This window comes from Shinella sp. 838 (genome assembly GCF_029623935.1).
Classification (GTDB): domain Bacteria; phylum Pseudomonadota; class Alphaproteobacteria; order Rhizobiales; family Rhizobiaceae; genus Shinella.
In genome coordinates, this window is the sequence record NZ_JARSBQ010000008.1 from 1 (window position 1) to 55,290 (window position 55,290).

A 55,290-nucleotide genomic window follows, 5' to 3' on the forward strand; every position below is an offset into this window, starting at 1 on the left:
CCTTCCTTCAGCTTGCCCGTCAGCTTGAAGCCGATGACCTCGGGCAGCAGCATGGAGACCGGCTGGCCGAGCATGGCCGCCTCCGCCTCGATGCCGCCGACGCCCCAGCCGAGAACGCCAAGCCCGTTGATCATCGTCGTGTGGCTGTCCGTGCCCACACAGGTATCCGGATAGGCGATGGTCTCGCCGTCTTCCTCTTTGGTCCAGACCGTCTGGCCCAGATATTCCAGATTGACCTGATGACAGATACCCGTGCCCGGCGGCACCACGCGAAAGTTCTTGAAGGCCTGCTGGCCCCATTTCAGGAAGCGGTAGCGCTCGCCGTTGCGTTCGTATTCGAGCTCCACATTGCGGGCAAAGGCGGTCGGCGTGCCGAACTCGTCGACGATGACCGAATGGTCGATGACAAGATCGACGGGAACGAGCGGGTTGATCTTCTCCGGGTCGCCCCCGAGCGAGACCATCGCATCGCGCATCGCCGCAAGGTCGACGACCGCGGGAACGCCGGTAAAGTCCTGCATCAGCACGCGCGCCGGGCGATAGGCGATCTCGTTCTCCACCGTGCCCTTGTTGCTCAGCCATGCGGCAACCGACAGGATGTGCTCCTTGGTGACCGAACGGCCGTCCTCGAAGCGCAGGAGGTTCTCAAGCAGAACCTTCATCGAATAGGGCAGCCTCGAAACCCCGGAAAGCCCGTTCGCCTCGGCCTTCGGCAGGCTGTAATACACATAGTCGATGCCGTTCACCGTCAAGGTCGTACGACATTGGAAACTGTCTAGGGATCTGGACACGTTATACCCCGTTCCGTCTGGTCGCCAGAAACTGACGTACGAACGCCCGCGCGCAAAAAGCCCTTCGGGATGCGGGTGCGGCCATTTCCGCTGTCCGTACCCGGAAATCACTCCCGCGTTCGGCGCTGATCATCAAATTCACGCCGACCGCTGGCGTGATAAGCGCCTTATAGATAATTTCCTGGAAACGTTCCAGACTGCCGCCGGCAAATCGGGCTATTTTTGCGTTGCGACCAAGGTTGCAAAAAGAAAGTGAACACCATGCGGCTCGTCGCCGAAGGATTGAGTGCCAAGCGCGGCGAGGACTTGATTTTCCACGATATTTCCTTTGAAATTGCCGGGGGGGAAGCCCTCGTCGTCAAGGGGCCGAACGGTTCCGGAAAGTCCACCTTGCTGCGGGTCCTCGCCGGACTTCTGCCGGCGGAATCAGGGATGGCAAAATTTCTTGCTGCGGTGCACCCGGTGGAGCGTGTCGGCGAGGCCGCGCACTATCTCGGCCATCGCAACGCGATGAAACGCGAGCTGACGGTGGAGGAGAATCTTACCTTCTGGAAAGCCTTCTTCGGCGATTTTGGTGGGGGGCAGGGCGTGGCGGTCGATGTGGCGGTGGAGGCTGTCGGCCTTGGCGGCATCGCACACCTGCCGTTCGGCTACCTCTCGGCCGGCCAGCAGCGCCGCATGGCGATGGCCAAGCTGCTCGTTGCCTGGCGCCCTCTCTGGATCCTCGACGAGCCGACGGCGGCGCTCGACGTTGCGGCAGAAGAAATGTTCTCCGGCCTCGTCACGGCGCATCTGGCCCGCGGCGGCCTCGCCATTGCCGCGACGCACCAGCCGCTCGGGCTTGAGGGGGCGCGGGAGTTGCGGATGACGGGATTTGCGCCGGCCGACGCGGGAGCCTGGGCATGATTTCCCTGTTCCTGCGCGATGTAAAACTTTCCGTGCGCGCCGGCGGCGGGGCACTGATCGGCGTCCTGTTCTTCATGACGGTCGTCGCGGTCATTCCCTTCGGTGTCGGACCCGACCTCAACCTGCTCTCTCGCATCGGCCCGGCGATCCTGTGGATCGGTGCGCTGCTTGCCGCGCTGCTCGGGCTCGACAGGCTGTTCCAGGCCGAGCGCGAGGACGGGTCGCTCGATCTTCTCCTGATGCAGGAGACGCCGCTGGTGCTGACGGTGTTCGTCAAGTGCCTGGCGCACTGGATCGCGACCGGCCTGCCGCTCGTCGTTGCCTCGCCGCTGCTCGGGCTCTTCATGAACATGGACGAGACGGCGATCGGTGCGACGACGCTGACGCTGCTTGCCGGCACGCCGGCGCTTACCTTCATCGGGGCGGCGGGCGCGGGCATCGCCGTGGCGCTGCCGCGCGGCGGCCTTCTCGTGTCGATCCTCGTTCTGCCGCTTGCCATTCCCGTGCTGATCTTCGGCGTCAGCGCGGTCTATGCGGCAATCGAGGACCCGGCGCCCTTCCTGCCTCCTTTCCTCATCCTCGTCGCGCTCAACCTGTTTTTTGCCGTCATTGGCCCCGTGGCGGCGGCGGCGGCGCTCCGGCTCTCCAGCGACTGACGCGGCGAATTGACAGGAATGTGATTGCGGCAGATCAATTGAAGCCGGGGGGCTTCCACGTTAAAGAACCATCATGAGCGAACCGAGCCTTGCCATCCGCAAATTCAGCGACCTCGCCAACCCGACCCGGTTCCTGGCGCTGGTTGCGATCATCTGGCCCTATCTTGCCGGGCTGACGCTCTGTCTTTTCGCCGTGGGGCTCTACCTGTCCTTCACGACAACGGGCGACTACCAGCAGGGCGAGACGGTGCGCATCATGTATGTGCATGTGCCGGCGGCCTGGCTTTCCATGATGTGTTACACGGTGATGGCGCTTTCGGCGCTCGGTACCCTCGTCTGGCGCCACCCGCTTGCCGATGTGTCCGCCAAGGCCGCCGCGCCCATCGGCGCCTGTTTCACGCTGGTCGCCCTCATCACCGGCTCGCTCTGGGGCAAACCCATGTGGGGTACCTGGTGGGTGTGGGATGCGCGTCTCACCTCCGTCTTCGTATTGTTCCTGATGTATCTCGGCCTGATCGCGCTCAACCGGGCCATGGACGATCCGTCACGGGCGGCCAAAGTCAGCGCCGTGCTGATCCTCATCGGCTTCGTCAACATCCCGATCATCAAGTTCTCCGTCGAGTGGTGGAACACGCTGCACCAGCCGGCCAGTGTGGTGCGGCTCGACGGACCGACCATCGACCCGGAATTCCTCTGGCCGCTCCTCGTTATGGCGGTCGCCTTCACCTTTGCATTCTTCACGCTGCACATCCTTGCCATGCGCAACGAGGTTCTGCGCCGGCGCATCGCCGTGCTGCGCCGGCATGCCGCCCGCTCGGCTGGCCGTTCGGGAGATGCGGTATGAGCCATGCCTTCTATGTCACGACGTCCTATGCCGCCGCCTTTGCCGTTACAGCAGGTCTTGCCCTGTGGGTCTGGCTGGATCACCGCGCACGCCATCGCGAACTGGCGCAGCTCGAAGCGGCGGGTATCCGCCGACGTTCCGCCCGCAGCGGGGAAAAACAATGAGCAGCACCGACAACACGGAGAGCAGCGGTAAGCGTACGCGTTTCATCCTCGCGGCGCTTCCCCTGGCGATCTTCGCAGGCATCGCGGCGATCTTCTTCGCCATGCTGACGGATCCGGATCGCAACACGTCTGAAATTCCCTCCGCATTGATCGGCACCAAGGCGCCCTACCGCGATCTCGAACCGCTTGTGGGGGCGCTGAAGGACGGCGTGCAGGTGCCGGCGCTGACGGCCGAGAGCGGCAAGGGCAAGCTGACGCTCGTCAATTTCTGGGCGTCCTGGTGCGTGCCCTGCCGGCAGGAGCATCCGGTCATCCTGGCGCTGTCCAGGGATCCGCGCCTCAACGTCGTCGGCGTCAACTACAAGGACGGCAGCGAGAATGCGCTGCGTTTCCTCGGTGAACTCGGCAATCCCTTCTCGGCCATCGGCCTCGATCCTGTCGGCAAGATGGCGATCGACTGGGGTGTCTATGGCATCCCGGAGTCCTACCTCGTCGGTCCTGACGGCACGATCCTCTACAAAAAGGTCGGTCCCTTCGACGAGCGGAGCCTCAAGGACGGGCTCTATCCCGCCATCGAAAAGGCGCTCGGCGTGCCGGCACAGGCTGGCTGAGCCCGATACCCGACCGGGCCATGGAGCCCGGCCGGAAATGGCTCCTCAGGCGGCCAGGCCCTTCTTTTCCAGCATGGCCTCGGGGCTCGGCAGCTTGCCGCGGAAGGCCTTGTAGGCGTCTTCCGGATCGACGGAGCCGCCAACGGCGTAGATATAGGTCTTCAGTCGGGCAGCCATGGCGGGGTCGAAGGCATCCCCCGTCTCGGTGAAGGCGGCGAAGGCGTCGGCATCGAGCACTTCCGACCACATGTAGGAATAGTAGCCGGCCGAATAGCCGTCACCCGAGAAGACGTGCTGGAAATGCGGCGTGGCGTGGCGCATGACGATGGAGTTCGGCAGGCCGATCGTTTCCAGCACGTCTCGCTGCACCGCCATCGGGTCCTCGACGGCCCCCCGCGTGTGAAAGGCCATATCGACCAGTGCCGAGGAGGTGAATTCCACTGTCGCGAAACCGGAATTGAAGGTGCGGGCGGCGAGCACCTTGTCGAGCAGTGCCGCCGGCATCGCCTCGCCGGTCTGATAGTGAACCGCATAACGCGTCAGGATGTCCGGAACGGTCAGCCAGTGCTCGTAGAGCTGCGAAGGCAGTTCGACGAAATCGCGCGAGACGCCCGTGCCCGAGACCGAGGGATAGGTGACGTCGGAGAGCATGCCGTGCAGGGCATGGCCGAATTCGTGGAAGAGCGTGCGCGCATCGTCGAGCGAGAGCAGCGCCGGCTTGCCCTCGGCGGGCTTGGCGAAGTTGCAGACATTGTAGATGATCGGCAATTCACCGACCGCGCCGTTCTTGAGCGGCAGGCGGTGCTGGCTCTGGTAGGAACTCATCCAGGCGCCGGAGCGCTTGGACGAGCGCGCGAAATAGTCGCCGAGGAACATGGCGACCAGCCGATCCTCGCGGTCGCGGATCTCGAAGACGCGGACATCGGGGTGATAGACCGGCACCCCGGTCTTCTCGACGGCGCGGATGCCGAACAGCCGCTCGGCGACGTCGAAGCAGGCGTCGATGATCTTTTCGAGCTGGAAATAGGGTTTCAGCTCCGCCTCGGAGAAGCTGAACTTTTTCGCGCGCAGCTTTTCGGCGTGGTAGCGCCAGTCCCAGGGCATGACCGCGTGGTTGTGGCCTTCTTCCGCAATGAGGGCAGCGAGCTCGGCCTCCTCCTCGCGGGCTCGCGCAACGGCCCTTTCCCAGACCTGCATCAAGAGGCCGTTCACCGCGTCGGGCGTCTTGGCCATGGTGTTGTCGAGCTTCAGCGTGGCGAAATTCGCATAGCCGAGCAGGTCGGCCTTTTCGGCGCGCAGTGCCAGCGTTTCCTTGACGATGCCGCGGTTGTCCGTTTCACCATCGTTCTCGCCCCGAGCCATCCAGGCGCGGAAAGCCTGTTCGCGCAGGTCCCGGCGGGCGGAGAAGGTGAGGAAGGGTTCGATGATCGAGCGTGACAGCGTGACAGCGAAGCGGCCGTCCTCGCCGCGTTCGCGGGCCGCGGCGGCCATGGCGTCCTTCAGGAAGTCGGGCAGCCCGTCGAGCGCCTCGCCCTCCTCGAGGAACAGCGCCCAGTTCTTCTCGTCGGCCAGCACGTTCTGGCCGAATTTCGCGCCGAGCCCGGCGAGCGTTTCGTTGATCGCGGCGAGCCGATCCTGCTCGGGCTTTGCCAGCTTGGCGCCGGACTTGACGAAACCCTTCCAGTGCCGCTCCAGCACGCGGGTCTGTTCCAGCGAGAGGTTCAGCGTCTCGCGCGCCTCCCAAAGCGCGTCGATACGCGCGAAAAGCACGGCATTGGTGCCGATCTTTGAATAGTGCCGCGACATCTTGGGCGCGATGTCACGTTCCAGGGCCTGGATCGTGTCGTTGGTGTTGGCGCCTGCCCGGCTCCAGAAGAGCGCGGAAACACGCGAGAGTTCGTCGCCGGCAATTTCAAGCGCGACGATCGTGTTGTCGAAGGTCGCAGGTTCGGGACTGCCCGCGATGGTGTCGATCTCCGCCTCGTGTGCGGCAAGCGCGGCGGCAAACCCGTCTGCAAAGGCATCGTCCTTCACGAGATCGAAACGCGGCAGGCCGTTGAGGCCGGTCCACTCGACGAGGGCGGGATCGATACGCGTTTCAGTCATGGGGTCTGGTCCTTTCCGGCAAATCAGCGTGGGGCGAATATAGGAATGGAGGAGGGCTTTGGTACAGGGCAGCCGTGCAAAATAGGCGGGAACCGCGGAACACCCGCGACGCCGGGGCGTGCGCAGCGGCCTGCCTCTTGACGCAGAGGGCAACTTCGGTGAAAAGATGGTTCATCCGCGGCCTTTGACATCGGGTTGCCGCGGTGAACCTGGTGCCGGGCCCCTCTGGCGAGAGTTTTTACGGCGCTCTCGTGATGTCGGTACCGCCAGCAATTAGCCGGCGGATTCATATGCACATGAACATCCTGACCATGCCTTACACGCATGCCCTTTGTGGTATGCGTTTTCCGCTTTCCCGTACCCCCAACATGGAGGTCCTGCCATGATCGGCAACGGCGAAGGCAAATCCAACCTTTCCTACCTGAAGTGGGCCCTCATCGTTACCGCCATCGGCCTGGTGCTCGGCGCCTGGCTCGGCTGGCAGACGACCGGAACGCTTTCCGGCATGGCGACCGTCTTCTTCATCTGCGCCGTTCTCGCGGTGCTGGAGATCTCGCTCTCCTTCGACAACGCCATCGTCAATGCGAACAAGCTCAAGGACATGACGCCGGTGTGGCAGCACCGCTTCCTGACCTGGGGCATCATCATCGCCGTCTTCGGCATGCGTATCGTCTTCCCGCTCCTGATCGTGGTGATCGCGGCGCGCATCGGCCCGTTCGAGGCGATCCTGCTGGCGGCGCGCGAACCGGCGGAATATGCGCGCATCATGAATGAGGCGCATCTGCCGATCGCTGCCTTCGGCGGCACCTTCCTCATGATGGTCGGCCTCACCTACTTCTTCAACCATGAGAAGGACGTGCACTGGATCGGCTTCATCGAGAAGCACATGGCCCGCTCGGCAACCGTCAAGGGTATCGAGATCGCCTTCGTTCTGCTCCTGATCCTGGTCTTCTCGAACCTGCTCGAGGGTGAGGAAGCCAATACCTTTGTCTTCTCCGCCATCTACGGCCTCCTGACCTTCCTTGCGGTGGAAGTCGTCGGCGGCCTGCTCGACGCTTCGCAGAAGGCGATGTCGGAAGCGGCCAAGGGCGGCCTCGGCGCGTTCATCTATCTCGAAGTGCTGGATGCCAGCTTCTCCTTCGACGGTGTCATCGGAGCCTTCGCACTGACGCAGAACCTCTTCGTCATCGCGATCGGTCTCGGTATCGGCGCCATGTATGTGCGCTCGATGACGATCATGCTCGTCGACAAGGGGACGCTTGCCGAATACCGCTATCTGGAGCATGGCGCGTTCTACGCGATCCTGATCCTCTCGGTGGTCATGTACTGCCAGACGCTGGTGCATATCCCCGAGGTCATCACCGGCCTTGGCGGCGCGACGCTGATCGGTATCTCGCTCTGGTCGTCGATCCGCTACAACAAGCGCGAACGCGCGCAGGAAGGCCACGCCGAAGCGCACAGCTCCGACAGGGTGGCGGCCCATCTCGGCGAAAGCGCCTGAGGCAACACGATCGGCCGGCCGTCTCGACGGCCGGCTTTCTCGACCTTCGAAGAAGACGAAACCGAAATACAGAAGGCCCGCTGGTCTTGCGATCAGCGGGCCTTTTTCATTCAGGGAATTCTCTCTGCGGCGTTAGACGCGCGGGAAATCGGCAGGGTTGATGCCGAGCGTTCTCAGGTCGCGTTCCTTCGGGCGACGGTGCCCTTCGACAGCCGCGGCGGCTGCATTGGCAGCGCTCAGTACGGCGAAGGCCCGGCCGAAGAAGCCCTGGGCGAAGGAATTGCGGAGGGTAGTCATTGGATTGCTCGCTTTCTGTTTTAGCTTACGAGCAGAAGATGATGTGTCGGGGCCAAAAGAACAACCGACGGAATCTCAGGCCAGCCATGCAACGGATGCAGGCCGGAAACGGGCGTTTCCGGCCTGCATTCTTTTCGGTCTTGGGAGGGACCGTTGGTAGGTCTTAGTCTTCGTTGACCGCAAACTGCGAGAGCACTTCGCCCTTGCCGCGGGCGCGCAGGATGAGCGGCACGACGACGGCGAGAATGGCGAGCACGAAGAGTACGGCGGCGATCGGCGACAGGAAGAGCGCGGAGACATCGCCCTGGCTGATCGCCAGTGCGCGGCGCAGCTGCTGCTCTGCCATGGGCCCGAGGATGAGGCCGACGACGACGGGTGCGATCGGATAGCCGAAGATCCGCATGGCAAAGCCGAGCAGGCCGAAGGTCAGCAGCATGCCGAGTTCGAAGACCGAGGGGTTGGCGCCGATCGTGCCGAGCGTCGCGAAGAGCAGGATGCCGGCATAGAGCCAGGGCTTGGGGATCGTCAGAAGCTTCACCCAGAGGCCGATCAGCGGCAGGTTCAGCACCAGCAGCATGAAATTGGCGATGAGCAGGCTGGCGATCAGGCCCCAGACGAGCTGCGGATTGGTCGCGAACAGCAGCGGGCCGGGCTGCAGGCCGTATTGCTGGAAGCCGGCAAGCATGATCGCGGCGGTCGCCGTGGTCGGCAGGCCGAGCGAGAGCAGCGGCACCAGCGTGCCGGCGGCAGAGGCGTTGTTCGCCGCTTCCGGACCGGCGACGCCTTCGATGGCGCCCTTGCCGAACTCGTCCTTGTGCTTGGAGAACTGCTTTTCCGTCGAATAGGACAGGAAGCTGGCGATATCGGCACCGCCGGCCGGCATTGCGCCGATCGGGAAGCCGATGAATGTGCCGCGCAGCCAAGGTTTCCACGAGCGGGCCCAGTCCTGCGCACTCATCCAGACGGAGCCCTTCACCGCCTCGACCTTGTCGGGAATGCGGTCACCCTGGCAGGCGACGTAGAGCGTCTCGCCGATGGCGAACATGGCGACGGCGAGCGTCGTCACCTCGATGCCGTCGAGCAGATCCGGAATGCCGAAGGAAAGCCGCGCCTGACCGGTCTGCTGGTCGATGCCGATGACGGCAAGGCCGAGGCCGATGAAGAGGGCGGTCAGGCCTCGCAGCGTCGAATCGCCAAAGGCCGCCGAGACGGTGACGAAGGCGAGCACCATCAGCGCGAAATATTCCCGCGGGCCGAAGGAAAGCGCGAACTTGACCACGAAGGGTGCGATGAAGGCGAGACAGAGCGTGGCGATGAGGCCGGCGACGAACGAGCCGATCGCCGCCGTCGCGAGCGCCGGTCCGCCGCGGCCGGCGCGGGCCATCTTGTTGCCCTCGAGAGCGGTGACGACCGAGGCGCTTTCGCCCGGCGTGTTGAGTAGGATCGAGGTGGTCGAGCCGCCATACATGCCGCCGTAGTAGATGCCGGCGAACATGATGAGCGAGCCGGCCGGATCGAGCTTGTAGGTGACTGGCAGAAGCAGCGCGACGGTGAGGGCCGGGCCGATACCGGGCAGAACGCCGACGGCGGTGCCGAGCGTCACGCCGATCAGCGCATAGAGCAGGTTCATCGGCTGGGCGGCGATGGTGATGCCCTGCAGCAGGAATTCGAATGTACCCATCGTCAGCTCCTCAGAAGAACAGGTGTTCCAGCGGCCCGGCGGGCAGCGAGAGCTGCAGGAAACGGCCGAAGATGATGTAGACGACGAAGCTGAAGGCGATGCCTATTGGCAACGAAATCCAGAGCTTGCGCCGGCCGAAACCGAAGGCGGTCAGCGCGAAGAGCACGCCCGTCGCAATGGAGAAGCCTGCGGTCTTGAGCAACAGCATCTGCCCGGCAAGGCCCGCCACGATGAGGACGACCGGCTTGACCTCGATCGGCTCGCGGTCCGGGAAGTCGCCGCGCCAGGCTTCGAAGCCCGTCCAGACGGCGAGCAGGGCAAGACCGATGGCAACGACATGCGGCACGGTGGCAGGGCCGATGCGGGAATAGTTGCTCATCTCCGCAAGACGCCCGGCATCCCACCAGATCACGGCGGCAAGGACGAAAAGAACGGGGGCGATGACCAGCGCCGCCCGGTCGGGGCGGCGCCTTTCGTTGGAGGAGGAGACCTCGCTCATTTGACGAGCCCGATGTCCTTGAGGATGCTTTCCGTTGCGGCGACATCCTTGTCGAGCTGTTCCTTGAAGGCGTCACCGGCAAGATAGGTGTCCTGCCAGCCCTTGGTCTTCAGGGTGTCCTTCCAGGCGGCGGAGGTCACGACCTTCTCGATGTCGGCGTTGATCGCCGCCACCTGTTCGGCCGAAAGGCCCGGGGCCGCGGCGACCATGCGCCAGTTCTGGACCACAACGTCGAGACCGCCTTCCTTGATGGTCGGGGCGTCGATGCCTTCGATGCGCTCGGCGCTGGAGATGGCGATGAGGCGGAGCGTACCGGCCTTCACCTGGGCCTCGAACTCACCATAGCCGGAGATGCCGGCCGTCACCTGGTTGCCGAGGATCGCGGCCAGCGCCTCGCCGCCGCCGGAATAGGCGACATAGTTGATCTTGGTCGGATCGACGCCGGCTGCCTTGGCGATCAGGCCGGCCGTGATGTGGTCGGTGCCGCCGGCCGAGCCGCCAGCCCAGGAAACCGCGCCCGGATCGGCCTTCAGGGCCTTCACGAGGTCGTCCATGGTCTGGATCGGCGAAGCGGCCGGAACGACGATCGCTTCATATTCGCCGGTCAGGCGGGCGATCGGCGTCACGTCCTTGAGGGTTACCGGCGACTGGTTGGTGAGGATCGCGCCGACCATGACGTAACCGCCGACGATGAGAGCGTTCGGGTTGCCGTTGTTCTGGCTGGCGAACTGGGCGAGGCCGATCGTGCCGCCGGCGCCCGGAACGTTCACCACCTGCACGCTGCCGGAAATCTTCTCGTCCTGCAGGACGGTCTGCAGCGAACGGGCCGTCTGGTCCCAGCCGCCGCCCGGGCCGGCCGGGGCGATGATCGAATAGTCGGCAGCAAACGCCGGAAGCGCCATCGCGCCGGCGATGAGGGATGCCAGGAAGAAATGTTTCAAGAGTGTATCCTCCGTCAGGCGCGGCTTTGCGCGCATCGTTGCTTTTGGCGAGAGGATGGGGCGGCCGGTGGCGGCGCGAACTTTGTGTCCGCGGGCGATATCGGCAGAATTCTCCTCCCGGTCTTCCGTCCGCCTCCACGGACGATGAAGAGCCCAAAAGCACCACAGGAAGCTGACATCTACCTGACATTGCGCTGCCGCATGGAAGCGCCTTGCGCTACTGGGTGCGCAGAACCTCGTTCCAGCGTGCGATCAGCCGGGCCCGCTTCACTTGGTCGAGATAGACCATCAGGCCCGGACTAACCGGCACGGGCTTGAGCTGCGCGCCGAGCAGCGCGCTCATCGTGCGCGCGGTGTTCGAGCCCGACACCTCGGGGCTGACGGCGGCGATCTGGAGTTCGCGGGCCATGATCGTCTGGCCCTCCTTCGACATGAAGAAGGCGAGATAGCGCCGGCCGAGTTCGGGGTTGGCGGCGGCCTGCGGCACGAGGCCGATTCGCGACATGACGACGGTGTAGTCCTTCGGCAGCACGATGCCGACATCGGGATGCCGCGAGGCCCAGTCCGCGGCATAGGAACCGAGAATGTTGTAGCCGAGCACGAAACGCCCGTCGGCGACGCGTTCCAGAATGGCCGAGCTGGTGGAATAGAGCTTGACCCCCGCCGCGCCCATCGCCTGGATCACCGTCCAGATGTCCCCGAACTGCTCCTGGTCGCGGGCCATGAAGAGGAAGCCGACGCCGGAGCGCTCGATGTCGTAGGTGCCGATGCGGCCATAGACCTTCTCGCCCTGCCGCTTGAGGTAGTCGACGAATTCCGCGCGCGAGGCCGGCGGCTTCTCGCCCTTGAAGCTCGGCTTGTGATAGACGAAGACGGCGGGCTCGAAGGTCAGCGCATAGGCGGTGTTGCGCCAGTTGGCCCAGGCCGGCCAGCGGTCGCTCATCGGCAGGTCGCTGCGCTGGGCATAACCGTCATTGCTGAGCTTGACCTGAAGGTCCATGGCCGAGGAGAAGGCGAAATCGGCCGTTTTCTCTCCGGCATCGGTCTCGCGCACGATGCGGTCGTAGACCTCGCCGGTCAGCATCTCGTCGTAGCGCAGCGCCACATCCTGGTTGGCCTCCTGGAAGCCCTTGATCATCGGCCTGGCGAGCGGTTCGTCCAGCGAGGAATAGACGACAAGCACGGGGGCGTCGGCATTGCCGTTGCGGGCCGGAAAGAAGGTCGGCTCGGAAAATGCGGGCAGGGGCGCTGCCAGGAGCGCAAGAAGAATGAGGACAAGACGCATGGCGCGACCTTGCCAAAGCGCGAGGCCGTTCACAAGTGCGCCGCCCGCCGTTAAGTTCGCGGCGGAAGGAGAAAGACGTGCGCATTCTGCTGGTCGAGGACAACGAAGCCCTGGCGGACGGTCTGTCCGCCATCCTGAAGGGCACCGGGCATGCGGTGGACGTCGTGCGCGACGGCGCTTCCGCCGATGCTGCCATCGCGTCGGAGAGCTTCGATCTCGTCATCCTCGACCTGACACTGCCGGAAATGGACGGTCTCGACGTGCTCCGCGCCATGCGGGCCCGCCGGAGCAAGGCGGCCGTCCTGATTCTCACGGCTCGTGGCGCGCCGGAGGAGCGGGTGCGCGGTCTCGATCTCGGCGCCGACGACTATATGATCAAGCCCTTCGATATCTCCGAATTCGAAGCGCGCGTGCGCATGTTGCTGCGCCGGCAGGCGGGGCTTCGCTCGGCGGCGATCACTTTCGGCGGCGTCGTGCTGGATCTCAATTCGCGCAGCTTTTCCGCTGACGGCGCACCGCTCGACATTCCCGCGCGCGAACTCGGCCTGCTCGAAATCCTCTTCATGCGCGCCGGCAAGGTGGTTGCCAAGGAGGCGATCATGCAGTCGCTCGCGGCCTTCGACGACGACCTCTCGGCCAATGCCATCGAGCAATATGTCAGCCGGCTTCGCAAGCGGTTGGCACCGCACGGGCTGACCGTGCGCACCGCGCGCGGCATCGGCTACTATCTCGACAAGGCGCCCGTCGCTTGACGCTCCTTCCGGCCTCATCGCTGCGCCGTCGCCTGCTGCTCTGGCTGCTCGTCTCCACGGCGGTGATCGGCACGGTGGCGCTCTTCGACACCTACCACGAGGCCGTCAAGACGGCGAACGAGGTTTCCGATCGTGTGCTGGCGGGCTCGGCGCTGGCGATTGCCGAGCGGGTGGTGGTGACGGAGCACGGCACGCTCGAGGTGGATATTCCCTATGTCGCGCTGGAGATGCTGACGTCGGCCGCGCAGGACCGGGTGTTCTATCGCGTCGACGGGCCGCCCGGCCGGTTCATCACCGGCTACCAGACCCTGCCGACGATCGCGCCGACGGCCGGCCAGTCGATCGGTTTTGCGGATGCGACCTTCCGCGGCGAGCCGATCCGCATTGCCGTCCTGCAGCGCTCGGCATCGACCGGCATCAATTCCGTGCCCTTCGCGGTGACGGTTGCCGAGACGACCATTGCCCGCCGGCAGCTGACCCAGACGATCCTGCTACGCTCGGCGCTGCGTCTTGCCATGATGATTGCGGGCGCCGCTCTCATCGTCTGGATCGCCGTTACCGTGTCGCTGCGTCCACTCTACAGGCTCAGCGATGCCATTGCCGAGCGCAGCCCGAACGATCTGCACCCCATCGAGCAGCGCGTGCCGAGCGAGGTGCAGGGCCTCGTCGATACCGTGAATTCCTTCATGGTGCGCCTGCAGTCGGCGCTCGATGCGCTCCGCCACTTTTCCGGCAATGCCAGCCACCAGCTGCGTACGCCGCTCGCCATCATCCGCACCCAGCTCGCGCTGGCGAGCCGCGCCGGCACGCTGGAGGAGGCGCAGGAGGCCGCCCGCAAGGGCGATGCTGCGGTTGCCCATGCTGAGCGCATCCTTGCCCAGCTGCTGCTGATGGCCAAGATCGATGCTGCCGGGTCCAACGAGCCGCAGAAGCCGGCACCCGTCGATATCGCTGCGCTTGCCCAGCAGCTTACCGCCGACCGTGTGCCCACGGCTGCCGAGGCCGGCATCGATCTCGGTTTTGAGGGAGACGGGCCTGCCTTCGCCCGCGCCGAGCCGCTGCTTTTCGGAGAGCTTCTGCGCAATCTCCTGGAAAACGCCATCGCCTATGCCGGCAAGGAGGCAGAGGTGACGGTGCGCGTCCGGCGCACCGCGGGCACGGTGCTTCTCGACGTGGAGGACAACGGCCCCGGTATTCCTCCCGAGCGCCGCGGCCTCGTGCGCCAGCGCTTTTCCCGTGGCGAGCATCGTGATGCGCCGGGCATGGGCCTCGGCCTGCCCATCGTGGAGGAAATCGCCGCGCTGTTCGATGCGACGATGACGCTGGACAGCGGCGCGAACGGGCGCGGCCTCCGCGTGACGATCCGCTTTCCCGGGATGGATGGCTAGCGTCGTTGCTGCCCCCGGCAAGGTCAGCCATGCCCGCGGCCTGGTGCGTGTTGTCCTTCCACCATAGAGCCGGGAGTGACGAGCGGGAAGCAGGGCAGCCATGACGGTGTGGAATAGCAGGTCGTGATATACGGCTATCCAATTGATTTCTTGATTATTCTTTTTGATTTCATCCGTGTTTTTCCGGCATATTTTGCCGTTCGCAAGGCAGCCATGCGTGGCAGTCGTGGCTTGGCGGTTGTTCCTTCCTGCAATGCATAGTAAGCTCCCCTTACAATAAGCCAGAAAGTGAACATGTCCCCTCGTCCCGATCCCGACGCCCTCGGTTTCGTCCTCATCGACGTTGCCCGCATGCTCCGTAGCGCCTTCGAGCGCCGCATTGCCACCGCCGGTCTCGGCCTCACGCCGGGCGAGGCGCGGACCCTTGTGCGAATCGCCACGCTGGAAGGCAGCCGCCAGTTCGATATCGCCCAGCGCATGGGCATCGAGCCGATGACGCTTTCGACCTATCTCGACCGCCTGCAGAGCCTCGGCCTCATCGAGCGCCGCCCCGATCCGGCCGATCGCCGGGCCAAGCTGATCTTCACCACGCCGACCGCTGGCGCCCTCATCGCCAGTATCCGCACCGAGCAGATCGAGCTGATGGAGCATGTGACCAGCGGCATCGGTCCGGAGGAGCTGGAGCTGATGCGCGACCGGCTGAAGCGGCTGCGCGCGAACCTTTGCGCCCTTGAGGAAGACAGTGCCGCGCCGGCGCTGGCAAAGGAAGCCGGCCGATGACGACGGCGCGCATGAGCGAGCGCCGCACCAGCATCATCGCTGCCTTCCTCGTTGCGCTCGGCCCCGTTTCCATGGCGCTCTACACCCCGGCCATGCCCGAGCTGGTGCGCGCCTTCTCGTCGACGGAATCGGCGATCAAGCTGACGTTGTCGCTCTATTTTGCCGGTTTCGCGCTGTCGCAGCTCGTTTCAGGTACGATGTCGGACGTGCTCGGCCGGCGGAAGACCACGCTGATCTTCATGACGGTCTATCTCGCCGGCAGCCTGATGGCGGCCTTCGCGCCGAGCGTTGGTGTTCTGCTGGCCGGCCGTCTCGTGCAGGGCATCGGTGCATCGGTCGGCATGACGGTCTCGCGCGCCATCGTGCGCGATCAGTTTACCGGGACCGAGGCCGCCCGCATCATGAACATGGTCGGCATGATGCTCGCCATCGGCCCGGCCGTTTCGCCGACCCTCGGCGGCTTTGCGCTCGGCGTGTTCGGCTGGCAGTCGATCTTTTTCCTGATGGTAGGCTTTGCGTTGGCGGCCTGCGGTGCGGTCTATGTCTGCATGGCCGAGACCACGGTGCCGGATCCGGCGAAGGGCCGCGTCGGTCCGATCCTTGCGGGCTATGCAGCGCTTGCCACGAGCCGCCGTTTCGTTTCCGCCACGCTTGTCATGGCCGGCGCCGTCGGGGCGCTCTACGGCCAGGCGACCATGTTGCCCTTCGTCCTGATCGGTACGGTTGGCCTGACGCCGACGGAATTCGGTGTCGGCATGCTCATGCAGTCGGGTTTCTTCTTTGCCGGCACGGTCTGCGTGCGCCTTTTGATGCGCAAGGTCGCCCCTGCCCGGATCGTCCTGCCAGGCCTGTGTTTCATCGGCATCGCGAGTATCCTGATCGCGCTCGCCTCGCATCTGGTGACGCCGAGCTTCCTCAGTGTCATGGGGCCGGTCGGTATCTACGCCTTCGGTATCGCCTTCGTCATGCCCTACATGATGACGGCGGCGATGGAACCCTTCCCCGAGATCGCTGGCTCTGCTTCCGCCGCCATGGGCTTTATCCAGATGGGGGCCGGCTTCCTTGCAGGCCTGCTGGCCGCGGCCATCGGCATGCCGCTTTTCGCCTTCGGCACGATCATCCCGGCCATGGGTCTGATGGCGATCCTGTCCTATGTCTGGTATCGCGCGATCTGCAGCCGCGATGCACAGCTTGCCGCCGAGCCGGCGGAATAAACAGTCACCGGACACGAAAAGGCCCGCTGCCGAAAACGGCAGCGGGCCTCTTGTCTGACGGTGATCAGGCGATCAGCCGCGGCGCTTGCGGGCGGCGAGCGTGCGCAGGCGCAGCGCGTTCAGCTTGATGAAGCCGGCGGCGTCCTTCTGGTCGTAGGCGCCCTGGTCGTCCTCGAAGGTGACCAGCTTGTCGGAATAGAGCGACTTGTCCGACTCGCGGCCGATGACCATGACATTGCCCTTGTAGAGCTTGAGCGTCACTTCGCCCTCGACATGTTCCTGGCTCCTGTCGATCAGCGCCTGCAGCATTTCGCGCTCCGGCGAGAACCAGAAGCCGTAGTAGATCAGCTCGGCGTAACGCGGCATCAGCTCGTCCTTGAGATGCGCGGCGCCGCGATCGAGCGTGATGCTCTCGATGGCGCGGTGCGCGGCAAGCAGGATCGTGCCGCCGGGCGTCTCGTAGACGCCGCGCGACTTCATGCCGACGAAGCGGTTTTCGACAAGGTCGAGACGGCCGATCCCGTTGTCGCGGCCGTAATTGTTGAGGGTTGCAAGCAGCGTTGCCGGCGACATGCGCACGCCGTTGATGGAGACGGCATCGCCGCGCTCGAAGCCGACCTTGATGACGGTCGCCTTGTCGGGCGCCGATTCCGGCGAGATGGTGCGCATATGCACATATTCCGGCGCTTCGACGGCCGGATCTTCCAGCACCTTGCCCTCGGAAGAGGAGTGCAGGAGGTTCGCGTCGACCGAGAAGGGGGCTTCACCCTTCTTGTCTTTCGCAACCGGGATCTGGTGCTGCTCGGCGAACTCCAGAAGGTGCGTGCGGCTCTTGAACGCCCAGTCGCGCCAGGGTGCGATGATCTTGATGTCGGGGTTCAGCGCATAGGCGGAGAGCTCGAAACGGACCTGGTCGTTGCCCTTGCCGGTCGCGCCGTGGGCGATGGCGTCGGCGCCGGTCTTGGCGGCGATCTCGATCAGGTGCTTGGAGATCAGCGGACGGGCGATCGAGGTGCCGAGCAGATAGACGCCTTCATAGACCGCATTGGCGCGGAACATCGGAAAGACGAAATCGCGCACGAATTCTTCGCGCACGTCCTCGATGAAGATCTCCTTGATGCCGAGCATCTCGGCCTTCTTGCGCGCCGGCTCCAGCTCTTCGCCCTGGCCGAGATCGGCGGTGAAGGTGACGACCTCAGCGTTGAGTTCGGTCTGGAGCCATTTCAGGATGATCGAGGTGTCGAGGCCGCCCGAATAGGCCAGCACGACTTTCTTCACGTCTTTATATGATGCCATGGTGATGAGGTCCGTTGCATGAAGGGGCGCGGCAAACCCGCGGAGGCCCGGTATCGCGGCACTTTTAGCGAGATTGGCGCGTGACGCAAGGGCGCGCGCTGATGCAGGGTGGCGTGCAGGCGGATTTGACAGGGCCGGATGGCGACCCATATTCGCCGCAGCGAACCCATGGAAGGAGGCGAAGCCATGACGACCCTTCGAGACATCATCAAGGAAGCCAATGTCGCCGTCATCACGGGCGGCGGTGCCGGCATCGGCCTTGCCGCCGCGCGGCGCTTTGCCGAGGCGGGCATGAGCATTGCCATCGCCGACCTCAATGCCGACCGGCTGGGCGAGGCGCGCGCCGAGCTCGAAGCTATCGCCGGCGAGGCGAATGTCATGGCCGTGGAGACGGACGTCGCGCACCGGCATGAGCTGGAGGCGCTGGAGCGCGCCGTGCTGCAGCGCTTCGGCCGTGTCCATGTGCTGATGAACAATGCCGGCATCCAGCCGGACACCTCCATCTTCAGCGCGGAGGCCAACTGGGACCATATCCTCGCCGTCAACCTGATGGGCGTCATCCACGGCACGCAGGTCTTCGGCCCGAACATGCTGGCTCATGGCGAGGCGGGCCTCATCATCAATACCGGCTCCAAGCAGGGCATCACCACGCCGCCCGGCAATCCTGCCTACAATGTCTCCAAGGCGGGCGTGAAGGTCTTCACCGAAGCGCTCCAGCACGAGTTGCGCAACACGGCGGATGCAAAGCTCTCCGCCCATCTCCTGATCCCAGGCTTCGTCTTCACCGAGTTGACGAAGGGGGACCGCACGGAAAAGCCGGATGCCGCCTGGACGCCAGCGCAGACCGTCGATTTCATGATGGACAGTCTGGAGCGCGGCGATTTCTACATCCTGTGCCCCGACAACGATGTGTCGCGGGCGCTCGACGAGCGCCGCATGGCCTGGGCAATCGGCGACGTCATCGAGAACCGCCCGCCGCTCTCGCGCTGGCACAGGGACTTTTCCGGGAAGTTCCGGGCTTTCGTCGAAGGGGCGTGATGCCGCAGGCCCTGCTGCGAGCACTCCACCACAGTCGGGTGAGGTCCGATGATGAGGGAGACAAGTGCGCGGAAATCCGCTGTAACAGCGCATCATAGACTTTGATTGGCATTTTCCGGGAAGCCGGATTAGAGGTTTCCATCCTCACCGGCTTTCAGGGCTTTGCCATGGACTTTCTGCCCACCCTTCCGACGCTTCTCGCCTTTGCGGCCGCCAGCCTGCTCCTTGCGATGACGCCCGGCCCCGACATGACGCTGTCGATCAGTCGTGCGCTTTCGCAGGGGCGCGGACCGGCGCTCTTCGTTGTGGCGGGCACGAGCCTTGGCATCGTCGTGCACACGTTGCTGGTTGCCTTCGGCATCTCCGCCCTCATCACGGCGTCGCCGACCGCCTTCCTGATCCTGAAAACCGGTGGCGCCGCCTATCTCCTGTGGCTTGCCATCCAGGCGATTCGCTACGGCTCCAACCTCTCGGTCAAGGCGACGGCTGGGCCGCGCGGCACGGCGCTTGCCAATATTTCCAGCGGCTTCTGGGTGAACCTCCTGAACCCGAAGGTCATCATCTTCTTCATGACCTTCCTGCCGCAGTTCATCAGCGCGGGTGATCCCGATATCACCGGCAAGCTGATCTTCCTCGGCCTGTTCTTCATCGTCGTCGGCATTCCCGTGAACATCCTGGTGATCCTCGCCGCCGACAAGCTCGCGTCCTGGCTCCAGCAGAATCCCAGGGTGCTGCGCGGCATCGACTACACCTTTGCCGGCGTCTTCTCCGTCTTCGCGGCAAAAATCCTGTTCACACAGGCGCGCTGAGCGGGATCACACACGGTAGCGGTAGTGCCCGGTGAGGGGGTAGGCGAAGAGCACATCCTCCAGCCGCGCGCCGGCGCCGATATTGTGCACAAGGAGGGGGCGTGCGCCGTCAGCGCTGCGGGCGTCCGCCACGATGCCGATATGCGGCAGGTTGCCCGGCAGAATCTGCGAGACGATATCGCCCGGCCGGTAGTCCGCGCCGTCCTTGCTGACCGGCAGGGCGGCACCCTGCCGCTTGAAGAAGGCCTGCAGGTTCGGCACACGGCGATGGTCGATGTTGCGGTCGGTGCGTTTCAGGCCCCAGAGTGGCGGATAGGCAGAAAAGGCCCTGCGCATGTCCTCGTGCACGAGAACCTGGAGATCGATGGCAAGGCCGTCGCGATAGGCGCGCACGATGACATCGGTGCAGACGCCCCGCGCCCGCGGCACGTCGCCGCCGGGATAGTCCAGCCGGGAATAGGCGGGATCATAGGTCAGCGTCACGCCGATCTGCTGCCGTGCCGCTGCTACGAGTTTTTGTGCGTCGTCTTCAGCTGCTTGCGCCCGCAAGCCTGCCGGCAAAACGAAGGCGGCGCCCGAAACCAGGCCGCCTGCAAGCAGCGCGCGACGAAACAGCATGAACGCCTCCTTCTCCGATGCAGCAAGCTGCGGAGAGAATCGGGCGCTTTGTTGGCGCCTCAGCCGATCAACAGCGCATCGTCGTCCAGCGTCTGGCCACGCATCTTGCGGAACATGGCGATGAGGTCCTCGACCTGCAGCGTCTTGCGGCTGTCGCCGGCGACATCGAGCACAATCTCGCCACCATGCAGCATGACGGTGCGATGGCCGTAGTCCAGCGCCTGCCGCATGGAATGCGTCACCATGAGCGTCGTCAGCTTGCGCTCGGAGACGATTTTCTGCGTGAGGTTCATGATGAACTCGGCCATGCCGGGATCGAGCGCTGCGGTGTGCTCGTCGAGCAGCAGCACGTCGGACCCTGCGAGCGTCGCCATGACGAGGGAGACTGCCTGGCGCTGGCCGCCGGAGAGCAGGTCCATGCGATCGCGCATACGGTTTTCGAGGCCGAGATTGAGTTCGGCGATGCGCTCGCGGAAGACCGTGCGGCGCTGCGGACCGAGCGCGGAGGCAAGCCCGCGCCGTTCGCCGCGGCGGGCGGCAAGCGCAAGGTTTTCCTCGATGGAGAGGGCGCCGCAGCTGCCCGTCAGCGGGTCCTGGAACACGCGCGCGACGCGGCCGGCGCGGGCGGCGGTGCCCTGGCGGGTCACGTCCGTCGTGCCGATCCTGACCTGGCCTTCGGTGGCGATGACATCGCCCGCGAGAACGCCGAGCAGGGTCGACTTGCCGGCGCCGTTCGAACCGATGACGGTAACGAACTGGCCTTCCTCGATGGTGAGGCTGACGCCGTTCAGCGCCTGTTTCTGCAGCGGTGTGCCCTTGCCGAAGACGACCTTGATATCGGAAACGGAGATCATCAGGCGGCTCCCCCGCGGCGAAGGCGCGGCAGGACGAGCGCCACGGTGACGAGCAGGGCCGTCACGAAGTTGAGGTCGGAGGCTTGGAGGCCGAGCACATCCGAGGAGAGCGCCAGCTGGATGGCGATGCGGTAGAGGATCGAGCCGAGCACGCAGCCGATCAGCGCCATGAGGATGCCCCTCGTTCCGAACAGCGTCTCGCCGATGATGACGGCGGCAAGGCCGACAACGATGGTGCCGACGCCCGAGGTGACATCGGCAAAACCGTTCGTCTGGGCAAAGAGCGCGCCGCCGAGCGCCACCAGCGCGTTGGACAGCGCGATGCCGAGATAGATCTGCCGGTTGGTGTCGACGCCCTGGGCGCGGGCCATGCGGGCATTGGCCCCGGTCGCGCGCATCGAGAGGCCTGCATCGCTTTCCAGGAAGCGCCAGACCAGCACGACGGCGATGACGACCAGGATGCCGACGAAGAGCGGGCGGACATAGAAATCCCGAAGGCCGAGACCGAAGAACGGACTGATCATCGTATCGGCATTGATCAGCGCGACGTTCGGCTTGCCCATGACGCGCAGGTTCACCGAGAAGAGCGCAATCATGGTGAGGATCGAGGCGAGCAGATTGAGGATGCGGAAGCGCACGTTCAGCATCGCCGTGACGAGGCCGGCAACGGCGCCCGCCATCATGGCGACCAGGGCCGCGATCCACGGGTTGACGCCTGCAATGATCAGTACGGCCGCGACGGCGGCGCCGAGCGGAAACGAGCCGTCCACCGTCAGGTCGGGGAAATCCAGCACGCGGAAGGCAAGGTAAACGCCGATCGCGACGAAGGCATAGACCAGCCCCAGTTCGACGGCACCCCAGAAGGCAATCAGGCTCACGGCTCTTGGCTTTCTCTCTTCACCCATTTCCCGCGGGTTCTGCGGGAGGGGTCTTCTTAACAGATCAACCGCTGCCGGGCGATCCGGCAGCGGTTGATTCCGATTGAAAATGTCCGGAACGTCCGGGGATTATTCGATCACGCGGGTGGCGCGGCCGACGAGAGCTTCCGGCAGCGTGACGCCCATCTTGGCGGCGGCGCCCTTGTTGACGACGAGGTCGGTGCCGGCGGCAACCTTTACGGCGATGTCGCCCGGATTCTCACCCTTGAGGATACGCACGACGATTTCGCCCGTCTGCTTGCCGACGTCCTTGTAGTTGAAGCCGAGGGCTGCGATGGCGCCGCGCGAGACGGAATCCGTGTCGGCGGTGAAAAGCGGGAGCTTGGCTTCTTCGGCGACGGCGACCGCGCCTTCGAGGGCGGAGATGATCGTGTTGTCCGTCGGGATGTAGATCGCATCGGCACGGCCGACGAGCGCACGGGCGGCGCCCTGCACTTCGGCGGACTTGGTGGCGGCGGACTCGACGACCGTCAGACCGGCCTTCTCGGCTTCAACCTTCAGCACGGCGAGCAGCGACACGGAATTGGCTTCGCCCGAATTGTAGAGATAGCCGATCGTCTTGGCGTTCGGCAGGATTTCCTTGATCAGCGCGATATGCTCGGCAACCGGCGACAGGTCCGAAAGACCGGTGACGTTGCCGCCGGGCTTGTCCATGTTGGTGACGAGCTGCGCACCGAGCGGGTCGGACACGGCAGTGAAGACGACCGGAATGTCCTTCGTCGCGGAAACGACGGCCTGCGCGGACGGCGTGGAGATCGGCACGATGACGCTTGGATCTTCGCCGGCGAACTGGCGGGCGATCTGGGCGGCCGTCGCGGGGTTGCCCTGCGCCGATTCGTAGAGGAACTTCAGGTTCTCGCCCTCCTTGTAGCCGGCCGCTGCCAGCGCTTCCTTCACGCCGTCGCGGGCAGCGTCGAGCGCCGGATGTTCGACGATGGCGGTCACGGCAACCGTGACCTCTTCGGCCTTGGCCGGCAGCGTAATCGCGAGCGTTGCCGCGAAAGCAAGCAGAAGGTGGCGCATGGATGGTCTCCCTAGAATGATTTTAGGCTGTTTCTAGGCAAAACGGGCCTTCAAATCAATTCTCGGAATCGGCTTCATCAATCACAATTTCTGATAGGAAGCCGCGGCGGAACGGCTTTCAGTCGTCCTCGCCGTGCCCGACGATCATCATTGCCTCGAACGCCATGCGATCGACCTTGCGCATGCGCTCGGATTCCGATTTCAGCTGGCCGCAGGCGGCGAGGATGTCGCGGCCGCGCGGGGTGCGGATCGGCGAAGCATAACCGGCCTGGTTGATGAAGTCGGCAAAGCGCTCGATCTGCTCCCAGTCGGAACACTGGTAGTTGGTGCCCGGCCAGGGGTTGAAGGGGATGAGGTTGATCTTCGCAGGAATGCCCTTCAGCAGCTGGATCAGCAGCTTGGCGTCCTCCAGCGTGTCGTTGACGTCCTTCAGCATCACATATTCGAAGGTGATGCGCCGGGCATTCGACAGGCTCGGATAGGCGCGGCAGGCGTCGAGCAGCTCCTTCAGCGGATACTTCTTGTTGATCGGCACCAGCATGTCGCGCAGGTCGTCGCGCACGGCATGCAGCGAAATCGCCAGCATGACGCCGATTTCCGAGCCGGTGCGATAGATTTCCGGCACGATGCCCGAGGTCGACAGCGTCACCCGGCGCTTGGAGAGCGACAGGCCGTCGCCGTCGGTGGCGATCAGCAGCGCGGTCTTGACGCTTTCAAAATTGTAGAGCGGCTCGCCCATGCCCATCATGACGATGTTGGAGACCTTGCGGCCTTCCGCCGGAACGATGGCGCCGGCCGGCGTGTCACGGTCCGGGAAGTCGCCCAGCCGGTCGCGGGCGAGTAGCAACTGCGAGAGAATTTCCTCCGATGTCAGGTTGCGCACCAGCTTCTGCGTGCCGGTATGACAGAAGGAGCAGGTGAGCGTGCAGCCGACCTGGCTGGAAATGCAGAGCGTGCCGCGGCCTTCCTCGGGAATGTAGACGGTTTCGATCTCCACCGGCCGGCCTGCACCGCGCGGGGGAAAGCGCAAGAGCCACTTGCGTGTGCCATCGCTGGAAATCTGCTCGTCGACGATCTCGGGACGGGCAATGGTGAAATGCGTCTTCAGCATTTCGCGCATGTCCTTGGAGACATTGGTCATGTCGTCGAAATCGGAGACGCCGCGCACATAGAGCCAGTGCCAGAGCTGGCTGACGCGCATCTTCACCTGGCGCTCGTTGACGCCTTTTTCGACGAGCACCCGGCCCATCTCCTCGCGTGTGAGGCCGATCAGCGACGGCTTTTCGGCGGCGGGAAGGGTGCGGATGGTCGGCGCCTTGACGGGCTCGGCCGTGTTGAGAAAGTCCATGCTTGCTGCCATTGGGTCATCCTCAAGAACAGGGCGCGCCGGCGCAGGCTTTTGCGCCACAAGCGGTCCATGCTCGACAGAAGTTCATTGCGGGCCTGCCGGTGCCGCTCGATGCGGCGCAAGGCCCAGTTGCCGGCCCTTTAGCACTGTTCCGGCGCAAAGTCACCTGCCCGCCCGGTTGTGCAAACGAAAAGGCCGGCGAGGGTGCCGGCCTTTTCGGTTTCTATCCGCCTCGAGACTCAGCGGCAGCTTTCGATCTGCTTCAGCGCTGCCGAAATGCCGGACAGCGAGTAGGAGTAGGACGTGCCCGTGCCACGGCGGGATTTCGCCTCGACCCGCATGTCCTTGCCGCCCTTCATGGCGGCGACGAGGGCCGGCTCTTCGGCGGCGTTCTCCACCCAGGCCGAGTTGCCCTTGGTGAACATCACGAAGGTGCGGCCGTCGATGACGACGTTGACCTTGGAGGCTTCCTGCAGCGGATAGCCCATCATCGCCTGCGGTTCGTAGCTGATGTTCTGGCCCGGGCGCTGGGAGACGAGGAAGAAGACGTCGCCGTGGTCTACGCCGGCCGGGTTCTTTTCCTTCGGCACCGACAGCACGTAGCAGACCTTGCCACCGTTCGCCTGGTAGGAATAGGCGCCCCAGGCATTGAACTGCTGAATGCGCGTCGGCGACTGGGCCGAGGCAACGCCTGCGGTCACGACGACGAGGGCGAGTGCGGTTGCGAGCTTTCTTACGAACATGTTTTCCTGCCGGTTGTCTTGCCAAGTGATTGCCCGGCCGAAGGCGGCGCCTTCGATGCCGGTGTCGGCCACGCATGATGACGATTTGATTTATTTTGACTTAATTCAGGTTACCAAACCGTCAACATGCACGCATTTTACTAAGGTCTTCCGCGCCGCACCGGGACAAATTTGCGTCGAAACACGCCGCTGCCTTTCAGGTGTTTTTGCCATTCGCAAAGACACTGTCGTTCTTCGTCGGCACAACTCCGCATGCAAAGCTGCCAAGCCTGTTTGCGGGAAGTGCCGAGAACGGCGGGCGTGCCCAGTCCCCATGTGGTGAGATTGAACCTGTCGAAGCCATTTAAGGCATAAGGAATAGGGCAAGAATTTGACTTCTCGCCCTTGGGTCGAGAACGGCAAGGGCTGCAGCGGGAGGCTCAGCCAGCCGGCTGTGCGTCCGGCTCGTCCGCAAGAGCCTTGTCTGCAGCCACATAGTGGTCTTCGCGGATATGTCCGCGGATGGCGGCGAAGGCGGCCGTCAACACGGCGATGTCGTCGGAAAAGCCGACGAGAGCGAAGAAATCGGGTACGCCGTCGAGCGGCAGCACGAAATAGGCGAGCGCAGCGAGCAGGATGCCGCGAACCTTGGTCGGCGTGCGGGAATCCAGGGCGCAATAGTAGGCGGCGACGAGATCGCGGGAGAACGGCACCTGCCGCATTGCACGCTTGAGGACCGGCCAGAACCGCTTCTTCACGCGGCCCTCCTGACGCTCCTGCTCGTCCTCGTCTCCCGGCAGAAGGATCTCGCCGATCTTCACGTCATCCATGCATGGCCTCCTTCAGGTGGCGATGCCGGAAAAACCCGGCGCGAAACATATGGGAACGGCTTCACGGGTCTTCAACTCTTCGTGCGCAGAGCCGCCGCCTTGTCCATTGCGGTCGCCAGCTTGAAGTCCAGCTCCGTCAGTCCGCCCGCATCATGGTTCGTCAACCGCACCTCGACGCGGTTGTAGACGTTGAACCATTCAGGATGATGGTTGAATTTTTCCGCTGCGAGCGCCCCCTCGGTCATGAAACCGAACGCCTCGCGGAACGATGCGAACTTGAATTTCCTCTCGATGGCGATGCCGTCTTCCGATCGGGCCCAGCCGTCAAGGCTTGCCAGCGCTTCGGCGATCGCCGCGTCGTCGAGCTTTTCCTGTTTCATGGCGTCGTCTCCTTCTCCGCACTCTACCATAGAAAACGGCGCCCGAAGGCGCCGTGTTCCGTTTGCCGAAAGGCCGGTCAGACGAAGAACTGGCCGCCATTCGCCGAGATGGTCGAGCCGGTGATGAAGCCGGCGTCGTCGGAAGCGAGGAAGACGACGATGCGGGCGATCTCGTCCGGCTCGCCGAGGCGGCCGACGGGGATCTGCGGGATGATCCGCTCGTTCAGCACCTTTTCCGGGATGGCGCGCACCATTTCCGTACCGATATAGCCGGGGCATATGGCGTTGACCGTGATGCCCTTTGCGGCGCCTTCCTGGGCGAGCGCCTTGGTGAAGCCGAGGTCACCGGCCTTTGCGGCGGAATAGTTCGCCTGGCCCATCTGGCCCTTCTGGCCGTTGATCGAGGAAATGTTGATGACGCGGCCGAAGCTGCGGTCGCGCATGCCGGTCCAGACCGGATGGGTCATGTTGAAGAGGCCGGTGAGGTTGGTGTTGATGACCGCGCCCCACTGCTCCGGCGTCATCTTGTGGAACATCGCATCCTTGGTGATACCCGCATTGTTGACGAGGATGTCCACCGGGCCGAGGTCGGCCTCGACCTTGCCGATGCCTTCGACGCAGGCCTCGTAGCTCGCGACATCCCATTTGTAGACCGGAATGCCGGTCTCCGCCTTGAAGGCGTTCGCGGCATCGTCATTGCCGGCATAACTTGCAGCCACCTTGTAGCCGGCCGCCTTCAGCGCTACCGAAATGGCAGCGCCGATGCCCCGCGACCCACCCGTTACCAATGCTACCCTGCTCATGTGGCTCACTCCCCTAGAACTGTTTTTGAGTCGACCCGTCGCCCTGCCGGCGGCAGGTCATGGCAAAGCAGCCCGTAAGCTGATGCTTACATGCTCTCAACGCACATCGCCACGCCCATGCCGCCGCCGATGCAAAGCGTGGCAAGGCCCCTCTTTGCGCCGCGGCGCTTCATTTCGAAGAGCAGCGTGTTGAGGATGCGGGCGCCCGACGCGCCGATCGGGTGACCAATGGCGATGGCGCCGCCGTTGACATTGACGATGGACGGATCCCAGCCAAGGTCCTTGTTGACCGCGCAGGCCTGGGCCGCGAAGGCTTCGTTGGCTTCCACAAGATCGAGATCGCCGATTTTCCAGCCGGCGCGCTCGAGCGCCTTGCGGGAGGCCGGGATCGGGCCGGTGCCCATGATCTTCGGGTCGACGCCGGCCGTTGCCCAGGAGACGATGCGGGCGAGCGGCTGGATGCCACGGCGCGCGGCTTCCGCTTCGCTCATCAGGAGCGCGGCAGCGGCGCCGTCGTTGAGGCCGGAGGCGTTGGCGGCGGTCACGGTGCCTTCCTTGTCGAAGGCGGGGCGAAGCTTGGCCATCGATTCGAGCGTCGCCCCATGACGGATATACTCGTCGGCATCGACGCTGACGTCACCCTTGCGGCCCTTGACGATGAAGGGAACGATCTCGTCCTTGAAGCGGCCTTCCTTCTGCGCGGCCTCGGCCTTGTTCTGCGAGGCGACGGCGAAGACGTCCTGCTCGTCGCGCGAAAGCTGCCACTGCCTGGCGACGTTTTCGGCGGTGATGCCCATGTGGTAGCCGTAGAAGGCGTCGGTCAGGCCGTCCTTGATCATCGTGTCGATCATCTTGAAATCGCCCATCTTCACGCCGCCGCGCAGATGCGCGCAATGCGGCGCCATCGACATGGATTCCATGCCGCCGGCAACGATGATGCCGGCATCGCCCGTGGCGATCTGCTGCATGCCGAGCGCGACGGCGCGCAGACCCGAACCGCAGAGCTGGTTCATGCCCCAGGCGGTCGCTTCCTGCGGGATACCGGCCTTCATGGCGGCCTGGCGGGCCGGGTTCTGGCCTTCACCGGCCGGCAGGACCTGGCCGAGGATCACCTCGTTCACCTCGCCCGCTGCCACGCCCGCGCGCTCCAGAACCGCCGAAATGACCGTCGCCCCGAGCTCATGGGCAGGCGTGTTGGCGAAGGCTCCATTGAAGGATCCGACCGCGGTGCGGCCGGCGCTGGCGATGACGATGGATGGGGTGCTCATATGTGCTTCCTCAGTTCTGACAACCTTGCGGTCGGCCTTGGAACCAGGCCCGGCGCACGAACGGCGCGAGCGTGGCGGTTCTCCCGAAATCAAAACTGGCAAAGCGGAGGGGGAGAGTCAAACGGGATATCCGGCGCCGCTAAAATTTCATGGAAGCGGCGTGCAGCATGAAAATCCATGTTGCGCAGCATTGCTCGCCGCATCGCACAATTCGATTGTCAGCGCGCGTCTTTTTGCCGATACTCGCGAGGACCAAAAAAGAAATGGAAATACGGGGATGAGGAGACCCTAATGGCCAGGAACGACGGTCAGATCGTCATCAAGAAATATGCGAACCGGCGGCTCTACAACACGGGCACGAGCACCTATGTGACGCTGGACGATCTCGCGGTCATGGTGAAGAAGGGCGAGGAATTCACCGTGCAGGATGCCAAATCCGGCGAGGACATCACCCATTCCGTACTGACGCAGATCATTTTCGAGCAGGAATCGAAGACCGGCAACACGCTTTTGCCCATCTCGTTCCTCCGTCAGCTGATCTCCTATTATGGCGATCAGATGCAGATGGTGGTGCCGAGCTATCTCGAGCACTCCATGCAGGCCTTCACCGAGCAGCAGTCGCAGATGCGCGAGCAGATCAACAAGACGTTTGGAGATACGCCGCTCGGCAAGAACCTGCAGGTGCCGATGGCGCTGATCGAGGAAACGACGCGGCGCAACACGGAAATGTTCCAGCAGGCGATGAAGATGTTCTCGCCCTTCGCCAATGCGACACCGCCGAAGGAGACCCGCAAGGCGGAGCCCAAAGACCTCGACGAGCTGAAGGAACAGTTGCGCGCGCTCCAGACGAAGCTCGACAATCTCAGCTGAGAAAACCGGCCAGCGCGGGCTTGTCCCGCGCTGCTACAGCCCGATCGAAAGGTCTCGGCTCGCCGTGCGGATCGACACGGCAAAACCCGCGATGACATCGATGAACGTGATCGTCATCAGGATGAAGAAGATTTGTGTCGCCGCGCCCTGCACGAGCAGAAATTCGACGAGAAACACCACGAACAGCACCATCGACAGCATGTGATCGAGCAGCGCGCGCGAACCCGGGCGTGTGGCCTTCAGGATTTCCACGAAGAGCAGAACGAGCGCGATGAGGATCAGGAGATCGCCGAAGGCCATCGTCCAGGTCGTGCCGGACAGCATGTTGACCGCTATCACCTCGCTGTCGAGAACGGCGACGCCGCCATCGCCGAAGAGACCGGTCATGGCAAGGTTGTAGAGGGCGAAGGGGATGATCAGCAGCGGTATGGCCAGAAGCATGGGCGGCGGTCTCCTAACGGCCGTCTTCGCACGAGCGGCCCTATGGCCCTCTTAGCCCAAGAATTGGCACAAGAAAATGTCGCTGCGTCGTCGGCCAAGCCTTTCGGGGCGTCTGGCCAAAAGAAAAGGGCCGGCAAGCCGGCCCCTGATCTCAGCTGATGCCGAAAACGCTTATGCGCTTTCCTTCGGCGTCAGAACCTGGCGACCGCGGTACATGCCGGTCTTCAGGTCGATGTGGTGCGGACGGCGCAGTTCGCCCGAGTTCTTGTCTTCGACGTAGGTCGAACCCTTCAGAGCGTCTGCGGAACGGCGCATACCGCGCTTGGACGGGCTCGTTTTTCTTTTCGGTACAGCCATTTCACTAACTCCACTTATCGGGCAAACACATCCACAGGCCACCGGATGGGCGACAGGGACATGTCTTTATCTCGGAAATTGGGCCGGCTTATACACAGCAAAATCCCGCTTGACCAGTCCCCGGGCGGTTTTTTTCGATTCCGCCGGTCAGGCCTCGTCTTCGGGCACGATCCACGGTTCGGCGAGCGCCGCCGTCTGCCACTTCTGCCAGGCCGGGTGCGCCTTCATGCGCGCCATGTAGGCCAGCACGGTTTCGTCGCGGGTCAGGCAATAGGCTTCGAACCGGTTGACGACCGGGGCATACATCGCATCGGCGGCGGAAAAGGCGCCGAACAGGAACGGTCCGCCGGAGCGCGCGAGCGCCGTCTTCCAGATCGTCTCGATGCGGGCGGCGTCATCCATGACGCCGTCGGGCAGCTTGATTTCGCTCGGCTTGCGACGGATGTTCATCGGGCAGGCATTGCGCAGCGCGCGGAAGCCGGAGAGCATTTCCATCGATATCGCCCGTGCTTCGGCCCGTGCCGCTGTGTCTTTTGGCCAGATACCAGCGCCGGGAAAGAGCTCGGCGACATATTCGATGATCGCCAGCGATTCCCATACCCGCACCGCGCCGTGGTGCAGAACCGGCACCTTCCCGCTTGGCGAGATCTTGATGAATTCCGGGTTGCCGGCGGGAAAGTCGAAGGGGATGACCTTGTCCGTGAACGGCACGCCGGCTGCCGCCATGGCGATCCAGGGCCGGAAGGACCAGGAAGAATAGTTCTTGTTGCCGACATAGAGGATGAGGTTCGACATGGTGTTCCTGCGCTTCTGAGATGACGCAGACCCTAGGCCTTCACCGGAGCCTTCACCAATGAAAAGGCCTGAACCTACTCATAAAGGCATTTGATATATTCGCCCGATCGGCTGGCGCGCCGCTCGATGAGGCGGGCGAGACGCTGCAGACCACGACCCGGTTTTCCGGCGTTGCGCTCATAGGGGTTCGGCAGCGAGACGGCGAGAAGCGCGGCCTGCCGGCGTGAGAGCTTGGCGGCCGGTAACTTGAAATGGTGCTGCGCCGCGGCCTCGATGCCGTAGATGCCGGGGCCCCATTCGGCGATGTTGAGGTAGATTTCCATCAGCCGCCTCTTGCTCCAGACAAAGTCTGCCGCGACGGCAAGCGGTAGTTCCATCGCCTTGCGCACGAAGGAGCGGCCGTTCCAGAGGAAGAGGTTTTTCGCCGTCTGCATCGGGATTGTGCTGGCGCCGCGGGTCTGCTCACCGGCCAACGCCTCGTTGACGACGGCGCGCATCTCGCCCCAGTCGACCCCGCCATGGCGGCAGAACTGGCCGTCCTCGGACATCATGACGGCCTGCACGAGATTGGGTGAGATGTCGTCGAAGTCCACCCACTGCCGGTCGTAGCCGCGCAGGAGCGCGAGATCGCGCAGCATCAGCGTGGAAACCGGCCGCACGAATTCGACCGTGTAGAGCAGGATCAGCACATAGGGCAGCGCGACGATGGCGAGGACGACAAGCACGAGGCGACGCCAGTTCCGGCGAAGCTGGCTCATCCAGCCATCCTTCTCCCCGGCCTCTGTCTCCGTGTTGACCGCATCTGCGCGTGTTTCCGGTACGATGTCCAAGAGCCGGCGTCCGTCCTTCCGTCGTTGGGCCTTCATACCGTTACGGCTCGGCAAAAACCAGTCTGCGCCGCGATTCTTTGAAGCAGCCCAGGCATGGCCGTTGCTTCGGCCCGGAGCCCATGCCAAAGAGCGGCCATGAGCGAACGTTACCAGGAATTCCAGTCTCTCCTGAAGGGCAATGCCGAGGCGGTGGAAACACTGCTTGCCACGCTTTTGTCCGGCACTGTCGCGGCGGATGAGATCGCCCGTCCCGAGCGGCTGCTCGCCGCCATGCGCCACGGTGTGCTCAACGGCGGCAAGCGGCTGCGGCCCTTCCTCGTCATCGAATCCGCCGCGCTCTTTCCGGGCGTGGAGCGCATGGCGGCGTTGCGCGTCGGTGCGGCGCTCGAATGCATCCATTGCTACTCGCTCGTGCATGACGACCTGCCGGCCATGGATGACGACGACCTGCGCCGCGGACAGCCGACCGTGCACATCGCTTTCGACGAGGCGGCCGCGATCCTTGCCGGCGACAGCCTGCTGACGCTTGCCTTCGACATCGTCGCGGCACCCGAAACGCATCTGCCCGATGCCACCAAGACGGCGTTGGTGCTGGCACTCGCCCGTGCCGCCGGTATCGGCGGCATGGCCGGCGGCCAGGCGCTCGACCTTGCGGCCGAGACCGAGGCCCCGGACGAGGCGGGTATCGTGACGCTGCAGAAAATGAAGACCGGCGCGCTGCTGCGCTTTGCCTGCGAGGCCGGTGCGATCGTTGCGGGCGCTTCGGCTGAGGAACGGATCACACTGCGCCGCTACGGCGAAACGGTGGGCCTTGCCTTCCAGATCGCCGATGACCTGCTCGATCTCACCGCCGATGCCGCGACCATGGGCAAGGCGACCGGCAAGGACGCCGATCGCGGCAAGGCGACGCTGGTCGCCCGGCGCGGCCAGACCTGGGCGGAGAACCGATTGCGCGAACTCGTTGCGGAGGCCGAGACGCTTCTTGCCCCGTTCGGCCATCGCGCCGGCATCCTCATCGAAACCGCCCATTTCATCGCCAATCGCAGGAACTGACGCCATGAGCAAATTCTGGTCGCCGATCGTCGCCACGCTCAAGCCCTATGTCGCCGGCGAGCAGCCGCGCATCCAAAACCTCATCAAGCTCAACACCAACGAAAACCCCTACGGCCCTTCGCCAAAGGCGATCGCCGCCATGCAGGCCGCCATCGCCGACAGCCTGAAGCTCTATCCGGATCCGGGTGCGCTGGCGCTGCGCCAGTCGATCGCCCGATTCCATGGCGTGGACGCGGATGAGGTTTTTGTCGGGAACGGTTCGGACGAGGTTCTGGCGCATGCCTTCGTCGCGCTCCTCAAGCACGACAAGCCGCTCGTCTATCCCGATATCACCTACAGCTTCTACCCGACCTATTGCCGGCTCTTCGACATCCGGGCGGAGGAGATTGCGCTGAAGGACGATTTTACCATCGACCTTTCGGACTACGACCGGCCCTGCGGCGCCATCATCCTGCCGAATCCGAATGCCCCCACGGGCATCGGCCTGCCGCTTTCGGCGATCGAAAAACTGGTCGCCGGGCACCCGGACCAGCCCGTGGTGGTGGACGAGGCCTATATCGATTTCGGCGGTGAGAGCGCAATCCCGCTGACCCGGAAATACGACAACCTGCTCGTCATCCACACGCTGTCGAAATCCCGCTCGCTGGCGGGTCTGCGCGTCGGCTATGCCATCGGCCGGCGCCCGCTGATCGATGCGCTGGAACGTGTCAAGGACAGCTTCAACTCCTATCCGCTCGACCGTGTCGCGCAAGCCGGTGCCGCCGCCGCGATCGACGACCGCGAATGGTTCGACGAGACGCGGGGAAAGGTCATCGAAACGCGTGAACGCGTCACCGGAGCGCTCCGCCAGCGCGGTTTCGAGGTGCTGCCCTCGCAGGCGAACTTTGTCTTCGCCCGTCATCCCGGCCATAGCGGCGAGGCGCTGGCGAAGGGGTTGCGCGAGCGCGCCGTGCTGGTGCGCCACTTCACCAAGCCGCGTATCTCTGATTTCCTGCGCATCACCATCGGTACGCCCGAGGAATGCGACCGGCTGATCGCGGCGGTCGAGGAGATCGTCTGACGTTTTCGGACGATACCCGCCTCCGCCGAACACGGGGACATGTGGTGCAATTCTCCCGCTAGGCGGTGAAAAGGCGATCGGCTATCGTCTGCCGATAGCCACCGGTGCCTCATGACCGATCTCACACCCTACCTGCCGCAGCTCGCCGTCGCCTGGACGGCCTATTTCATCGCCACGGCATCGCCGGGGCCGGCGATCATCGCCATCATCGCGACCTCGATCAGCCGGGGCCGACGGGCCGGACTGGCACTGGCCTGCGGGGTGCTGACGGGATCCTATATCTGGGCCATCCTCACGGCTTCCGGCCTTTCCGCCCTCATTCGTACCTATGGCGAGGCGATCGTCGTCCTGAAGATCGTCGGCGGCTGCTATCTGCTCTGGCTGGCGTGGAATGCCTGGCGTGCGGCGCGCCGGAGCGAGGAGGTCTATCGCATGCAGATGGCCGCAATGCCCGCGCTGTCGCCGCGCCGGCAGTATCTCAAGGGCCTCGGCATCCACATCACCAATCCAAAGGCGATCTTCAACTGGATCATGCTGACGTCGCTCGGCATGCCGCCGGGCGCGCCGGGCGAGGTCATGGCGACGTTCATTGCCGGCTGCATGGCAATCGGGGTCTGCGTCTTCCTCGGCTTCGCGCTGGTCTTTTCGCTCGGCCCGGTGCACCGGGCCTATCTCAGGGCGCGCCGCGCCATAGAGGGCGTCATGGCCGCCTTCTTCGCCTTTGCCGGCTTCAAGCTGCTGACGGCACGGCTGTGATCGCGCAAGGGCAGCCCGCCTACTCGGCGGCTGCCTGGCCCTGGCCGTAGCGCTTTTCGATATAGTCGTTGACCAGCGTCTCGAATTCGCCGGCGATATTGGTGCCGCGCAGCGTCATCGCCTTCTTGCCGTCGACATAGACGGGGGCGATCGGCAGTTCGCCGGTGCCGGGCAGCGAGATGCCGATATCGGCATGTTTGCTTTCGCCGGGCCCGTTGACGATGCAGCCCATGACCGCGACCTTCAGCCCCTCGACGCCCGGATATTTCTCCCGCCAGACCGGCATGTTCTTGCGGATATCGTCCTGGATCTTCTGGGCGAGCTCCTGGAAGACCGTGGAGGTGGTGCGCCCGCAGCCCGGACAGGCGGCGACGACGGGAATGAACTGGCGAAAGCCCATGACCTGCAGCAGTTCCTGCGCCACCTGCACCTCGCGGGTGCGGTCGCCGCCGGGCTCGGGCGTCAGCGAGATGCGGATCGTGTCGCCGATGCCCTGCTGCATGAGGATGCCCAGCGAGGCGGAGGAGGCGACGACACCCTTCGTGCCCATGCCGGCCTCCGTCAGGCCGAGATGCAGCGCATGGTCGGAGCGCGCCGACAGCATCGCATAGACGGCGATGAGGTCCTGCACGTTGGAGACCTTCGCCGAGAGGATGATATGGTCGCGGGCAAGGCCGATCTCTTCGGCAAGCTCGGCGGACAGCAGCGCGGACTGGCAGATCGCCTCGCGCATCACCTGCTGGGCGGTCAGGGGAAAGCCCTTGTCCTGGTTCTCGTCCATCAGCCGGGTCAGGAGTTCCTGGTCGAGGGAGCCCCAGTTGACGCCGATGCGGACCGGCTTGTCGTGGCGGATTGCCGTCTCGACGATCGCGGCGAACTGCTTGTCCTTCTTGTCCTTGAAGCCGACATTGCCGGGATTGATGCGGTATTTCGCCAGCGCCTCGGCGCAGGCCGGATGATCGGCGAGCAGCTTGTGACCGATATAGTGGAAGTCGCCGACGAGTGGCACGTCCATGCCGAGCCTGAGCAGGCGCTCGCGGATCTTCGGCACCGCCGCCGCGCTCTCGTCGCGGTCGACCGTGATGCGCACGATCTCCGAGCCGGCGCGGTGAAGGGCCGCGACTTGCGCCACCGTCCCGTCGATATCGGCCGTATCCGTATTGGTCATCGACTGCACGACGACAGGTGCGCCACCGCCGACGAGCACGCCGCCGACATCGACGCCGACGGACTGGCGCCGCGGCTTCGGTTCAAAGTCGAAGGAGAAGGACATTCGGGAGCCTCTTGCTCGAAAACCGGCCGCATGGGGCATCGCTCGCGCGGCCTTTGCCCTCAGGTGGATCAGGAAACCGGGCTTGTCAACCGTCGGGGCTGGAACGCGCGACGATTTGATCGCCGCGCGTCCTGCGTTCAGGGGCGTTCGCGCACGTCGGCATGCACGGCGTGGTGCGAGAGCAGCAGCACAACGACGAAGAGCACCGGCAAAAGGGCGAAGATGATGGAAAAGCCCGTATGTTCGGCGATGAAACCGATGACGGAGGGGGCGAAGAGCGAGCCGGAATAGCCCATCACCGTCGCGACGGAGAGTGCCACACCCTGGGCAAAGCCCGGCAGGTTGCCGGCGGCGGAAAAGGCGATCGGCACCATGTTGGAGATGCCGATGCCGCAGATGGCGAAGCCGAGCATGGCCATATAGGCATTCGGCGCCAGCCCCGCGACCACCATGCCGATCATCGCCATGACGGTGCAGAAACGCAGCGTCTTCACTGCGCCGAAACGGTCGCGCACATGGTCGCCGGCAAAGCGCATGGCGGCCATGGTGAGCGAGAAGGCGCCGAAGGCGAAGCCCGAGAGCGCCAGCGAAGCGCCGAGTTCGTCGCGCATGTAGAGCGCGCCCCAATCAAGGATCGCGCCTTCCGGCACCATGGAGAACAGCGCCATGAGGCCGATCATCCAGGGCAGCAGCGTCATCGGCAGGCGCACCTTCTGGCGCTCCTCGTTCGGATGCGGCGCATCGTGCAGCACGAAGGGCCAGGTAACGGCGAGCGTGGCGGCGCCCAGCACGGTCAGCAGGACCGCATGGCCCAACACGCCGAGCGTCTCGATGAGAAAGCCGCCGGTTGTGGCGCCGATGAAGGCGCCGAGGCTCCAGAAGGCGTGGCAGGACGACATGATCGCGCGCCGCATGGATTTTTCGACCTCGACCGCATTGCCGTTCATCGCCACGTCCATCGCGCCCATCAGGCCACCGAAGAGGAAGATGGCGAGCGCGCCGAGCGGAACGGTCGGGGCAAGGGACAGCAGAATGAGGGGCAACAGGAAGAGGACGGATGCTGCCTTCACCGTGCGGGTGGTGCCGTAATGTGCGATCAGGAAACCGGCGATCGGCATCAGCACGAGCGAGCCGATGCCGAAGCACATGATCATCAGACCGAGGCCGGATTCGGAGAGCGACAGGCGGCTGGCGAATTCCGGGATCTTGGGTGCCCAGGCGCCGGCGAAGGTGCCGTTCAGCAGGAAAAGGCTGGAGACGGCCAGCCGTGTCGGCGGGAAGGCGGTTTTCGCGAAGCTGCTGCCTTTGATGGCATTTTCGGGCGTCGTCATGGGAGGTCCGTTTCAGGATGCTGGGAGAGGCGCCTATCCGGCCCGCAGGGTGTCGATGCCGGCGGCGGCGAGCACCGCCGCCTCCGTTTCACCCGCATCCGCCTCGATCACGGCGCTTGCCACGCGGGACAGGGGGGCGACCGAATATGGAGCTGCGGTGAAAAGCTTGTCATTGGTGACGATGACGATCACCGTCCGGCTGCGGGAGGCGACGAAGCGCTTGAATTCCGCCTCCTCGAAGCTGTCGGCTGTGACGCCGGCCTCGGGATCGATGCCGCAGACGCCGAGCACCAGCACATCCGGCCGAAGGGCCTCGGCGTCCCGCATCGCCTTGGCGCCGATTGCCGCGCCCGAGCGGGCATCGATCAGTCCACCAAGCTGGATCGTCGTGATGTCGTGCTCGAGCAGCGCCGCCGCAATGGCTGGCCCGTTGGTCGCGACGGTGAGGCCTGCGGCCTGTGGTAGGGCGCGGGCGAGCGCGACATTGGTGCTGCCGGCATCGAGAAAGACGGTGGCGCCGGCGGGGATGAGGCCGGCGGCGGTGCGGGCGAGCGCTGCCTTGCGCTCACCGGCGATCGCCATGCGCTCGTTCATCGTGGTGGAGGCGTGCGTCATGCGCAGTGCGCCGCCATAGACCCGGCGGCAGAGGCCGGAGGCGGCCATTTCACGCAGATCTCGCCGGATCGTGTCTTCCGACACGCCCAGCTCCTGCGCCAGTTCCGCCGCGATGACCCGCCCCGAAAGGTCGAGCCGCGCGCGGATCAGGTCTTGTCGTTCCCCGAGCAGAAGAAGGTCCTGTCCAGACATTACCGAATCCAATCGTGCATGATTGCGTAGCAATGCGCACAAGTCGGCAGAAACGTCAATGAACCGGGACAATCACATTTGATTGCTGTCCGAAACGGGGCGGTTTTACAGAGGGGGCCGGAAACGAGCGGAGGCCCCCTTGGGGAAGCCCGCCGTCAGGCGTAGGCGAAGTCCGTGGTCTTGCCGACCAGAACGGAGCGTAGCTTCTCCAGCGCGCGGTTTTCGATCTGGCGCACGCGTTCCTTGGAAATGCCGAGCACGGCGCCGAGTTCCTCGAGCGTTGCTCCGTTTTCCGCCAGTCGCCGGGCACGAATGATCTTCATTTCACGCTCGTTAAGCTGGCCGAGGGCAGCGTGTAGCCAGTGATGGCGGCGTTCGCCGTCGATGCTGCCTTCCGCCTGCTCGTCGGGAAGCGGTGCGTCACTGGTGAGAAAATCGAGCCGGTTCGAGCCTTCGCCTTCGGCGGAGGAGATTGGCGCCTGGAGCGAAACATCGGAGGAGGAAAGGCGGGCATCCATGGTGCGCACGTCGGCGGTGCTGACCCCGAGCGCGGCGGCGATCTCCTGATGCATCGCCTCGGCGGTGAGGTGGGTGTCGCCGCGCGCAAGGCGCGCGCGCAGGCGTCGCAGGTTGAAGAAGAGCGCCTTCTGCGCCGAACTGGTGCCGCCGCGTACGATCGACCAGTTGCGCAACACATAGTCCTGGATGGAGGCGCGGATCCACCAGCTGGCATAGGTGGAAAAGCGGACCTGCCGTTCCGGTTCGAAACGGGCGGCCGCCTCCAGAAGGCCGATGTAGCCTTCCTGCACGAGGTCGCCCAACGGAAGGCCGAAGTTCCGGAACTTTCCGGCCATGGAAACCACCAGCCGCATATGGGCCATGGCGATGCGGTTGCGCGCTTCCTGATCCTTGTTGTTCTTCCAGGCCTGGGCGAGTGCCTGCTCTTCGTCCCGTTCGAGATAGGGCGCGGACATTGCGAGCTTGATCATGCGGCGGTCTGCGGTCGTCGTAGCCATGGGGGTCTCTCCACGTTAACCGAACCGGCGCAAGGAGGCCTGTTTCTGCCTCTGGTCTTGCGCCCTGCTTGATGATGACGTTTCGGAAAGGCCGGCGGATCGCTCGAAATCGGCTTTCAAGAAAATAAAGTGGCAAGCCACCTCCGCGGCCGCCCGAAGCCGGTCGTCCTCGGGGTGGAAAACGACCCAGGGCCGGAAAAGTTCCCATAAAAAAACCCGGCTGTTGCCAGCCGGGCTTTAAAATCGAACGTACTGCCCTAGATCAGGCCGCCTCGTCCTGCGAGTCGTCCTCGTCGATGGTCTTGCCGCGCTTCGGACCCTTGGCGAGGTTCGTTTCAACGAGGCGAACGGCTTCGGTTTCCGACATCTTGTTGACGGCGGCGATTTCACGGGCCATGCGGTCGAGCGCGGCTTCATAGAGCTGACGCTCGGAATAGGACTGTTCCGGCTGATTTTCCGCGCGGTAGAGGTCACGGACCACTTCGGCGATCGAGATCAGGTCGCCCGAATTGATCTTGGCATCATATTCCTGCGCGCGGCGCGACCACATGGTGCGCTTCACGCGGGCCTTGCCCTGGACAACCTTCAGCGCGCGTTCGACGAAATCGGTCTCCGACAGTTTGCGCATGCCGATCGAAACGGCCTTGGCAACCGGCACCTTGAGACGCATCTTGTCCTTTTCGAAATCGATGACAAAGAGCTCAAGCTTCATGCCGGCGACTTCCTGCTCCTCGATGGCCACAATCTGGCCAACGCCGTGAGCGGGATAGACGATCGATTCACCGGTCTTGAAACCCTGGCGCGTGGAAGATTTCTTCTGCTGGGTCGTCATTCTGTTCAAATACTCCCTGTTACGCTCCCGGCATGGCCGGGTGGGTCCGGGGACCCGGGAAAGACGGGGGCACCGTTGCGGTGTCACCACTCTGGTCCGTCCGCCATGCGCAAAAAAGGTCCCTGGCGACGCGTTCACATTTGAGCAACCGGAGCTGCCTATGGGAGGTGAGCGGCGTTGAGGGATCGTTTGCTTTCGTGGTGGTGTTCGGGCACGCAAAATGCCGCGATGTGGATCAGTATCCGGACCCTACCACAAAAAAGTGCCGAAATCAATAATTTGCTTCGCATGGGTCATCAAGCCTGTCCCATCGCCTTTTGACGGGAGCACGCTTTTTTCCCCAGCTTCGGTTGCCGCCCTACGCGGCGATCAATCGCCCTGGCCCGGATTGGGAGAGAAGTATTTCTCGTACTTGCCTTCCTCTCCGTCCATTTCCTTCGCTTCCGGCATCGCATCGCGCTTGACCGTGATGTTGGGCCAGACGGCGGCGAATTCCGTGTTGATCTTCAGCCATTTGTCGAGGCCCGGTTCGGTATCCGGCTTGATCGCCTCGGCGGGACATTCCGGTTCGCAGACACCGCAGTCGATGCATTCGTCGGGGTGGATGACGAGGAAATTCTCACCCTCGTAAAAACAGTCGACCGGGCACACTTCCACACAGTCCGTGTACTTGCAGCGAATGCAGTTGTCGGTCACGACATACGTCATGAGGAACTCCAGAATCGTCATAAGGCGGGCGCGGACGAGACCATCCGTCACCGCAGGATCCGTCACGCGATCGGCTTGCCGGACAAGGGAGACCGCGCGTATCGAGGGCCGTCCGGAGGCTGAGGTAAAGGCTTTGCGGGCGGTTTGCAAGCGTAATACATGCGCCGCCGGGCGCTTGCGAGGTATAGAATTCTAATCCTCGTCGTCGCCGGGAAAACCGTGCAGGCGGTCTGTTTCGCGGCGTTCCCGCTTGGTGGGCCGGCCTGCGCCGCGCTCGCGTGTCGCCTGCTCGAAAAGTGAGCGTTCCTCGCGCGGCGGCGGGGGCGGCGTCATGTCGCTGTAGAGAAGGCGGGCCTCCTCGTAGGGTCCGCGGCGTTCGCCCGAATGCAGCACCTTCACGACCATGTCGTGTCGGTCGAGCGAGATCAGCACGACATCGCCGGGGTGCACTATATGCGAGGGCTGGCGGATTTTCTGGCCGTTGATGCTGACATCGCCCGCTTCCACGGATTTCGCCGCCAGCGAGCGGGATTTGCGCAGCCGCGCGAAGAACAGCCACTTGTCGATGCGCTGTCGCGCCTGACCCGCCGGCTGTTCCTCGTTGCGTGCCATCGGCTTACTTCTTCAGCTGCTCCTTGAGCGCTGCGAGCTTGGCGAAGGGAGAATCCGGGTCGATCGGCTTTTCCTTGCGGGGCGGCCGGGCCTCGAATTTCGCCTGCTGCGGCTTGCCGCCGCGATCGTTGCGATCGGGGCGGTGCTCGTTTCGATCGGGGCGGTTTCCGCCCTGCGGCTTTCCGTCGCGGCCCTTGGCCTGATCGGGGCGACCGCGGCCGCCGTCACGCCGCTCGCCGCGTTCGCCGGCCGGCTGGCCGCGATGGCGATCACCGCCGCGCCGCTCGCCCTGACCCTGACGCTCGCCCTGGCGATCCCCATGGCGCTCGCCGCCCTGGCGATGACCCTGGCGCTGGTTGTCGTGGCGAGAGCCCGGGCGCCAGAGCAGCACCGGCTTCACTTCGACCGGTTCGCCTTCGACGATACCTTCTGTCGGTGCTTCCGCGCTCTCGGTGGCCGGAGCCTCCGTCGGTGCAGCCGAAGCGTCTGCGGCAGCGACAGGTGCGTCGTTGTCGCTCTCCGCTGCGTCGGCATCGTGTTCGTCGGAGATTTCCGCGCTTGCCTCGGCCGGGGCTGCAGCGGCGGCATCGGCCGGTGCCTGCGCGGCGAGATGGGCGGCGACCTCTTCTGCCTTTACGCTATCAGCACGGTAGCCGAGGCCCTTCAGGATTTCTTCCATGTCGTCCGGCGTCGCACCGAGAATGGAGAGCATGGCGGTCGTCGCCATGAAGCGGCGGCCGTCATAGGCGCCCTCGGGGCGCGGCGTGCCCGATTTCCATTGCAGCAGCGGGCGGATGAGGTCGGCAAGGCGCTCGAGAATGTCGATGCGCACGGCCCGCTTGCCGAGGAAGCGGAAGCCGGCAAGCTTGTAGAAGGCGCGCTCGAAGCTCGGATCGGTGACGACCGAGGTGCGGCCGGCGGCGAGCACCGGGATGAGGTCGCCGTATCCCGGCTTGTCGAGGCCGTCGTTCTTCAGCGCCCAGAGCAAGGTGATGAGTTCGGCCGGGGCGGGCTTCAGAAGCGCCGGCATGAAGATATGGTAGGCGCCGAAGCGGATGCCGTGCTTGCGGATCGATGCGCGGGCTTCCTGGTCGAGCGACTTCACGTCTTCCGCCACGTCGCGGCGGAAGAGCACGCCGAGATTTTCGACGAGCTGGAAAGCGAGGCCCTTGGCGAGGCCCTGCAGGTCTTCCGCGCGCGAAAGGTCGTCGAGCGGCTTCAGCACGGTCGCGATGTGGTGGTTCACGAAGCGCTCGATGCGGGCGGCGACGTGGTCGCGCGCATTGCCGGTCAGCTGCTCGTCGGAGAGCAGGATGACGCGCGGACGCATGACATGGTCGCTCGCCGTCAGGCGTGCGACGGGATCGCCGAGCCAGCGCACGGTGCCGTCGGAGCCGAGCGCGAGGTCGCCGTTGCCGGCAGCATGCAGGCGTGCGGCCCGGGCTTCGAACTCCAGCGCGAGCGCCTTCTGTGCAGCCGTCTGCACGGCCTTCGCATCGGGGCCTTCTGTTCCGGAGGCCAGCGTAAACCGGAAACCGGCCAACTGCCCGACATGATGTCCCTCTACGAAGACATCGCCATTCACACTGATTTCAGCTTCCAGCATCGCATTCTCTCTCAGGCGCTTCATGAGCACAGATGTCCTGCGATCAACAAAGCGTTTCGTCAACCGTTCATGTAGCGCATCGGACAATCGGTCTTCGATTTCCCGCGTCTTTTCCTGCCAGTGTGTCGGATCGGCAAGCCATCCGGGCCGATTCGACACATAGGTCCACGTCCTTATCTGTGCGATTCGCGCCGAAAGCGTGTCAATCTCGCCATCGGTTCGATCGGCGCGGCGCACCTGATCGGCCATGAAATCTTCGTTAACCGTGCCGCGTTTTACCAGATCCGCGTAGAGCGTCGAGATGAGGTCGGCGTGCTGGGCGGGGGTGATGCGGCGGTAGTCGGGAAGTGCGCAAGCCTCCCAGAGCTTTTCGACGCGCTCGGGTGTCGTCGCAAGGTCGCGGACGTCGGGGTAACGCGACAGGTGCTCCAGTGCCTGCTGGTCGACGGCCGGCAACGCCCGCGTCAGCCCGGCGATCGGCGGCGGGGCATCGAGCGACTTGCGCAGGTTCACGAGGGAAGAATAGTCGAAGCGGGGCGTGCGCCATTGCAGCACGCGCACAGGGTCGAACTGATGTGTCTCGATGCGCTTGATCAGCTCGTCGTCGAAGGGATCGACACGGCCCGTCACGCCAAAGGTGCCGTCGCGCAGGTGCCGCCCGGCGCGGCCGGCGATCTGTGCGAGTTCCGCGGGATTGAGGTTGCGGAACTGGTAGCCGTCGAACTTGCGGTCCTGCGCGAAGGCGACATGGTCGACGTCGAGGTTCAGACCCATGCCGATCGCATCGGTGGCGACGAGATATTCGACGTCGCCTTCCTGGTAGAGCGCGACCTGCGCATTGCGGGTGCGGGGCGAGAGCGCGCCGAGCACGACGGCTGCTCCGCCACGCTGGCGGCGGATCAGCTCGGCGATCGCATAGACCTCGTCGGCCGAGAAGGCGACGATGGCCGTACGCTGCGGCAGGCGGGTGATCTTCTTGGAGCCGGCGTAGAAGAGCTGCGACAGCCGCGGGCGCTCCACCACATGGATGCCCGGCAGGAGCTGCTCCAGAATGGGCTTCATGGTGGCCGCACCGAGCAGCAGCGTCTCGTCGCGCCCTCTCAGATGCAGGACCCGGTCGGTGAAGATGTGGCCGCGTTCGAGATCGCCGGCAAGCTGCACCTCGTCGATCGCCACGAAGGAGGCGCGCGTCTCGCGTGGCATCGCCTCCACCGTGCAGACCGAATAGCGCGCCATATGCGGCGTGATCTTCTCCTCGCCGGTGACCAGCGCCACATTGTGCTGGCCGACCTTGTCGACGAGGCGCGTGTAGACCTCGCGCGCGAGAAGGCGCAGAGGCAGGCCGATAATGCCCGTCTCATGTGCCACCATGCGTTCGATTGCGTAGTGGGTCTTGCCCGTATTGGTCGGGCCGAGCACCGCGGTGACCCCGCGGCCGCTCAAGATCATGGGTGCTTGCGACAAGTCACGCCCCGGCAGGTTTCCATCTCCGCCGGACGCATCCGGCAGGCAACAGATGCCCATCGAGGCGCCCGATGGCAAGGGGCAAGGCGAAAAGCGCCGCTTTTCTCGCGCTTCTGCGGCCTTTGCGGAACAGTCTGCGAACGAATCGGAGACGAATCGCTGACTCCGGATGATTCAGGGTTTGTTCACCACAAGGGATTGACGTGATTCGGGTAGGTGCCGCGAAATGCTGAATCGGAACAAGGGGTGACGAAGGCGGTCCAGCGGAGGCCCATTCCGGCCGTGTTCATTCCGTGTTCTTGCGTGGACACCCGCATTTCCCAGGTACCATCGCTGCACGAAAGGCAGAAGAAAGAAAAACCATGCGCAATGTTCTCTTTGTGTGCAGCCAGAACAAGCTGCGAAGCCCGACGGCCGAACAGGTGTTCGCAAGCTGGCCGGACATCGAGGTTTCCTCCGCCGGCACGAACAACGACGCGGAAAATCCGCTCTCGGCAGAAGAGATCGGCTGGGTGGACATCATTTTCGTGATGGAGAAAGCCCATCGGAGCAAGGTCCAGGCAAAGTTCCGGTCCGCTCTCAAGGGTAAACGGCTCATCTGCCTGGATATTCCGGATGACTACGCGTTCATGGACCCCGCGCTGGTCCAGTTGCTGAAGACAAAAGTCCCTCAGCATCTGTAGGTGTTGCGGTGGGAGCATTAGAGGCCGGTTTGCCGGGCTCGGCTGCGGCAAAGGTCGTCTCAGGCCCGGGCCGATTGCCCTATGATAGCTTGCCGATCAAATCAGGTGATCGCGCAGGTCCGCGCTATCCCAGCCGCCGCCGGCCTCGTAGAGTGGGAAAACCTCTTCCGTGAGGTATGGCCCGCCACCGACGGATTCTTTCGAGGACATCAGCACGAAGCGGTTCACGGTGAAGGGGGCGGTGTAGAAATTGCCACGACCGGAAAGATAGTGGGCGACGTCCTCGGTGCGGGCGTTGCGCAGGCGCGCGAGCGTGACGTGGGGTGTGAATTTGCGCGGATCGGCGAGAAGGCCGAGGCGCTGGCAGATGCGCTCGATCTCGCCCTGGAGGGCGTACATTTCCGGCGCCTGCGTCACCCCGGCGAAGACGGAATGCGGTTTCTTCGAGCCGAAGGAGCCCATGCCCGACAGGGCCAGCTGGAATTCCGGGCGCTCTATGCGGTCGAGCTTGTCGACCACCTCGTCGGCGGTGCGGCCGTCGATGTCGCCGATGAAACGCAAGGTAATGTGGAAGTTCTCGACATCGATCCAGCGGGCCCCGGGAAGTCCGCCTCTCAGCAAGGAGAGGCTCATGGCAGCATTGCGCGGCACTTCGAGGGCGACGAAAAGTCTCGGCATAGCGACTTCTCCCTGCTGGAATGTACTGTCAGCGAATCACGCAATGGATTTTTGCGCAACCCTTATTTCGCACCCGCGAAAACTACTCCTTCGCCGGTATCGATTTGATGAACGCTTCGGCGGCGGGAAGAATCGTCGCAACCATCACGTCCACCCCTTCGGAATTCGGATGCATGCCGTCCTCGAGCTGCAGGTTCGCCTTGGTGACGACCCCGTCCAGGAAAAAAGGATAGAGCGCGACGCCGTGTTTTTCCGCCATGCGCTGGTAGATGCCGTTGAAGCGCTCGCCGTATTCGGGGCCCATGTTCGGTGGTGCCAGCATGCCGGCAAGCAGCACTGCGATGCCGCGCTCCTTGAGGCGCGTCAGCATGGCGTCGAGGTTCTTTTCCGTCTCTTCCGGTGGAATGCCGCGCAGCGCGTCGTTGGCGCCGAGCTCCAGAATCACACCCTGCGTGCCTTCGGGGATCGACCAGTCGAGCCGGGCAAGGCCGCCGGAGCTGGTGTCGCCGGAAACGCCGGCATTGGCGATCTCGATCTCGTAGCCATTTTCGCGCAGCGCCTTTTCCAGCTTCACCGGAAAGGCATCCGCCGCGGGCAGTTGATAGCCGGCCATCAGGCTGTCGCCGAAGCCGACGAGCTTCACCGGCTCCGCCCGTACGTCGCCCGCGGATAACAAAGCTGTGATTGCAAGTGAGGCGAAAAATGAAAGCGCCGCTTTAAACGACATGTCGCTGATCCTAGATTGCTGGCATTCCGGTTGTTTGAAGACATATAGGGCAGAATTCCTTGGCCAAAACCATCATCGATCTCAAAAAAGCCGATCTCACCCTCGGCCGGGCGGCCGCCTCCGTGCATGTGCTGAAGGGGATCGACCTTGTCATCGATGGCGGCGAATCGGTCGGTATCGTCGGCCCGTCCGGTTCGGGCAAGTCGACGCTCCTGATGGTGCTGGCCGGGCTTGAACGGCTCGACAGCGGCGAGATCCATATCGACGGCGCGGGCCTGCACGGCATGAACGAGGACCAGGTGGCCGATTTCCGTGGCCGCAATGTCGGTATCGTCTTCCAGTCCTTCCATCTCATTCCCAACATGACCGCGCTGGAAAACGTCGCGGTGCCGCTGGAACTCGCCAATGTGCGGGACGCCTTCGAGATCGCCCGGCGGGAGCTGACGGCGGTCGGCCTCGGTGAGCGCCTGTCGCACTATCCCGGCCAGCTTTCGGGCGGCGAGCAGCAGCGCGTGGCGATCGCCCGGGCGCTCGCACCCTCGCCGAAGCTCTTGATCGCCGACGAGCCGACCGGCAACCTCGATACCGAGACGGGCCGGCAGATCGCCGACCTTCTTTTCGCCAAGCAGGCCGAGCGCGGTATGACGCTGGTGCTGGTGACGCATGATCCCTCGCTTGCCGCCCGGTGCAGCCGGCAGGTCGCCATGCGCTCCGGCGAGATCGTTTCCGGCGCGGCGCCCGTCAAGGCGACACTGGCAGAGGCGGTACCCGCATGAGGGTCGGCGCGGTCCTCAGGCAGGTTCCACTGGCGCTTCGCCTGGCGCTGCGCGAAATGCGTGGCGGCCTCAAGGGGTTCTACATCTTCCTCGCCTGCATCGCGCTCGGAACGGCGGCGATCGCGGGCGTCAATTCGGTGTCGAGCGCCATCACCCAGGCGATCGCCTCGCAGGGGCAGACCCTGCTTGCCGGTGACGTGCGCTTCGAATTCAACAATCGTTTCGCAACCCCGGAAGAGCTGAAGCACTTCCGGGGGCTCGGCGATGTTTCTCTCTCCTCCAGCCTGCGCTCCATGGCGCGCCTGCCCGATGGATCCGACCAGACGCTGGTCGAGGCCAAGGGTGTCGACGGCGCCTATCCGCTCTACGGCACGCTGGGAACCAGCCCGCAGCAACCGTCCGCCACGCTCTTCGCGAAAGAGGGCGAGCGCTATGGCGCGGTCGTCGCGCCGCTGCTGCTCGACCGGCTCGGCATCGCCATCGGCGACGAGATCCTGCTCGGCACGGCCCGTCTGAAGGTGACGGCGACGCTGGTGCGCGAGCCGGACGCGGTTTCGGAAGGTTTCGGCTTCGCGCCGCGGCTGATGGTCTCGGAAGAGGCTCTGCAGGCGAGCGGTCTCGTGCAGACCGGCAGTCTCGTGGAGAACGCCTATCGTATCCGGCTTGCCGATACCGACGTTTCGCTGGCGAAGGTGCGGGCGGATGCCACGAAAGCCTTCCCGAAGGCCGGCTGGTCGATCCGTACCTCCAACAGCGCGGCCCCTTCGCTGACCAACAACATCACGCGTTTCTCGCAGTTCCTGACGCTGGTCGGCCTGACGGCGCTGATCGTTGGCGGTCTCGGTGTCGCCAATGCGGTGCGCGCCTATCTCGATTCCAAGCGCTCCGTCATCGCCACCTTCAAGTGCCTCGGTGCGCCGGCCTCGCTGGTCGCGCTGGTCTATCTCGCGCACATCGCCCTGATCGCCGCGGTGGGCATCCTGATCGGCCTCGTGGCGGGTGCGCTGATGCCGATGGTGGCGATGCGCTTCCTCGACGGCGTGCTGCCGGTGCCGGCCGAGGCGACGATCTATCCTTCGGCGCTGCTGCTTGCCGCCGTCTTCGGTTTGCTGACGGCGCTCGCTTTCGCCATCATGCCACTCGGGCATGCCCGCGAGGTGCCGGCGACGGCGCTCTTCCGTGAGCAGGGATTCGAGACCGGCCGCCTGCCGAGCTGGCCCTATGTCGCGGGTGCGGCGGTCTTCCTTGCGGCGCTGGCCGGGCTCGCCATCGTCACGGCCTATGACCGCTACATCGCCATAGTCTTCCTCGGGGCAATTGCCTTTGCCTTCGTGGTCCTGCGTGTCGTTGCCATGCTGATCACCGCGATCGCGCGGCGCAGTCCGCGCGTCAATTCGCCGTCGCTGCGGCTTGCCATCGGCAATATCCATCGGCCCGGGGCGCTCACCTCGTCCGTCGTGCTGTCGCTCGGCCTCGGTCTTGCGCTCCTCGTCACGCTGACGCTGATCGACGGCAACCTGCGCCGGGAACTGACCGGCAATCTGCCGGGGCGCGCGCCGAACTTCTTCTTCGTCGATATCCAGGGCAGCGAACTGGACGGGTTCCGCACCGTGCTCCAGTCCAACATGCCCGACGGCAAGATCATCGAGGTGCCCATGCTGCGGGGCCGTGTCATGGAGCTGAACGGCGTCGAGGTCTCGAAGGTCAAGGTGCCGCCCGAAGGGCAGTGGGTGCTGCGCGGCGACCGCGGCATTACCTATGCCAAGCGCACGCCGGAAAACTCGACGCTTGCCGAGGGTGAATGGTGGCCGGAGGATTATTCCGGCGAGCCGCTTGTTTCCTTCGCCGCCGAGGAGGGCCGCGAGCTCGGGCTCAAGATCGGCGACAGTGTGACGGTCAATGTGCTCGGCCGCAACATCACGGCGCGCATCGCGAACTTCCGCAATGTCGAATGGGAATCGCTGTCGATCAATTTTGTCATGGTCTTCTCGCCGAACACCTTTGCCGGCGCGCCGCATGCGTGGCTGTCGACGGTGATTGACCCGCAGGCAACCGCCGAGCAGGAGGCGGCGACCCTGAAGGCAGTCACCAATGCCTTCCCGACGATCACCAGTGTGCGTGTCAAGGATGCGCTCGATGTGGTCAACGAGCTGGTCGGCCAGCTCGCCACTGCCATCCGGGCGGCGGCCGCCGTCGCGCTCATCGCCTCGATCCTCGTGCTCGCCGGGGCGCTTGCGGCCGGCAACCGGGCGCGCGTGCACGATGCCGTGGTGCTCAAGACGCTCGGCGCGACACGCGCTACGCTGATCCGTGCCTTCAGTTACGAATATCTGATGCTGGGTCTGGCGACGGCGCTCTTCGCGCTCTTTGCCGGCGGGGTGGCGGCCTGGTTCGTGGTGAGCCGCATCATGACGCTGCCATCGAGCTTCCTGCCCGACGTCGCCGTCATGACGGTCGTTACAGCCCTCGTCATGACCGTCGGCATCGGCCTTGCCGGGACCTGGCGCATTCTGGGGCAGAAGGCCGCGCCCGTGCTGCGCGAACTCTGACGATGCCGGGATCCGCGGTCTGCGAGGGGTGCGGGTCTTGTACGAGACACAATTCATGCGCATATTGTTTACAGGCAAGCTGGAGCCCCACAGCGGTTGCCCGGGCTCTCGCGCCGAACCCTCGGCGAATAAACGGGAACCCGACACCGTCATCACAGGGGGGGCTTTACGAGAGGAAAACATGGCTGATCTCCGCAACTACCAGACCCGAACGGCCAATGCCGGCGCTCAGGCCGGCGCGGTCGTCGACGAAGGCCTTCGCGCCTATATGCTCCGGGTCTACAACCTGATGGCTCTTGGTCTCGCGATCACCGGCGTGGTGGCTTATGCTGCTTCGCAGGCCGCTTTCGCCGACGGGCAGCTCACCGCCTTCGGCCAGGCGATCTATGTGAGCCCGCTGAAGTGGGTCGTGATGCTCGCCCCGCTGGCGCTGGTCTTCTTCCTGAGCTTCCGCATCCACACGATGAGCGTTGCGGCCGCGCAGGCGACCTTCTGGGTCTATGCCGGCTTGATGGGCCTGTCGCTGTCGTCGATCTTCCTGGTCTATACCGGCGCCAGCATCGCGCAGACTTTCTTCGTCTCTGCCGCCGCCTTCGGCGCCCTGTCGCTGTTCGGCTACACGACGAAGCGGGACCTGTCCGCAATGGGTTCGTTCCTGATCATGGGCCTGTTCGGCCTGATCATCGCCTCGCTCGTTAACCTGTTCCTGCAGTCATCGGCGCTCGACTTCGCGATCTCCGCGATCGGCGTGCTGGTCTTTGCAGGCCTGACGGCCTGGGACACGCAGAAGATCAAGGAAATGTATTTTGAAGCCGACGACGTCGCCGTGGCCGGCCGCAAGGCCATCATGGGCGCACTGACGCTCTACCTCGACTTCATCAACCTCTTCCTGTTCCTGCTGCGCTTTCTCGGCAATCGCGAGTAACGACGGCAGCCGGATGTGGCTGAAAAAAGAAACCCCGCCGGAGACGGCGGGGTTTTTGTTTGGGAGAAGCGATCACTCGCTGATGATCTTGAATTTTTCGCCGGTGCGGACGGTGCTCGCCGCCGTCATCGCGTTGATCAGACGGAAGAGGTCGAGTTTCCGATCCGTGCCCATCATCCGTCCGGCGAGCGAGGCGACGGTGTCGCCCGCCCGCGCGGTGACGACGCGTATGCGCAACGGCTTCAGCGAGGTGACTTCGGCCGGCGTCAGCTTGCGGAACGAGGCCTTGAGGATCGCCGCAGTCGGTTCCAGCGCCTTCGAGCCCATCGGCACGGCGGTCAGGAAGCGGTAGATCTGGTTGTCGATGCGCACGACCGTGACGTCGAACTCCCAGCGGTCGGCGGCGGCCTTGGCTGTGGCCGCCTCCAGCCCGTTGATCATGACGGGCTGGATCGTCTCCGGTCTGAGGCCGGTCACCCAGCCGCTCGAAATGTAGTTCACGAGGTCCTGCTTGCGGCTGTCGGCAACACCGTCGAAGCGGATCGCGACATCGCCGGGACCTGTCGCCAGCACCGCGTCGGCCTTGTTGTCGATCTGGAAGCCGGCCGGCACGTCGAAGCGGATGCCGAGCTTGCCATGCAGGAAGGTCTGGCCGCGCACATAGCCCTCTTCCGGCGCATCGCCGTAGAGCAGGCCGTCGATGCCGGCGAGGTAGTAGTCCCGGCCGCGGTCGCCGATCGCGCCTTCCGCGCCGAAGGCGCGGGCATGCAGGCGCGCCAGCTCCACGCGCTGCGGTGCATTCGGGTGGCTCGACAGGAAGTCGAGGCTCTGGTCGGAATCGGGGTCGACGGCGGTGAAGCGGGCATAGGCCGCCATGGAATCGAGGAAGCGCGCCGCCGCATAGGGGTCGTAGCCCGCCTCGCCCAGCATGCGCACGCCGATCACGTCGGCCTGGAGTTCCTGGTTGCGCGAGAAGGCGGCGAGGCGCATCTTTCCGCGCGCCAGGGCCTGCTTGCCGGCGATGTTGCTGGAGAGCACCTCGGCCACGACGCGGCTGGCGATGACCTCGGCCTCTTCCTTCTTCTGCCGCTCGATGCCGTGGTTGGCGGTGACGTGCGCCATTTCATGCGAGAGCACGGCCGCGACTTCCGAGGCGTCGTTGGCAAGCGCCAGCAGGCCGCGGGTGACGTAGAGATAGCCGCCCGGCAGCGCGAAGGCGTTGATCGCGGGCGAATTCAGGATGGTGATACGATAGGACTGGTTCGGGTTTTCCGAAACGAGCGTCAGCGCGCCGGCAATGCGCGCGACGAGCCGCTCGGTCTTGGCGTCCTTGTATTCGCCGCCGTAGCTGGCGACGATGCGCGGGTGCTCGCGGGCGCCCATCTGGGCGCGCGGGTCGTTCTTCTGCACCTCGTCGACGATCTGCGGGTTGGACGAGGGCGAGATCGTCGGTTCATAGGTCTGTTCGATGATGGACTGGCAGCCGGCAAGCAGCGTGCCGGCGAGCATCAGCGCCGCAAGGGGTCTCAAAACCCCGCGTCCGCGTACCGTTGCAGCTTCCTGCGTTGCTCTCGCCATATCTCTTGCCCACAGCCCGAACCGGGTCCTCGAATGGATGAGATAGACGCACCATACCCGGCCGGCAACTCCCGATTCGACAAACGCTTCCCTTGTGGCTCCGGTGACACAGGGGGGCGTCCAAATTGTGGCGTGTCGCCGGGGCGCCAATCCGGGTGTTCCGCTAAAGCGCGGAATGGCCGAGGAATTTTGCAACGGCTGGTGGCTCCCGTCGAGAAAGGAAATCGACGACCGGCTCCTGGAGAAGGATTGTGCCTGCCTCCAGGAACATGACCCGGTCCGCCAGCCGGCGGATGTCTTCCGGCTGGTGGGTGATGAAGAGCATCGTGCTCTTCGTCTCGTTGCGCAGCTCCGTCAGAAGTTTCGCCATCTCCGCCCGCATGGCCGGATCGAGCGCGGCGAACGGTTCGTCGAGCAGCAGGATCGGCCGGCGCCGTACGAGGGCGCGGGCCAGCGCCACGCGCTGCCGCTCGCCGCCCGAAAGCGAGCCCGGCAGGCGCCGCTCATAGCCGTCGAGGCCGACGCGCGCGAGCGCGGCGAACACGCTCTCTCGCGCCGCCGCATCCAGCCGCAGCGCTGGATCGATACCGAGGCCGACATTGTCGGCAACCGTCAGGTGCGCGAAAAGATTGTTGTCCTGGAAGATGATCGAGACCGGCCGTTCCGCGGGATCCCGTTCTGCCATGGTTTCGCCGAGCAGCCGGACATCGCCTGAAGCCGGCGCCTGGAAGCCGGCGATAACGTTGAACAGCGTCGATTTTCCCGCGCCCGAGGGGCCGACGACTGCGACCGCGGCACCGGCTGGAATGGCGCAGTCGAAGGACAGCCGCTTTTCCTCGAAGTGCACGGCGACATCTGTGAGGTGGATGGCAAGGTCAGGCATCGGCGCTTGGTCTTTCAGTCGGGCGCTCCGCCGCGGTCGAGGGCAGCGTCAGGAGAAGGCATATTGCGCCGAGCAGCAGGGCGATGCCGGCGGCATCCGCGGTGCGATAGCTCGCCATGCGGGAGTAGAGCAGCCACGGCAGAGTGGTGAACCCTTCCGCACCGAAGATGGCGACGGCACCGAGATCGCCGAGCGACAGCGCCATGGCGAAGGCAAAGGCGGTGAGCAGCGGTTTCCTGAGGGCGGGCAGGTCAATCCATCGCAGGCGATGCATTCCGGTGACGCCGAGGCTGAGGGCGAGGCGAGCGGTGCGGATGAGATGGGTGCGGTAGGCCGGCTCCAGCACGCGCACGACGAAGGGCAGCGCCATCAGCGCGTTGAGCACGGTGACGACGGCAGGGGCGAAGCGCCCGGTCTCGCCGAAGGTTCTCAGCACGAGGAACCAGCCCGTAGCGACGACGATCGGCGGCACGAGCAGGATCAGCGAACCGACCGCAGGCAGGGCACGAGCCATCAGCCGTGTGGCGAGGTCGACCTTGCCCGTCTCAGCCAGCCGTGGCACGAGCACGATGGGCAGTGCGATCGAAAGGCTGAGGCAGGCCGAGGCGAAGGAAACTGCAAGGCTGGTGACGAGCGCCCGGTGCAGCAGCGGATCGAGCGCCAGCCGGCCGAGATCGGCGGAAAGGCCTGAGACGAGGGTGGCGACGAGAGGCGCTGCGGTGAAGAGGGTGAAGAGGAGGATGACCAGGCCATCGGGAAGGCGGTGCCGGCGGCCGTCGAAACGGCGGATGGCGCGGCCTGTCGTCATGCCCTCTTCGGGTGGCTTGCCGAACAGCGAGATCAGCCAGAGCAGGCTTGCCGTGACGAGGATTTGCAGGAAGGCGAGCAGGACGGCGCGTTCGGGGTCGAAATCGAAGCGCAGCGCCTGGTAGATCGCCACCTCGATCGTCGTTGCAGCCGGCCCGCCGCCGAGCGTCAGCGCGATGGTGAAGCTCGTTGCGCAGAGCATGAAGACGAGTCCGGCGATACCCGGCAGGACCCGCCGGATGACGGGCCATTCGATAAGCCGGAACACTGCGCCGCTGCCCATGCCGAGATTGGCGGAGGTCAGCCAGTATTCGGCCGGAATGCGCTCGAGGGCCGCCAGCAGGAAGCGTGCGGCGAGCGGCAGGTTGAAGAAGACATGGGCGATCAGGATGCCGGCAAGCCCGTAGACGCTGACCGGGTTCTGCAGCCCGGCGAGCCCGAGCAGATCGTTGACGACGCCCTGCCGGCCCCAGACCTCGATGACGCCGAGTGCGGCGACCAGCGCCGGCAGGCCGAGCGGCACGACGGACAGCCGAATGATCCAGACGCGGCCGGAAAAATCCCGCTGTCGGGCGAGCGCCCGGGCGACCGGAATGGCGAGCAGGACGGACAGGAGTGTGGAGAGTGTCGCCTGCAGCAGAGTGAACTGCGCGACGCGCCCGATATAGGCATCGAGGAGCGGCGCGCCGGAGCCGGGGCCGGCATGGGCGAGAAGCACGGCGGTCGCCGCACCGACGAAGACCAGCACGGTGCCGAGGGCGAGGCCCCCGGCGACGCGCAATGTCCGCCGCTCGGTGCGGGCGAAGATCACGTTACTTGGCGCTCATCGCCGCGAGCCATTCGTCGATCCAGGCCTTGCGGTTGGCTGCAACCTCGTCCGACGACATCAGGAAGGTCTTTTCCGGCTTCACCAGCGCGTCGAAGGCGGCAGGCAGCGGGTCCTTCGTCTTGGCGGCCGGCATCATCCAGTTGGTTTCCGGAATGATCGACTGGAAATCCGGGCCGGTCATGAAGGTCAGGAACTGGCGGGCCAGATCCTTGTCGTCAGCGGTGTGCGTCAGACCGGCGACTTCGATCTGCACGTAATGGCCTTCGGAGAAGGCGGCGGCCTTGTAGCGCTCGGTCTTCTCCGCGATGACGTGGTAGGCCGGCGAGGTCGTGTAGGACAGCACCATCGGCGCCTCGCTCTTGGTGAAGAGGCCATAGGCTTCCGACCAGCCGGGCGTGACGGTCAGCACGCGATCCTTGAGTTTGCCCCAGGCCTCGCCCGCCTTGTCGCCATAAACCGACTTCACCCAGAGCAGCAGGCCGAGGCCGGGCGTCGACGTGCGCGGGTCCTCGATGACGATTTTTTGCGACGGGTCGCCTTCGACGAGGTCCTTGAGGCTCGTCGGCGGGGTCTTCAGCGTCTCGCTGTCATAGACGACGGCGAAATGGCCGTAGTCGTAGGGCAGGAATGTGTCGTCGGAGAAGCCGCCCGGCACGGTGAGGTCCGCCGGCGAAAGGCCATGCGCCTCGAAGAGGCCAGTC

Annotated in this window: 57 protein-coding genes (1 of these 57 only partly in view); 20 read left to right on the plus strand and 37 right to left on the minus strand. The window is 64.5% G+C overall.

The window, feature by feature from the left end; all coding sequences use genetic code 11:
- Positions 1-791: aconitase family protein (locus tag P9A16_RS21670; RefSeq protein WP_278025929.1), on the minus strand; the 791-nt coding region annotated here is incomplete at its 3' end.
- Positions 792-1,052: 261 nt separating this feature from the next.
- On the opposite strand from P9A16_RS21670, the gene ccmA reads away from it, so the two are divergent.
- The 5 genes from ccmA to P9A16_RS21695 all read left to right on the plus strand — a co-directional run bounded on the left by ccmA (position 1,053) and on the right by P9A16_RS21695 (position 3,972).
- Positions 1,053-1,697 (plus strand): heme ABC exporter ATP-binding protein CcmA, encoded by a 645-nt coding sequence (ccmA, locus tag P9A16_RS21675; RefSeq protein ID WP_023515653.1) that lies wholly within the window; start codon positions 1,053-1,055, stop codon positions 1,695-1,697.
- The gene (gene ccmB / locus P9A16_RS21680; RefSeq protein WP_023515654.1) at positions 1,694-2,353 is read left to right on the plus strand and encodes a heme exporter protein CcmB; all 660 of its coding nucleotides are present in this window, start codon (positions 1,694-1,696) and stop codon (positions 2,351-2,353) included. The genes ccmA and ccmB overlap by 4 nt, the downstream gene beginning before the upstream one ends.
- A gap of 73 nt (positions 2,354-2,426) precedes the next feature.
- Complete coding sequence (locus tag P9A16_RS21685; RefSeq protein WP_023515655.1) at positions 2,427-3,197, plus strand: heme ABC transporter permease; 771 nt, start codon at positions 2,427-2,429, stop codon at positions 3,195-3,197.
- Positions 3,194-3,361 (plus strand): heme exporter protein CcmD, encoded by a 168-nt coding sequence (gene ccmD / locus P9A16_RS21690; RefSeq protein ID WP_023515656.1) that lies wholly within the window; start codon positions 3,194-3,196, stop codon positions 3,359-3,361. Before P9A16_RS21685 ends, ccmD begins: the two co-directional genes overlap by 4 nt.
- Positions 3,358-3,972: a DsbE family thiol:disulfide interchange protein gene (locus P9A16_RS21695; protein WP_023515657.1), complete on the plus strand. Its 615-nt coding sequence runs from the start codon at positions 3,358-3,360 to the stop codon at positions 3,970-3,972. The genes ccmD and P9A16_RS21695 overlap by 4 nt, the downstream gene beginning before the upstream one ends.
- 45 nt (positions 3,973-4,017) lie before the next feature.
- Here the strand turns inward: P9A16_RS21695 and P9A16_RS21700 are convergent, their stop codons facing one another.
- Positions 4,018-6,078, minus strand: a complete 2,061-nt coding sequence (locus tag P9A16_RS21700) for a M3 family metallopeptidase (protein ID WP_023515658.1) — start codon at positions 6,076-6,078, stop codon at positions 4,018-4,020.
- 382 nt (positions 6,079-6,460) lie between these two features.
- Here P9A16_RS21700 and P9A16_RS21705 point away from each other — a divergent pair, with 382 nt between their 5' ends.
- Positions 6,461-7,579 carry a DUF475 domain-containing protein gene (locus P9A16_RS21705; protein WP_024270180.1) on the plus strand — a complete coding sequence of 373 codons (1,119 nt, stop codon included), beginning with the start codon at positions 6,461-6,463 and terminating at the stop codon, positions 7,577-7,579.
- 132 nt (positions 7,580-7,711) lie between these two features.
- Here the strand turns inward: P9A16_RS21705 and P9A16_RS21710 are convergent, their stop codons facing one another.
- From P9A16_RS21710 to P9A16_RS21730, 5 genes are all read right to left on the minus strand, one after another.
- Entirely contained in the window at positions 7,712-7,876 is a 165-nt protein-coding gene (locus tag P9A16_RS21710) for a hypothetical protein (protein ID WP_024270181.1), read from the minus strand.
- Positions 7,877-8,039: 163 nt separating this feature from the next.
- Complete coding sequence (locus P9A16_RS21715) at positions 8,040-9,557, minus strand: tripartite tricarboxylate transporter permease (RefSeq protein WP_023514782.1); 1,518 nt, start codon at positions 9,555-9,557, stop codon at positions 8,040-8,042.
- Between the two features lie 10 nt (positions 9,558-9,567).
- The gene (locus P9A16_RS21720) at positions 9,568-10,056 is read right to left on the minus strand and encodes a tripartite tricarboxylate transporter TctB family protein (protein WP_023514783.1); all 489 of its coding nucleotides are present in this window, start codon (positions 10,054-10,056) and stop codon (positions 9,568-9,570) included.
- On the minus strand, positions 10,053-10,997 hold the full coding sequence (locus P9A16_RS21725; RefSeq protein ID WP_037405777.1) for a Bug family tripartite tricarboxylate transporter substrate binding protein: 945 nt from the start codon (positions 10,995-10,997) through the stop codon (positions 10,053-10,055). Before P9A16_RS21725 ends, P9A16_RS21720 begins: the two co-directional genes overlap by 4 nt.
- Positions 10,998-11,214: 217 nt before the next feature.
- Complete coding sequence (locus tag P9A16_RS21730; protein ID WP_023514785.1) at positions 11,215-12,282, minus strand: ABC transporter substrate-binding protein; 1,068 nt, start codon at positions 12,280-12,282, stop codon at positions 11,215-11,217.
- Positions 12,283-12,359: 77 nt separating this feature from the next.
- Between P9A16_RS21730 and P9A16_RS21735 the strand changes: the two genes are divergently transcribed.
- Complete coding sequence (locus P9A16_RS21735; protein ID WP_023514786.1) at positions 12,360-13,034, plus strand: response regulator; 675 nt, start codon at positions 12,360-12,362, stop codon at positions 13,032-13,034.
- A complete protein-coding gene (locus P9A16_RS21740; protein ID WP_024270182.1) occupies positions 13,031-14,422 on the plus strand; it encodes a sensor histidine kinase in 1,392 nt (463 codons plus the stop codon). The genes P9A16_RS21735 and P9A16_RS21740 overlap by 4 nt, the downstream gene beginning before the upstream one ends.
- Positions 14,423-14,556: 134 nt before the next feature.
- Here the strand turns inward: P9A16_RS21740 and P9A16_RS21745 are convergent, their stop codons facing one another.
- On the minus strand, positions 14,557-14,718 hold the full coding sequence (locus tag P9A16_RS21745) for a hypothetical protein (RefSeq protein ID WP_156031880.1): 162 nt from the start codon (positions 14,716-14,718) through the stop codon (positions 14,557-14,559).
- On the opposite strand from P9A16_RS21745, the gene P9A16_RS21750 reads away from it, so the two are divergent.
- Positions 14,717-15,202, plus strand: a complete 486-nt coding sequence (locus P9A16_RS21750; RefSeq protein WP_023517325.1) for a MarR family winged helix-turn-helix transcriptional regulator — start codon at positions 14,717-14,719, stop codon at positions 15,200-15,202. The two genes, P9A16_RS21745 and P9A16_RS21750, sit on opposite strands and share 2 nt — an antisense overlap.
- Positions 15,199-16,416 carry a multidrug effflux MFS transporter gene (locus P9A16_RS21755; protein ID WP_023517326.1) on the plus strand — a complete coding sequence of 406 codons (1,218 nt, stop codon included), beginning with the start codon at positions 15,199-15,201 and terminating at the stop codon, positions 16,414-16,416. The genes P9A16_RS21750 and P9A16_RS21755 overlap by 4 nt, the downstream gene beginning before the upstream one ends.
- Positions 16,417-16,488: 72 nt before the next feature.
- Here the strand turns inward: P9A16_RS21755 and P9A16_RS21760 are convergent, their stop codons facing one another.
- Positions 16,489-17,712, minus strand: coding sequence for an argininosuccinate synthase (locus tag P9A16_RS21760; RefSeq protein ID WP_024271254.1), 1,224 nt, complete (start codon positions 17,710-17,712; stop codon positions 16,489-16,491).
- Between the two features lie 186 nt (positions 17,713-17,898).
- Between P9A16_RS21760 and P9A16_RS21765 the strand changes: the two genes are divergently transcribed.
- Positions 17,899-18,750 (plus strand): SDR family NAD(P)-dependent oxidoreductase, encoded by an 852-nt coding sequence (locus P9A16_RS21765; protein ID WP_023511975.1) that lies wholly within the window; start codon positions 17,899-17,901, stop codon positions 18,748-18,750.
- Between the two features lie 167 nt (positions 18,751-18,917).
- Entirely contained in the window at positions 18,918-19,559 is a 642-nt protein-coding gene (locus tag P9A16_RS21770; protein ID WP_023511976.1) for a LysE family translocator, read from the plus strand.
- 6 nt (positions 19,560-19,565) lie between these two features.
- Here the strand turns inward: P9A16_RS21770 and P9A16_RS21775 are convergent, their stop codons facing one another.
- The 10 genes from P9A16_RS21775 to P9A16_RS21820 form a co-directional block, all read right to left on the minus strand.
- Positions 19,566-20,177 (minus strand): DUF1287 domain-containing protein, encoded by a 612-nt coding sequence (locus P9A16_RS21775; RefSeq protein ID WP_023511977.1) that lies wholly within the window; start codon positions 20,175-20,177, stop codon positions 19,566-19,568.
- A gap of 59 nt (positions 20,178-20,236) precedes the next feature.
- A complete protein-coding gene (locus tag P9A16_RS21780; protein ID WP_023511978.1) occupies positions 20,237-21,031 on the minus strand; it encodes an ABC transporter ATP-binding protein in 795 nt (264 codons plus the stop codon).
- A complete protein-coding gene (locus tag P9A16_RS21785; RefSeq protein ID WP_024271255.1) occupies positions 21,031-21,909 on the minus strand; it encodes an ABC transporter permease in 879 nt (292 codons plus the stop codon). The genes P9A16_RS21780 and P9A16_RS21785 overlap by 1 nt, the downstream gene beginning before the upstream one ends.
- Positions 21,910-22,038: 129 nt before the next feature.
- Positions 22,039-22,992, minus strand: a complete 954-nt coding sequence (locus P9A16_RS21790; RefSeq protein ID WP_023511980.1) for an ABC transporter substrate-binding protein — start codon at positions 22,990-22,992, stop codon at positions 22,039-22,041.
- A gap of 118 nt (positions 22,993-23,110) precedes the next feature.
- Positions 23,111-24,340, minus strand: coding sequence for a 23S rRNA (adenine(2503)-C(2))-methyltransferase RlmN (gene rlmN / locus P9A16_RS21795; RefSeq protein ID WP_037408744.1), 1,230 nt, complete (start codon positions 24,338-24,340; stop codon positions 23,111-23,113).
- A 239-nt stretch (positions 24,341-24,579) separates the two neighbouring features.
- The gene (locus tag P9A16_RS21800) at positions 24,580-25,083 is read right to left on the minus strand and encodes an invasion associated locus B family protein (protein ID WP_024271256.1); all 504 of its coding nucleotides are present in this window, start codon (positions 25,081-25,083) and stop codon (positions 24,580-24,582) included.
- Between the two features lie 419 nt (positions 25,084-25,502).
- Complete coding sequence (locus P9A16_RS21805) at positions 25,503-25,892, minus strand: YkvA family protein (RefSeq protein WP_023511983.1); 390 nt, start codon at positions 25,890-25,892, stop codon at positions 25,503-25,505.
- Between the two features lie 71 nt (positions 25,893-25,963).
- Positions 25,964-26,272: a 4a-hydroxytetrahydrobiopterin dehydratase gene (locus P9A16_RS21810; protein ID WP_023511984.1), complete on the minus strand. Its 309-nt coding sequence runs from the start codon at positions 26,270-26,272 to the stop codon at positions 25,964-25,966.
- A gap of 77 nt (positions 26,273-26,349) precedes the next feature.
- Positions 26,350-27,075 (minus strand): beta-ketoacyl-ACP reductase, encoded by a 726-nt coding sequence (locus tag P9A16_RS21815; RefSeq protein ID WP_023511985.1) that lies wholly within the window; start codon positions 27,073-27,075, stop codon positions 26,350-26,352.
- 86 nt (positions 27,076-27,161) lie between these two features.
- Entirely contained in the window at positions 27,162-28,343 is a 1,182-nt protein-coding gene (locus tag P9A16_RS21820) for an acetyl-CoA C-acetyltransferase (RefSeq protein ID WP_023511986.1), read from the minus strand.
- Between the two features lie 291 nt (positions 28,344-28,634).
- Here P9A16_RS21820 and phaR point away from each other — a divergent pair, with 291 nt between their 5' ends.
- Entirely contained in the window at positions 28,635-29,213 is a 579-nt protein-coding gene (phaR, locus tag P9A16_RS21825) for a polyhydroxyalkanoate synthesis repressor PhaR (protein WP_024271257.1), read from the plus strand.
- Between the two features lie 33 nt (positions 29,214-29,246).
- Here phaR and P9A16_RS21830 read toward each other — a convergent pair whose 3' ends face one another.
- The 4 genes from P9A16_RS21830 to mtgA form a co-directional block, all read right to left on the minus strand.
- The gene (locus P9A16_RS21830; protein WP_024271258.1) at positions 29,247-29,654 is read right to left on the minus strand and encodes a hypothetical protein; all 408 of its coding nucleotides are present in this window, start codon (positions 29,652-29,654) and stop codon (positions 29,247-29,249) included.
- A 171-nt stretch (positions 29,655-29,825) separates the two neighbouring features.
- Positions 29,826-30,011: a 50S ribosomal protein L32 gene (gene rpmF / locus P9A16_RS21835; protein WP_024271259.1), complete on the minus strand. Its 186-nt coding sequence runs from the start codon at positions 30,009-30,011 to the stop codon at positions 29,826-29,828.
- Positions 30,012-30,158: 147 nt separating this feature from the next.
- A complete protein-coding gene (locus tag P9A16_RS21840) occupies positions 30,159-30,806 on the minus strand; it encodes a glutathione S-transferase family protein (RefSeq protein WP_024271260.1) in 648 nt (215 codons plus the stop codon).
- A gap of 74 nt (positions 30,807-30,880) precedes the next feature.
- Positions 30,881-31,636: a monofunctional biosynthetic peptidoglycan transglycosylase gene (mtgA, locus tag P9A16_RS21845; RefSeq protein WP_439604085.1), complete on the minus strand. Its 756-nt coding sequence runs from the start codon at positions 31,634-31,636 to the stop codon at positions 30,881-30,883.
- Positions 31,637-31,771: 135 nt separating this feature from the next.
- Between mtgA and P9A16_RS21850 the strand changes: the two genes are divergently transcribed.
- The 3 genes from P9A16_RS21850 (at position 31,772) to P9A16_RS21860 (ending at position 34,505) form a co-directional block, all read left to right on the plus strand.
- A complete protein-coding gene (locus P9A16_RS21850) occupies positions 31,772-32,689 on the plus strand; it encodes a polyprenyl synthetase family protein (protein WP_023514626.1) in 918 nt (305 codons plus the stop codon).
- A gap of 4 nt (positions 32,690-32,693) precedes the next feature.
- The gene (gene hisC / locus P9A16_RS21855; RefSeq protein ID WP_023514625.1) at positions 32,694-33,749 is read left to right on the plus strand and encodes a histidinol-phosphate transaminase; all 1,056 of its coding nucleotides are present in this window, start codon (positions 32,694-32,696) and stop codon (positions 33,747-33,749) included.
- 111 nt (positions 33,750-33,860) lie between these two features.
- A complete protein-coding gene (locus P9A16_RS21860) occupies positions 33,861-34,505 on the plus strand; it encodes a LysE family translocator (protein ID WP_023514624.1) in 645 nt (214 codons plus the stop codon).
- Positions 34,506-34,524: 19 nt separating this feature from the next.
- Here the strand turns inward: P9A16_RS21860 and ispG are convergent, their stop codons facing one another.
- The 8 genes from ispG to P9A16_RS21900 all read right to left on the minus strand — a co-directional run bounded on the left by ispG (position 34,525) and on the right by P9A16_RS21900 (position 44,139).
- Positions 34,525-35,778: a flavodoxin-dependent (E)-4-hydroxy-3-methylbut-2-enyl-diphosphate synthase gene (gene ispG, locus P9A16_RS21865; RefSeq protein WP_023514623.1), complete on the minus strand. Its 1,254-nt coding sequence runs from the start codon at positions 35,776-35,778 to the stop codon at positions 34,525-34,527.
- 137 nt (positions 35,779-35,915) lie between these two features.
- Entirely contained in the window at positions 35,916-37,109 is a 1,194-nt protein-coding gene (locus tag P9A16_RS21870; protein ID WP_023514622.1) for an MFS transporter, read from the minus strand.
- A 33-nt stretch (positions 37,110-37,142) separates the two neighbouring features.
- Entirely contained in the window at positions 37,143-37,916 is a 774-nt protein-coding gene (locus tag P9A16_RS21875) for a DeoR/GlpR family DNA-binding transcription regulator (RefSeq protein WP_023514621.1), read from the minus strand.
- A gap of 155 nt (positions 37,917-38,071) precedes the next feature.
- Positions 38,072-38,932: an RNA polymerase factor sigma-32 gene (locus P9A16_RS21880; RefSeq protein WP_023514620.1), complete on the minus strand. Its 861-nt coding sequence runs from the start codon at positions 38,930-38,932 to the stop codon at positions 38,072-38,074.
- A 262-nt stretch (positions 38,933-39,194) separates the two neighbouring features.
- A complete protein-coding gene (locus P9A16_RS21885) occupies positions 39,195-39,764 on the minus strand; it encodes a CarD family transcriptional regulator (protein WP_024271261.1) in 570 nt (189 codons plus the stop codon).
- 369 nt (positions 39,765-40,133) lie between these two features.
- Complete coding sequence (gene fdxA / locus P9A16_RS21890) at positions 40,134-40,472, minus strand: ferredoxin FdxA (RefSeq protein ID WP_037408747.1); 339 nt, start codon at positions 40,470-40,472, stop codon at positions 40,134-40,136.
- Positions 40,473-40,664: 192 nt separating this feature from the next.
- The gene (locus tag P9A16_RS21895; RefSeq protein ID WP_023516900.1) at positions 40,665-41,084 is read right to left on the minus strand and encodes an RNA-binding S4 domain-containing protein; all 420 of its coding nucleotides are present in this window, start codon (positions 41,082-41,084) and stop codon (positions 40,665-40,667) included.
- Between the two features lie 4 nt (positions 41,085-41,088).
- Positions 41,089-44,139, minus strand: a complete 3,051-nt coding sequence (locus P9A16_RS21900; RefSeq protein WP_037408741.1) for a helicase-related protein — start codon at positions 44,137-44,139, stop codon at positions 41,089-41,091.
- A gap of 377 nt (positions 44,140-44,516) precedes the next feature.
- Between P9A16_RS21900 and P9A16_RS21905 the strand changes: the two genes are divergently transcribed.
- Positions 44,517-44,837 (plus strand): low molecular weight protein tyrosine phosphatase family protein, encoded by a 321-nt coding sequence (locus tag P9A16_RS21905; RefSeq protein ID WP_278025930.1) that lies wholly within the window; start codon positions 44,517-44,519, stop codon positions 44,835-44,837.
- Positions 44,838-44,933: 96 nt separating this feature from the next.
- On the opposite strand, the gene thpR is transcribed toward P9A16_RS21905, so the two are convergent.
- Positions 44,934-45,515, minus strand: a complete 582-nt coding sequence (gene thpR / locus P9A16_RS21910) for an RNA 2',3'-cyclic phosphodiesterase (RefSeq protein ID WP_278025931.1) — start codon at positions 45,513-45,515, stop codon at positions 44,934-44,936.
- Positions 45,516-45,597: 82 nt separating this feature from the next.
- Positions 45,598-46,242 (minus strand): arylesterase, encoded by a 645-nt coding sequence (locus tag P9A16_RS21915; RefSeq protein ID WP_278025932.1) that lies wholly within the window; start codon positions 46,240-46,242, stop codon positions 45,598-45,600.
- 59 nt (positions 46,243-46,301) lie between these two features.
- On the opposite strand from P9A16_RS21915, the gene P9A16_RS21920 reads away from it, so the two are divergent.
- From P9A16_RS21920 to P9A16_RS21930, 3 genes are all read left to right on the plus strand, one after another.
- Entirely contained in the window at positions 46,302-47,018 is a 717-nt protein-coding gene (locus P9A16_RS21920; protein WP_050746099.1) for an ABC transporter ATP-binding protein, read from the plus strand.
- Entirely contained in the window at positions 47,015-49,567 is a 2,553-nt protein-coding gene (locus tag P9A16_RS21925) for an ABC transporter permease (RefSeq protein ID WP_278025933.1), read from the plus strand. Before P9A16_RS21920 ends, P9A16_RS21925 begins: the two co-directional genes overlap by 4 nt.
- A gap of 181 nt (positions 49,568-49,748) precedes the next feature.
- Positions 49,749-50,492, plus strand: a complete 744-nt coding sequence (locus tag P9A16_RS21930) for a Bax inhibitor-1/YccA family protein (RefSeq protein ID WP_024271266.1) — start codon at positions 49,749-49,751, stop codon at positions 50,490-50,492.
- Between the two features lie 72 nt (positions 50,493-50,564).
- On the opposite strand, the gene P9A16_RS21935 is transcribed toward P9A16_RS21930, so the two are convergent.
- From P9A16_RS21935 to thiB, 4 genes are all read right to left on the minus strand, one after another.
- Positions 50,565-52,001, minus strand: coding sequence for a M48 family metalloprotease (locus P9A16_RS21935; RefSeq protein ID WP_245290249.1), 1,437 nt, complete (start codon positions 51,999-52,001; stop codon positions 50,565-50,567).
- A gap of 232 nt (positions 52,002-52,233) precedes the next feature.
- Positions 52,234-52,953 carry a thiamine ABC transporter ATP-binding protein gene (gene thiQ, locus P9A16_RS21940; protein ID WP_023516114.1) on the minus strand — a complete coding sequence of 240 codons (720 nt, stop codon included), beginning with the start codon at positions 52,951-52,953 and terminating at the stop codon, positions 52,234-52,236.
- On the minus strand, positions 52,946-54,568 hold the full coding sequence (gene thiP, locus P9A16_RS21945; protein ID WP_081870720.1) for a thiamine/thiamine pyrophosphate ABC transporter permease: 1,623 nt from the start codon (positions 54,566-54,568) through the stop codon (positions 52,946-52,948). The genes thiQ and thiP overlap by 8 nt, the downstream gene beginning before the upstream one ends.
- Before the next feature lie 4 nt (positions 54,569-54,572).
- Positions 54,573-55,290, minus strand: the 3' portion of a protein-coding gene (gene thiB / locus P9A16_RS21950) for a thiamine ABC transporter substrate binding subunit (protein WP_278025934.1). Its footprint extends 290 nt past the window's final position; the window shows 718 of its 1,008 coding nt (coding positions 291-1,008); its start codon lies beyond the right edge, outside the window — the gene reads right to left on this strand; it ends in the stop codon at positions 54,573-54,575.

Excerpts from the sequence above, each read along its gene's own strand:
- P9A16_RS21780 (WP_023511978.1), bottom strand. The coding sequence starts at position 21,031 with ATGATCTCCGTTTCCGATATCAAGGTCGTCTTCGGCAAGGGCACACCG.
- ccmA (WP_023515653.1), top strand. The coding sequence starts at position 1,053 with ATGCGGCTCGTCGCCGAAGGATTGAGTGCCAAGCGCGGCGAGGACTTG.
- P9A16_RS21710 (WP_024270181.1), bottom strand. The coding sequence starts at position 7,876 with ATGACTACCCTCCGCAATTCCTTCGCCCAGGGCTTCTTCGGCCGGGCC.
- thiQ (WP_023516114.1), bottom strand. The coding sequence starts at position 52,953 with ATGCCTGACCTTGCCATCCACCTCACAGATGTCGCCGTGCACTTCGAG.
- P9A16_RS21815 (WP_023511985.1), bottom strand. The coding sequence starts at position 27,075 with ATGAGCAGGGTAGCATTGGTAACGGGTGGGTCGCGGGGCATCGGCGCT.
- P9A16_RS21800 (WP_024271256.1), bottom strand. The coding sequence starts at position 25,083 with ATGTTCGTAAGAAAGCTCGCAACCGCACTCGCCCTCGTCGTCGTGACC.
- P9A16_RS21915 (WP_278025932.1), bottom strand. The coding sequence starts at position 46,242 with ATGTCGTTTAAAGCGGCGCTTTCATTTTTCGCCTCACTTGCAATCACA.
- P9A16_RS21805 (WP_023511983.1), bottom strand. The coding sequence starts at position 25,892 with ATGGATGACGTGAAGATCGGCGAGATCCTTCTGCCGGGAGACGAGGAC.
- P9A16_RS21750 (WP_023517325.1), top strand. The coding sequence starts at position 14,717 with ATGTCCCCTCGTCCCGATCCCGACGCCCTCGGTTTCGTCCTCATCGAC.
- P9A16_RS21755 (WP_023517326.1), top strand. The coding sequence starts at position 15,199 with ATGACGACGGCGCGCATGAGCGAGCGCCGCACCAGCATCATCGCTGCC.
- ccmB (WP_023515654.1), top strand. The coding sequence starts at position 1,694 with ATGATTTCCCTGTTCCTGCGCGATGTAAAACTTTCCGTGCGCGCCGGC.
- P9A16_RS21850 (WP_023514626.1), top strand. The coding sequence starts at position 31,772 with ATGAGCGAACGTTACCAGGAATTCCAGTCTCTCCTGAAGGGCAATGCC.
- P9A16_RS21705 (WP_024270180.1), top strand. The coding sequence starts at position 6,461 with ATGATCGGCAACGGCGAAGGCAAATCCAACCTTTCCTACCTGAAGTGG.
- P9A16_RS21745 (WP_156031880.1), bottom strand. The coding sequence starts at position 14,718 with ATGTTCACTTTCTGGCTTATTGTAAGGGGAGCTTACTATGCATTGCAG.
- P9A16_RS21770 (WP_023511976.1), top strand. The coding sequence starts at position 18,918 with ATGGACTTTCTGCCCACCCTTCCGACGCTTCTCGCCTTTGCGGCCGCC.
- P9A16_RS21715 (WP_023514782.1), bottom strand. The coding sequence starts at position 9,557 with ATGGGTACATTCGAATTCCTGCTGCAGGGCATCACCATCGCCGCCCAG.
- phaR (WP_024271257.1), top strand. The coding sequence starts at position 28,635 with ATGGCCAGGAACGACGGTCAGATCGTCATCAAGAAATATGCGAACCGG.
- P9A16_RS21685 (WP_023515655.1), top strand. The coding sequence starts at position 2,427 with ATGAGCGAACCGAGCCTTGCCATCCGCAAATTCAGCGACCTCGCCAAC.
- P9A16_RS21830 (WP_024271258.1), bottom strand. The coding sequence starts at position 29,654 with ATGCTTCTGGCCATACCGCTGCTGATCATCCCCTTCGCCCTCTACAAC.
- P9A16_RS21790 (WP_023511980.1), bottom strand. The coding sequence starts at position 22,992 with ATGCGCCACCTTCTGCTTGCTTTCGCGGCAACGCTCGCGATTACGCTG.
- hisC (WP_023514625.1), top strand. The coding sequence starts at position 32,694 with ATGAGCAAATTCTGGTCGCCGATCGTCGCCACGCTCAAGCCCTATGTC.
- P9A16_RS21760 (WP_024271254.1), bottom strand. The coding sequence starts at position 17,712 with ATGGCATCATATAAAGACGTGAAGAAAGTCGTGCTGGCCTATTCGGGC.
- P9A16_RS21720 (WP_023514783.1), bottom strand. The coding sequence starts at position 10,056 with ATGAGCGAGGTCTCCTCCTCCAACGAAAGGCGCCGCCCCGACCGGGCG.
- P9A16_RS21840 (WP_024271260.1), bottom strand. The coding sequence starts at position 30,806 with ATGTCGAACCTCATCCTCTATGTCGGCAACAAGAACTATTCTTCCTGG.
- rlmN (WP_037408744.1), bottom strand. The coding sequence starts at position 24,340 with ATGGACTTTCTCAACACGGCCGAGCCCGTCAAGGCGCCGACCATCCGC.
- P9A16_RS21810 (WP_023511984.1), bottom strand. The coding sequence starts at position 26,272 with ATGAAACAGGAAAAGCTCGACGACGCGGCGATCGCCGAAGCGCTGGCA.
- P9A16_RS21905 (WP_278025930.1), top strand. The coding sequence starts at position 44,517 with ATGCGCAATGTTCTCTTTGTGTGCAGCCAGAACAAGCTGCGAAGCCCG.
- P9A16_RS21880 (WP_023514620.1), bottom strand. The coding sequence starts at position 38,932 with ATGGCTACGACGACCGCAGACCGCCGCATGATCAAGCTCGCAATGTCC.
- P9A16_RS21885 (WP_024271261.1), bottom strand. The coding sequence starts at position 39,764 with ATGACGACCCAGCAGAAGAAATCTTCCACGCGCCAGGGTTTCAAGACC.
- P9A16_RS21925 (WP_278025933.1), top strand. The coding sequence starts at position 47,015 with ATGAGGGTCGGCGCGGTCCTCAGGCAGGTTCCACTGGCGCTTCGCCTG.
- P9A16_RS21820 (WP_023511986.1), bottom strand. The coding sequence starts at position 28,343 with ATGAGCACCCCATCCATCGTCATCGCCAGCGCCGGCCGCACCGCGGTC.
- P9A16_RS21930 (WP_024271266.1), top strand. The coding sequence starts at position 49,749 with ATGGCTGATCTCCGCAACTACCAGACCCGAACGGCCAATGCCGGCGCT.
- P9A16_RS21695 (WP_023515657.1), top strand. The coding sequence starts at position 3,358 with ATGAGCAGCACCGACAACACGGAGAGCAGCGGTAAGCGTACGCGTTTC.
- ispG (WP_023514623.1), bottom strand. The coding sequence starts at position 35,778 with ATGTCCTTCTCCTTCGACTTTGAACCGAAGCCGCGGCGCCAGTCCGTC.
- fdxA (WP_037408747.1), bottom strand. The coding sequence starts at position 40,472 with ATGACGTATGTCGTGACCGACAACTGCATTCGCTGCAAGTACACGGAC.
- P9A16_RS21935 (WP_245290249.1), bottom strand. The coding sequence starts at position 52,001 with ATGCTCGCCGGCACGCTGCTTGCCGGCTGCCAGTCCATCATCGAACAG.
- P9A16_RS21730 (WP_023514785.1), bottom strand. The coding sequence starts at position 12,282 with ATGCGTCTTGTCCTCATTCTTCTTGCGCTCCTGGCAGCGCCCCTGCCC.
- P9A16_RS21875 (WP_023514621.1), bottom strand. The coding sequence starts at position 37,916 with ATGTCTGGACAGGACCTTCTTCTGCTCGGGGAACGACAAGACCTGATC.
- P9A16_RS21900 (WP_037408741.1), bottom strand. The coding sequence starts at position 44,139 with ATGATCTTGAGCGGCCGCGGGGTCACCGCGGTGCTCGGCCCGACCAAT.
- P9A16_RS21895 (WP_023516900.1), bottom strand. The coding sequence starts at position 41,084 with ATGGCACGCAACGAGGAACAGCCGGCGGGTCAGGCGCGACAGCGCATC.
- P9A16_RS21860 (WP_023514624.1), top strand. The coding sequence starts at position 33,861 with ATGACCGATCTCACACCCTACCTGCCGCAGCTCGCCGTCGCCTGGACG.
- rpmF (WP_024271259.1), bottom strand. The coding sequence starts at position 30,011 with ATGGCTGTACCGAAAAGAAAAACGAGCCCGTCCAAGCGCGGTATGCGC.
- ccmD (WP_023515656.1), top strand. The coding sequence starts at position 3,194 with ATGAGCCATGCCTTCTATGTCACGACGTCCTATGCCGCCGCCTTTGCC.
- P9A16_RS21765 (WP_023511975.1), top strand. The coding sequence starts at position 17,899 with ATGACGACCCTTCGAGACATCATCAAGGAAGCCAATGTCGCCGTCATC.
- P9A16_RS21775 (WP_023511977.1), bottom strand. The coding sequence starts at position 20,177 with ATGCTGTTTCGTCGCGCGCTGCTTGCAGGCGGCCTGGTTTCGGGCGCC.
- P9A16_RS21870 (WP_023514622.1), bottom strand. The coding sequence starts at position 37,109 with ATGACGACGCCCGAAAATGCCATCAAAGGCAGCAGCTTCGCGAAAACC.
- P9A16_RS21700 (WP_023515658.1), bottom strand. The coding sequence starts at position 6,078 with ATGACTGAAACGCGTATCGATCCCGCCCTCGTCGAGTGGACCGGCCTC.
- thpR (WP_278025931.1), bottom strand. The coding sequence starts at position 45,515 with ATGCCGAGACTTTTCGTCGCCCTCGAAGTGCCGCGCAATGCTGCCATG.